The organism is Terriglobales bacterium (assembly GCA_035624455.1).
Lineage (GTDB): Bacteria > Acidobacteriota > Terriglobia > Terriglobales > Acidobacteriaceae > DASPRM01.
On sequence record DASPRM010000031.1, the window covers coordinates 1 to 48,037 of the forward strand.

A 48,037-nucleotide genomic window follows, 5' to 3' on the forward strand; every position below is an offset into this window, starting at 1 on the left:
GGCCCAAAACAAGGTAAATCCCGCCGGCCAGATCGGCGGTGAGCCGGTCCCCCAGGGTCAGCAGTTTACGTACAACGTGCGCGCCCCAGGACGCTTGCCCACAGCTGAGGATTTCAACGAGATTGTCGTCCGCGCCCAGCCCGACGGCTCCGTATTGCGCCTCAAAGACGTGGCGCGCGTGGACTTGGGATCGCAATACTATTCCTACCTCGCCCGCCTGGGAACCGCGGGACAGAATAAGCCCGCCCAGCCTGCGGCTCTGATCGCTCTTTATCTCACCCCCGGCAGCAACGCCCTGCAGACACGAGATAACGTCCTCAAAATGATGGATGAGGCGAAGAGCCGGTTCCCACAAGGACTGGAGTACATCGTAGCGCTCGATACCACCCTCGCCGTCAGGGCGGGCATAGACGAAATCTACAAAACTCTCCTGGAAGCGTTGGTCCTGGTCATCCTCGTCGTCTACATCTTTCTCCAGGGGTGGAGAGCAACGCTGATTCCGCTGCTCGCTGTTCCGGTCTCGTTGATCGGAACCTTTGTCGTTTTTCCGATGCTTGGCTTCTCCATCAACACCCTGTCGCTTTTTGGACTCGTGCTCGCCATTGGACTGGTCGTCGACGATGCCATCGTAGTGGTAGAGGCTGTGGAGCATCACATCGAACACGGACTCTCACCGCACGACGCGACCGTAAAGGCGATGGAGGAGGTTTCCGGACCGGTCATAGCCATCGCCCTCATTTTGGCCGCCGTGTTTGTACCCACGGCTTTCGTTCCCGGTATCACCGGCCAGCTCTATAAGCAATTCGCTGTGACCATCGCAATTTCGGTGCTTTTTTCCGCATTCAACGCTCTTACGCTGAGTCCGGCGCTCTCGGCCTTGCTGCTGAAGCCGAGAAAACCTGCGCGGGGACCTTTGGGAGCATTTTTCCGCTGGTTCAACCGTGTATTCGGGCGCGCCACGGACGGTTATGTGAGCTGGTGCGGGCACCTGATCCACAAAGCCGGCTTTGCCTTCTTGTTGCTCGGTCTCCTGACCCTGGGCGCGGGATTTTTCGGCAAGAGAATCCCCGGAAGCTTTCTGCCCGATGAAGACCAGGGATACCTTTATGCCGGCCTCCAGTTGCCTGAAGCTTCTTCCCTGCAACGCTCTTCCGAAGCTGCCCGCGAAGTCGAGAAAGTGCTGATGGCGACCCCGGGCGTTGAGTATGTCAGCTCCGTTATGGGATACAGCTTGTTGAGCGGTGTCAACGCTACATACAGCTCATTTTTTTTCGTTTCCTTGAAGCCATGGGAGGAACGCAAGACCCCCGAGACCAGCTACGCAGGCATTAAGGCTCATCTGCAGCGAGAGCTCTCCAAGCTTCCCGGGGGAATTGCTTTCTCGTTCCCGCCGCCTGCTATCCCGGGCGTGGGAACCTCGGGCGGCGCAACCTTCATCTTGGAAGACCGTTCTGGACAGGGCATCGATTTCCTAGCCAAGAATGCTCAGCTATTTGTGTCCGAAGCGCGCAAACGCCCCGAACTGGCGGGTGTCATGACTACTGCCCTGTTCGGTGTTCCCCAGGTTGGAGTCAAGGTGGATAACGCCAAGGCTATGACTCAGCAGATCCCGCTCAACAACCTGTACGAAACCGTGCAGACCTTTATGGGCGGATCACTGATCAACTTCTTCAATCGCTTCGGCCTGCAATGGCAGGTTTATGTCCAGGCCGATGGTGATTTCCGCACCAGGGCGGAAAATCTCGGCAAGTTCTATGTTCGGAACAATTCTGGGGAAATGGTGCCGCTGAGTACGTTAACGAGTACTTATCCCCGCAGCGGCGCAGAGTTCGTTATGCGCTACAACCTGTTCAACTGCGTGCAGATTAATGCTTCGGCCGCACCCGGCTATAGTTCCGGGCAGGCCATGGCGGCGCTGGAGGACGTTTTCCATAAGTCAATGCCCGGCCAGATGGGCTTCGATTACATGGGCATGTCGTACCAGGAGCAAAAGGCCGCGCAGGGAATATCGCCCGGTGTGATTTTTGGTCTGGCATTCTTCGTCGTCTTCCTGATCATGGCTGCGCAATATGAGAGCTGGACGCTTCCCTTCAGCGTATTGCTGGGCGTTCCTATTGCCGTCTTCGGCGCCTTTATGACGCTTTACTTCCGGCGCCTCGACAACGATGTGTACGCGCAGATCGGTCTGGTCATGTTGATCGGACTGTCCGCCAAAAATGCCATTCTGATCGTGGAATTCGCCAAGCTCGAATACGACAAGGGCAAGCCCTTGACGGAGGCGGCTCTGACTGGCGCCAGGCTGAGGCTGCGCCCAATCCTGATGACTGCATTTGCTTTCATTCTGGGCTGCGTGCCGCTGTGGACGGCGTCTGGTGCTGGCGCTGTTTCCCGCCAGGTTCTGGGAACGACAGTAATCGGCGGCATGCTCGCGGCTTCGATAATCGCAATATTCTTCATCCCCGTCTCTTTTGATGTCGTTGAACGCTTCGGCCACTGGATTGGAGGCAAGAAGAAAGAACCGCATCCAGTTGCAGTGGTTCCAGAAGCAGCAGCGGGCGATGACTAGGACACTTCTCATGCGGCTGGCACTGCAGTGGACTTCAACCCGCAAAACGTACTTTCTGACTCGACGGGAGGGACCGGCATGATCACCAGGCTCTCGCTCCTCGCGATTGTGCTTCTATTCTTGACAGGATGCACTGTGGGTCCGAACTACAAGCGTCCTCCGGTCACTGTCCCTGATAATTACCGCGGGCTTGCCCCAGATGCTGGCCCGCAGACCGCTGCCTCGCTCGGCGAAGAAAAATGGTGGACGGTTTTCCAGGACGCACAATTGCAGGCCCTGATCCGGGAAGCTCTGGTTAACAACTACGACGTTCGCATCGCCGCTGCCCGTGTTCTGCAGGCTCAGGCCGTCCTCGGCATCACGCGCGCAGATCAATACCCAACGATCTCAGGGGGAGCAAGCGCCTCCAATGTTCGCCTTCCTCAGAGCAAGCAATTCCCCGCTATCGAGACCAGCGCGAACCAGGTCAACCTGTCACTATTTTGGGAACTGGACTTCTGGGGCAAGTACCGCAGGGCTACAGAATCAGCGCGAGCCAGTTTGTTGGCGACCGAGTGGGGCCAGAAGGCCGTGATCTCAACGCTCGTCAGCAATGTGGCCACCGCATATTTCCAGTTACTTGAGCTCGACTTGGAAATGGAGATCTCGCGGCGCACGCTCGCCTCGCGTCAGGAGTCGCTACGCCTGGTTCAGATACGTCAAAAGGGAGGTACGACCGCACTGATCGACGTCCGCCAGTCCGAGCAATTGGTTTATACAGCCGCGGCCTCTATACCTGACCTGGAACGTCGCATTGAACAGCAGGAGAATTTCATCAGCATTTTGCTGGGCAAGAATCCAGCTCCCGTAACTCGCGGAAAACCCTTGGTTGAGAATGTTATTCTGCCAATAGTTCCCGCCGGCCTGCCATCTTCTCTATTGGAGAGGCGGCCTGATATCCAATCCGCAGAGCAGCAACTGGCCGCCGCCAATGCACAGATCGGTGTTGCCAAAGCGCAATTTTTCCCACAGATCACCTTAACTGCTACAGCCGGATATCAGAGTTCAGCCTTAACAAGTCTGTTCACGGGCCCTGCCGGGCTTTGGAATTTCGGGGGACAGTTAGCTCAGCCCATTTTCACCGGTGGTAGGCTCCGTTCCAACCTAAGATTGAGTGAAGCACAGCAGCAGCAAGCCGTCCTCTTTTACCAGCAATCTATCCAGTCCGCTTTTCGCGAGGTTTCGGACTCGCTGGTGGCGTACCGCAAGAATCAGGAATTCCGTCAACAGCAGTCTCTGGTAACCGCCGCGGCGGAAGATGCGACGCGACTCGCCAACGTCCGTTACCGCGGCGGCGTCACCAGCTACCTTGAGGTTTTGGACCAGGATACGCGCTATTTCGATGCTCAAATCGCCCTGGCGCAGGCAGATTTCAACGAACGGCTGGCCTTGGTCCAACTCTACAATGCCCTGGGTGGCGGCTGGCAGCAGTAGGCTGGAACTGTTGGTCAATTGCTTTCGGTTTTCGATGTACCCGATGCGAGAACGTGACCGGGTTGGGCCCGCTCAGGTATCCTGTTCAACCGATGTTACATCTTGTGTTCGCAGCCCTTGCTCTCGCCGCGCTCTGCGCTGCGCAAACGACACCTTCCAAGCCAAAGGAGTCAGCCGTGGCTCACCGCGCCACCGGGACCTTTGAGGTCAAGATCGCGCCGCTCGAACCGTACTACAAAGATGACAAAACGCTCACGCGCTTCTCGCTCGACAAGCAATTCCACGGCGACCTTGAGGCCACCAGCAAGGGAGAGATGCTCAGCGCCGGGAATCCGGCCGCGTCGGCGGGAGCCGTGGCCATGGAGAAGGTCAACGGCAGGTTGAACGGCCGCAGCGGCAGCTTCGTCCTTCAGCACAACGGCACGATGGAAGATGGAACTCCGACTGGCTGGACTATCGTGGTGACACCCGGCTCGGGCGCGGGCGAGCTGGCTGGCATCAAAGGCAAGATGCAGATCATCATTGAAGGTGGCAAGCACTCCTACGTCTTCGACTACACATTGCCGGAAAAGTAGCTTGCGATGCCTGTCGCCGCGCCACTTCCTTCCCGGTTCCTGTGACGCGCCCTGGAGAGTGCAGAATCGACCCTTACTGCACCAGCGAGACAGCCTGACTAACGTTAAGCACCACCACCGCGTCCAGTCGCCGGTCTACCTGGAAGAATCGCGCTACTTTTTTCCCGGGCAACACTGTCGCGAAGCGTTGTGCATACCGCTGCTTGACGGCTAGCTTCTGCTGTTCGATGTTCAGACTTTCATCGGTCATTCGCAGCGCGTCGGAATCGCGCAGGTCGCTGTAGTTATCTGCGAATTCGGTTATCAGCGTCACAGTGCGGTCACTTATCTTGCTCAATTCGCTGGCGTACTCGTCGTAAATAGGCCAAAACCCTTGCGCCTCGTCATCGGTCAGCTTCATGGCTTTTTCCACCATCGCCTTTCGGTCCGTGCGCACCTGGTCGCGCGTGACTTCGATAGCATCACGATTTCGGCTGGTTAAGTCTCCGGGGGGATTCACTTGTAGATTCTGGGCGCGTCCCAGGGGAGTAAAGCATAACGCGAGCACCATCAAGCAAATGATGTTGGTTAGTCCTGATTTCATACCTCTTCTCCAGAATCCTCGATTAGTAATAACAGACACTAACCATCAACCGGTCTCTCCGGGTCTGGCAGTTCTGACAGTTGTTCGTGGCATTGACGTATCTTAATTTGTCCAAAGGCACCCGTGTGCTCGCCCTCTAGCATCACGCGCAATGAAAAAGCGGATCTTGAGCCTTTGCTTCACGCTGATTACTTGCCTGCTGCTGCAAGCCGTCCACACCTTGCCTATGGTGGCGCAGCAACCCTCTCCGCAGCCAACAGCCCCGAATCAGTCCGCAGGCAGCAGGCAAGAATCCGTGAAGGAGGAGATCGAACAGCCCGGCCAGGTCGAGGTCGAAGGACGTGCCATTCTGACCATATACGAGCCCATTGGCACGCTGACACCCGAGGAGCGCGCGGCTGCTATTGCAAGGCGCATCATCTTTCTGGCCGGAGGTAGCGCCTCTCCAGATTCCATCCGCTTGCAGCCACGGGATGCCTGGACCGAGATCATCCTCGACAACATGGTGATCATGGCAGTTACCGATGCCGACGCCAAGGCCGCCGGCAAGAAACGGGAGCAACTCGCCTTCGAGGACGAGGAGGCCATCCGCCAGGCCATCCTGAATTATCGTCGCGAGCATAGCTGGCGCTTGCTCATGAGGGGGATCCTCTATGCTGCCATCGCTAGCGTCATCTTATTTCTCTTGCTCTGGCTTCTCCGGCGCATACGGTTCGCTCTGCGCGACCGCGTACAACGCCGAATTCAGGCCAGCGCGCAAGTCGAGAAGAAGTCTGCCTGGCATGTTTCCATCGCATATCTCGGTCCGATGGCCCTAGCCCTGGGAGCTTTTGTTCGCTGGGTTCTGATCCTTGGCTTCATTGAAATCTATTTAACGGTGACCCTCGGCTTCTTCTCTCCCACCCGGGAAATATCACACACCGTGACCGGGTGGCTGCTTTCGCAACTGGGCACGATGGGTCGGGCGGCGGTGGATTATCTCCCCAACCTGCTGGTCATCGCCGTAATCACCCTGATCACCAGCTACGCGATTCGCCTGATCCGGTTGTTTTTCGGTCAGATTCAGAAAGGAGATGTCAAAATTCACGGCTTCTACCCTGACTGGGCAGAACCCACCGACAAGCTGGTTCGATTGCTCGTCCTTGTCCTCGCGCTCATTGTCGCCTTTCCCTACCTGCCCGGCGCAAAAAGTCCTGCCTTTCAGGGCATCTCGATATTTCTCGGCGTGCTCCTCTCATTAGGATCATCCTCCGCGGTGGCTAACGCGATCGCCGGAATCATCCTCACTTATATGCGCTCGTTTCTCGCGGGAGACTGGGTTCAGATCGGCGACACCACTGGCGAAGTGGTCGAAAAGACTCTCCTGGTGACCCGCATTCTTACGCCGAAAGCTGAAATCATCACCATCCCCAACGCCACAGTGATGAGTGGGTCGGTGAAGAACTTCAGCGTGCAGGCAAAGAAAACCGGCGTCATCTTTTACACCACGGTCACCATTGGTTATGACGCTCCCTGGAGGACTGTGCACCAGCTACTCGTAAGCTCCGCGCTTGCCACAAAACATGTCTTGCCCCAACCCGCTCCTTTCGTCCTGCAAGACCGATTGCATGACTTCTACGTCGGCTACGAACTCAATGCCTATACCGATGCTCCCCGCGAGATGCTGAACATATTTTCCGAACTCCACCAGAACATCCAGGACAAATTCAATGAGGCGGGAGTAGAGATCTGTTCGCCGCACTTCTCCTCCATGCGGGATGGCAACACCATTGCCATCCCAGAGCAATACATCCCAGCCGACTACAAGGGGCCGGGATTTCGCCTGAAATTGGTTGAAATCGACGCGAAGAATGGCGCCGCGCTCAACCAGATCCGCAACTCGCAGCAGACTCGCTAGTAGTGACCTCACGTCCTCTCTCCAGCGACTCCCGGCAGACTCGATCCGATCCCGAACATCCGCTATATCACTGTTTCTTTTGACAGTATCCGCTGCCTCCCCGACCGAATATGCTCGCAATATCCAATGAGGACAAGTGTGATCGGCGTTCAGGACTGCAAATTCGGCGCCGACGGTTACCTTTGCTCTGGGAGGAGTGATTGCTCATGGCCAACAATGAGACCAAGAATGAAACCAAGAATGGTGCCGATGGCTTAAGCAATAAGCAGTACATGAAGGAGCTCAGGCGCCTTCAGGCGGAGCTATGCAAACTTCAGGATTGGGTCAAATACAAGGGCCTGCGTGTGATCGTCGTGTTTGAGGGCCGCGATGCCGCCGGCAAGGGCGGCACCATACGCGCCCTCACCGAACGCGTCAGCCCACGGATATTTCGTGCGGTCGCACTACCGGCTCCCTCCGACCGCGAAAAAACTCAGATGTACATGCAGCGCTACATGCACCAGTTTCCCGCAGCCGGCGAGATCGTGATCTTTGACCGCAGTTGGTACAACCGGGCTGGCGTAGAACATGTGATGGGGTTCTGCACCAAGGAACAGCATCGCCGTTTTCTCGATCTTTGCCCGCTGATGGAAAAGACCATCCTCGATGCCGGCATCATTCTCATCAAATATTGGCTAGAAGTGGGGAAAAAGGAACAGCAACGCCGCTTCGAGGCGCGTATCAAGGACCCCCTACGCCAGTGGAAGCTGAGCCCCATGGACCTGGAATCCTTTCGCCGCTGGTATGACTACTCGCGCGCACGCGACATGATGCTGAAAGCCACCGACAGCAAGCACGCTCCCTGGTACATCGTTCGCTCCGACGATAAGAAGAAGGCTCGGCTCAACTGCATCTCACATTTTTTGAGTCTGATCCCCTACAAGAAAGTTCCGCGAGAGAAGGTGAAATTGCCGGCGCGGGAGAACGCAGGCCACTACGACGATCAAGCCTCACTCAAGGGAAGGCGCTTCATTCCTGAGAAATACTGATTTGTATTTGGTAGCGATTCGATTCCTGCTCCGTTTTGGCATACCGGGAAGGATTGCGAAGCCCCACGCGTCACCCGGCGGCGCGACTTGCTGATTCCGAGGAAGGCCGAGCGAACCTATGACCACCGATTCAGGTGAACACACCGGCTGGCGCGAGCACTTCAGCGCAGCTGTTCCCATTGTTCGCTGGCTGCCTCACTACCAGACGAACTGGATCGGTTCCGACTTTATCGCGGGGCTGACGCTCGCCGCCTATGCCATTCCGGTTTCGCTGGCTTACGCCTCTCTCGCCGGTTTGCCATCCCAGGCCGGCTTGTATTGCTATCTCCTTGGAGGCCTCGGTTATGCCGTTTTCGGAACATCGCGACAACTGGCAATCGGGCCAACCTCTGCCATTTCGATTCTAATCGGCTCCGCTCTGGGCACGCTCGCTGCTGGTGATGCGTTGCGCCAAAGTCACCTAGCGATGGCAGTCGCCATTCTCGCGGGATTCATCGGAGTCTTAGCTTGGGCGCTGCGCCTCGGCAATATTGCCAACTTTGTCTCCGAAACTGTCCTCAGCGGCTTCAAAGTCGGAGCTGGCCTGGTTATTGCTTCCACTCAATTGCCGAAGTTGTTCGGGATCAGCACTGGAGGCAACAACTTTTTCACGCGCATTATTGAACTCACGCGGCATTTGAGAGAAACCAACCCGGCTACGCTCACCGTTGGACTGGCGGCGCTTGTGCTTCTCATACTCGGTGATCGCTTGTTGCCGAGCCGCCCGATTGCACTATTCGTGGTCGCACTGTCAATCGCCGCAATGTCCTTCTTCCCCTTGGCCACTTACGGTGTCAACACAGTAGGCGCAATTCCTCAAGGGCTTCCGCACCTGGGTTGGCCGGCGGTGCAGTGGGGGGAGGTAGACGAACTCCTTGGGCTTGCTCTGGCCTGCTTCCTGTTGTCGTACGTCGAAAGTATTTCGGTAGTCCGAACTTTTGGCCTCAAGCATGGATATCCCGTCAGTGCTGACCAGGAGTTGCTCGCTCTCGGTATCGCCAATCTGGCGGCAGGAATGGGCCAGGGTTATCCCCTCGCGGGCGGGATGTCTCAGTCAGCAGTCAACGAGAAAGGTGGCGCGAAGACCCCGCTGGCCTTGGTCTTTGCCTCCGTCAGCATCGCTATCGTTTTGCTGTTTCTGACCGGACTCATGCACAACCTGCCTCAACCCGTTCTTGCCGCCGTCGTGCTTATCGCTGTTGGAGCACTCATCAAGCCCGCTGAACTCCGCCATTTGCAGCGGGTTAGCAAACTGGAGTTCTGGGTAGCAATGGTCGCCACGCTCGGAGTCCTTTTCTTTGGCATTCTCAAAGGCGTACTGCTGGCCGCCATCTTTTCCCTGATCATGCTTTTGAAACGCGCCTCCCATCCGAGGGTTGCCACGTTGGGACGCATACCTGGCACAGATCGCTTCGTCGATTCCTCCCGCTATCCGGAGAGCGAAATGATTCCCGGCGTCTTGATCCTGCGCGTGGAATCGGGGCTGTTCTACTTCAACTCTGAGAATGTGAAGAAACAGGTGCTAGCGAGCATGCGCAACCGCGAGGTGGTCAAGCTTGTCGTAATAGACCTCTCGACTTCAGCAAATATCGACCTGGCTGGGGTACGCATGCTGTCTGAATTGCACGCCGAACTGGAACAAGCCGGAGCCACGCTGGAACTCGCTGAAGTGCACGGAGTTGTTCGTGATCTGTCGCAAGCCGAGGGGCTGCACCACCGCATTCGGGGTATTGACCAGAGACTAGGCGTACCCGCACTGATTCAGCGTTGGGGGCAAGAACCGAATCGGGTGAGCACCTGTGCCTGAAGACTGCGGCACATCGAGCAAGCGCATCCTCAACCCCATGGAGCGGGTCGCGGAAATCCTCTTCGGGCTGATCATGGTCCTGACCATTACCTGTTCGTTCAGTATTGGGGAAGCGGGCCAGGGCGACGTTCGCAACATGCTCATCGGGGCCCTGGGCTGCAATCTGGCGTGGGGCTTTATCGACGCGGTCATGTATTGGATGGCCTGCTTCAGTACTCGCGGACAGGGCATACTTGCACTTCGAGCAGTCCGCAGTGCTGCCGGACCCGAGGAAGCACATCACATCATTGCCGGCGCGATGCCACCTTTGCTGGCGTCGGTTGTCTCTCCGGCGCAATTCGAGTCGATGCGACAAAAATTGACGCAATTGACCGAACCGCCGGAGCGTCCTCGGCTAACCAAACAAGATTGGTTGGGCGGTGTGGGGGTATTCCTGCTCGTTCTCTTAGCCACCCTGCCGGTGGTGCTTCCCTTTGCTGTGGTCAGGGAAGGCCGGCGAGCCCTGCGCATCTCCAACGCAATTGCGATTGTGATGCTTTTTCTGAGTGGCTATGTATTCGGCCGGTACGCCGGACATAGTCCATGGAGAATGGGGCTGTTGATGGTGATTGTAGGCAGCGCAATGGTCGGGATCACCATTGCGCTAGGAGGCTAGGGTTACGCGGCGCCGGATCCTCCTCGTTATCGTTCTCATCGTCGGGCCGATCCTGGCCCAAACGCCGAACGCTCCCGCGCCCTCTTCCGACACTGCAAGTCACCAGTGGTCGTTTTCGCTCGCAACCACTGGATACATTATTCCGGACGACCAGTCCTACGCCTCCCCCACTTTCAGTGCCGATCACAAATGGCTGCACCTGGAAGCTCGCTACAACTACGAGGATCTGGAGACCGCGTCGTTGTGGGCCGGTTACAACTTCAGCGTAGGTGATCGGCTCGTTCTGGACGCCACGCCCATGCTTGGTGCCGTTTTCGGAAGCACGAATGGAATCGCTCCTGGCTTCAATCTTGCGATCACCTACAAACGGATTGAGCTCTTCAGCCAGGGCGAATACGTAATTGTCCCCTCAGATACCACCCGGAATTTTTTCTACAGTTGGAATGAATTGAGCTATTCGCTGACGGACTGGCTCCGGGCCGGTCTGGCTTCCCAGCGGACCCGGGTCTATCAGACCCCGCTCGATGTCCAGCGCGGCGTACTGGTCGGCTGCCATTACAAGAAAATGGATTTCACGACCTACATATTTAATGCCGGCTGGACCGACCCGACTGTGGTTCTCTCGCTGGGCATCAAATTTTGAGTTCCGCCGCCACTGTCAACAGTAACAGTTCGCAATCTCACGCTGTGGGCGTAACGTAGGTGTGTTTTCCCTAAGACCAGGCACGTTTGCGTGGATCTGGCTTAGGCGTAGTACAAAAATCGTGCGTCGATACCGCACCCGGAGATACACCTATGAAGCGACTTTCCCTCATCTCAATCGCGCTGCTCTTTTTCCTGGCGAGTAGCGCAGTCGGCCAGGATGTTCGCTACAACTACGATAAGAATGCCGATTTCTCCAAGTTCAAAACCTACAAATGGGTGACCCTAAAAGACGCAAACAAGGTCAACGATCTGGTCGATCAACAGATCAAGTCGACCATAGACGCGGAGCTGGCCAAGAAAGGCCTGTCAAAAACCGATTCGGACAGTGCAGATCTTTACGTTGGTTACCAGGCCGGCGTGGGCCAGGAGAAGCAGTTCACCTCCTACAATACCGATTGGGGATACGGTCCTGGCTGGTATCGCGGAGGATGGTACGGCGGTGGAGGCGGGATGACCACCGGTCAGACTTCCACTATCTATATTGGCCAGCTGGCCGTGGACATGTATGACTCAAAGGGTCATGACTTAGCGTGGCGAGGTATCGCCAGCAAAACCATCGATACTAAAGCCAAGCCAGACAAACAGCAGAAAAACCTGACCAAGGCGGTAGCGAAGCTGCTAAAGAACTTCCCCCCGCCTGTGAAGAAATAAACTGACTGTTGGTTTGGCGAGGGCATACACGAAATCGGAATTGATTGGGGTTGTGCCAGCGGGATCATCCCGCTGGCGCTGCCGCGTAAGGAACTAAAGCGCGTCTGTGGGATAAACGCCCGCTCAGTCGGATTCTCTGTCAGTTCTGCCGATCGGTGTCCCGATCCGCGATGAGCTTCTTGAGTTCCTGCTTCTGCTGTTTTCGCATGGCTTCGAGCTTCTCGACCTGGGCAGGGGTGAGAAGAGGCTTTAACTTAGCGTCGGAAGAGCGCACGATTTTCTCGTATGCGGCAAGTTTCTCTTTCTGGGAGAGCACAGGATTTCCCCAATACTGCCCGGCCTCACCGACTTCCTGCTCCAAGATCGGTCTGATCTTCGTCTGCTGGTCTTCGGTCAGGTTCAAGGCCTCGGAAAGATGTTGCATCTTCATGCTGAAGTATTGGCCGGGCGCCTTGGTCCAATCGATTTTGGCTGGTGCAGTTATGGACTCGCGCCGCAGGATGGGGACTTCGGTCTTGCCGGAAAGATCACTGTAAAAAGTTATGGTCTCGGCTCCGACCAAGACTGGCAGATCTCTTCCTGCCACATACGTGACTGTCGTCGTGCCATTGGGCGGTGTATAGAGAACCACATAAAGCGTGTTTCCGACCTTCACCGAGACGTCATACCGGGGAGTGCCGCTGGCTTTGTCTTGCGGTGTGTCTTGGTGGGCAGTCACTGCCATGATGGTGCCTGACTGGTACTTGGTGGAGGAGGTCTGAGCGAAGGCTGACAGAGTCGCGCAGAGCAGTAACAGAACCAGCCGCTTTGTCATCGTGATCCCTCCGGGCGGTGAAAGAGAAAAATGAATTCCCGCAGGCGCAAGTGTTCAACGACTGAGCCTGATAGAAGTCTACAGATGGAATACGCAGGAACACACTGTCAACAGTGACAGGGGCGTGCGGAGGTAAGGGCCACTCTTCCGAGACTATTGGCAATGCAGGTTCGCCCGGCGGCCAAGCCTCAGGCAGCGATTATGTGGTTTCTGACCGCATAGCGCACCAGCTCGGCATTACTCTTGGCGCCAAGTACTTCCATGATCCGATACTTGTGAAAGGCTACGGTCCTGGTGGTCATGTTGAGAATGTCGCCGACTTCCTTCATTACTTTTCCTTCCGCCAGTAACTGCAAGACCTCGCGTTGCCTTTCTGTCAGGCGAGCGTCTTCTTCCACCTTGCGGGTATCCTGCCGGCGCAGGTAATTGATGGTGTCCTTGGGCAGCGTCCGCGACATGTAGGTGTTTCCTCGAAGCACTTCACGGACGGCAGTCAACAATTCCGCACCAGCACAGGTTTTGAGCAAATAGCCGGAACCACCGCGACGGAAGGCTTCGGCGGCGACTTCGGGATCGGGGTTCATGGTTAGGAACACCAGCTTGACCGCCGGCATCTGTTCCTTGATCTGCTGCCCGGCATCCAGACCATTGAGGACGGGCATGGCGATATCGATGACAATAAGGTTGGGTTGCAACTCCGCAGCTCTACGAACCAGGGCACGTCCATTGCTTACGGTGCCGACCACCTCATATTCGGATTCGAGTAGCTTTTTGCACAGCTCAGCAACGAGGTTGTGATCGTCTGCGATAAGAATGCGAGGGCGATTGGCTGGCATATGGTCCCTCCTGGGATTACGCTGGGGCCCCTCGAACCTATGTCGTTGGTAAATGGATTGTTGGTCGCCGCACAGCCGGTTCGGGATGTGCAAAACTGGTTGATAGGAGTTTTCGGCTGATTTAGGGCACCCATTATACACGTGATGCCGGATTTGTTAGTTCTTGTGATGGCAAAGCGCAAAATGGGGCGGCGGGATGATTATGGGAAGAGATGTGCTGCTGTCGAGATTGCGCCGCTCCCCACGTTAACCCTGGGCAGGGCTAAGATGGGGCACCCGCCGACATGCACTATCGGTGCGAGATGACGAGTTGTAAAAGACAGGCCGGGTTCGCCTCAGTCCCCCTCTGCAATGGGACGGAAAGCGAGCCCGGCGCTCTATCCTGCCAGGCTGACTTCTGCGACTAAACCAGCTTACGAAACACTCTGATCCCGAGCGACGAGAGCAGGCTTAATGCACCCAGCAAGCCAAAGAGAGGCAGCAGGCTGCTGGTCTTCGGCAAAGCGGCAGTTTCAGTGGCAGCAGGGGCTGAGGGTGCCGGTGTCGGTGCAGCCACTGCAATCAGGATGGGAACATCCGCCGGAGGCGGTGGCGGGGGCGCGGTTCCGGTCAGCTCTTTGTGCTGACTGACAAAGGTCACTGGCTGTTCCACAATCCTGGTTGCCGAGACCTTCATGCCTTTCTTCAAGCCCCAGGCATCCGTCATTTGTCCGTTGACGTTGAATTGCTGTCCTTTGGGGATGTTGAATTTCTGATTAGTACCGTCCTCCAGGGTCAGGATGACGGAGTTGGGCGGACTTACATGCCAGACCGTCCCGGTGACACTCTGCACCGTGGTAACGACCTTGGGGGTGGTAGTGGTGGTTATGGTCCTCTGAAGCTTCATGCCGGGCTTCAAATCGTGAATCCCGAGTTGCTTTCCGTCGACCGTAACGCGGGCACTTTCCGGCACATTGGAAATGTGGCGAATGGTACCGTCTTCCATTTTCACTACCAGGTCATTGCCCGAAACATACACCACCTCGGCGCGTTCCACCTGCACTTGCTTGGTGGACGGTTCGGCGGCGGTAGAGGTTTGCGTTTGCACCTGTGCGCTGACATTCAAGGCCGTGGCCATGCAAATAGCCGCTACCGCGAGCGCCAGCCACAGTTGTGTCCATCTGTTGCCTGGGTTCATTGTGTGTCTCTCCTTTTCTGACTTCGGAACTATGGAGCTAGAGCCGGTAGTGCCGGATATTGAAACCATTACTTCACATTTGCCTTAGCATCTGTTTCGCTGAAGCGGAGTTTTGAATTCTGTTGCGCGGATTCTCTCAAGTTCGAATCCACGCGCGAAGCCTGCACGATGTAGCGCTGAGGAGCGCTGCCCACGAAATAAAAGGGATAGCAGGTCACCAACGTCAGGGACGGCTGCTGGCGTGGCGCGAGTACAGAGACGTCGTTGGGATCGACGATGATCATGCGATCGATGCGGTAAGTGTTGGTTTCTGTTTGCGTATCTATTTCGATCGTGTCTCCCAGAACTACGTCCTTGAGTCCGCGAAAGAATCCGTCACGATGACCGGCAATAGCGATGTTGCCGTCATCTCCGGGACGAGCCGTGCCGGCAATGAGTCCGACCCCGCGGTTGAGGCTGAGATCGTCAGTGCCATTGAGCACCGGCACTTCCAGGCGAATTTTGGGAATACGAAGAATGGCGCTGGCGGGAGTGAAGTGGACGGCTAAGCTTTGCTGGTACTCCTTGATCCGCTTCTCTGACCAAAGGCTGAAGTCAGGGCTGCCCGCGGTCATCACGATCTCAGGGGATTGATTTCGCGAGGCGGTCTGCTCGCTCTTAAACCGCTGAACCTCTGCTCGGGAAAGAATAGCGCCGTGGATGCGCGCGCCCAGATACAGGGCGAGCAACAGCCCGCCGGTGATCGCCAACACAAATTCCAACTTGCCTAGCCGACGCATGATTACCACCACAGCTTAGAGTGAGTTCGCTTCTCCTTGCATCAACGAGGTGGCGCGAATACCACTCAGAGGCTCGCCGGTCAGCGGCAATTGCGAGCCGAAGTATAGCTCACCTGATGTGCAGTAACAGTAGGTGGAACGGGTTTAAAAGGTAACTGTCATTACTGACAGGTCCGGAGAACACTCCTACCCGCCTTTCTCCTCTTGCACATAGAGCAGGTTTGGGGACACAAAGAGCTTATTGGTCAGTACCGCATGAATGGCAGTGATCAGGTCCAGGCTGAGCCTGGATTTGACGACGTAAGCGGCTGCACCCACGCCCATGGCTGCGTTGACGAAGTCAGCGTCCTCATGGACGGTGAGAAAGATGATCTTGGAATTGCAACCGGAGTCTCGCAGCCGCCGGGCCACATCAATACCGCTCAGTTCGCCCATGGAGATATCGAGTACGATGATGTCGGGGTTCAGACGGAGAGACTCGGCCAACACTGCTGCACCGTCCTTTACAGCCCCGACTACGTTGTAGTCGGCCCTAAGCAATTTCGCGACCCGATCGAGGACGGCGGAATTATTGTCGGCGAGCAATACGCTTACTTTGGGCACAGACACTCCTTGTACCCTTGCTGCTGTTGGAATCGAAACATCGGTAAACTCGCAATACGCCCCAGTGCGAGCGGACCTGTTCAGGTCCGGGAACAATTTTCGGAATGATGGTATGCGTTCTGAGAAGTTCGGCTACTGTCAAAACTGACGGGGGGGCGGTGGTGACGCTCAGCTAGCCTGCTGCACGAACGACTGTGCGCTCCGTTTGGCCTGCACGGCAGGAACCGTGCCTTCGATCTGAGTGCCCAAGGAGGGCCGCGACCAGACCACAAGGTGCCCGCCGGCGGACCTGAGACGCTCACGCATGCTGATCAGACCAAGGCCGTGACGTGCAGAGTCGCGGTCCGGATCAAATCCGACTCCATCGTCGGAAACGCGCAAGCGAACTACAGTCGAGTGGCGCACGAGTTCCACTTTTGCATGAAGAGCCTGGCTGTGTTTCGCTACATTGCGGAGTGCCTCCTGAGCCGTGCGGAACAGGCTGAGAGAAACGTTTTCGTCCAAATCCGGCGGCAGGTCCCGCGCGGTATATTCGACGCTGATCTTATGCTGCCGTGAAAACTCCTGGCAGAGTTCGCGGACAGCAGATCCCAGTCCGAGATATTGCAACTTCGAAGGATGCAATCGGTGGGACAGATGCTGAAGGTCGCTGGCGATTTCGTTGGTCAGTTGCCACAGTTCGTGGATCTGATCTTCCTGGCGAAATCCATTGTTGCTGTTCTGTGCCGAGACTTGCTCGAGTTGTTGCAAGCCATTGGCCAACAGCGCCAATCTCTGATTGATATCGTCATGTAATTCCCTGGCGATGCGTGTGCGCTCGTTCTCCTGGGCCTGAATCAAGCGACCGCCGAGTCGTGCGCGTTCAGCCCGGGCCTCTCTTTGTTCGGTTACGTCGATGCAGCAGCCGATATAGCCGGCAAAATTACCGTTCTCCAGGAAACGAGGAGCACCACGATCAAGGATCCAACGGAATTCGCCGTCATGACGGCGCAAACGGTATTCCATTTCAAACGCTTCCCGGTTGTCGAAGGCGTGCGTGTAAATTCGAATGCAAGCTGGCAAATCATCCGGGTGAACAGCGTGCGTCCAGCCATCTCCTAGTTCCTGTTGCAGGGTACGTCCCGTGAAGCGCAACCACTCCTTGTTGAAGTCGGTACAAAGTTTGTCCGGTCCGGATAACCACATCATGACCGGCGCCGAATCGCTCATCAGGCGGAATCTGTTTTCGCTCTCCAGCAGCGCCAGTTCAGCCCGCTTGCGATCCGTGATGTCGATAGCTGCCCCCAGTATGCACGGCCTGCTGCCAATCTCAATCAGTTCGGCGGAAGCCTGGGCAACGCGAAGTTCGCCACCCCTGGTGCGATATTGAAACTCAATGTCACGAAGACGGCCCTCGGATAGGAGCCGTTTCGCCAGGGTTGATCTCTCGTAGGGGTTCGCCCAGAGTCCCATGTCGCGTATAGAGTGCCCAATAACCTCCTCCCGGCGATATCCCGTGAGTTGTTCATAGGTCTCGTTTACATCGATGTAGCACTGGGTCTGGGCATCGGTCAGGGTGAGGACCATGGGGCCCTGGCGAAATGCCTTGGAGAACTTTTCCTCCGACTTCCGTAGTTCTTCTTGCGCCGCTGCTTCTTTTTGACGCAGCCGTTCTTCGGCCTGGTGGTGGGTGATGCGATCGCGAAGCAGCAAGGCAATGAGCAAAAATTCGATGGTTATGAGGGCGTAAAGCCACGGGAGTGCTCCGCCCGAGGGAGTTCCGACAGCCAGGCTGAACCCGGTGATTGTTGCGCCGGTAGCGGCCATCTGCATATGACAGGGAGAGAGGAAGAGCAGTTGCAGTTGGTGCAACTCGGGCTGAGTAATGTCGAGGCCAGCAGCCGCAGGAAGAGGAAAATTCAGGACACAAAAGAGAATCAGCACGGGCCAGCAGAGTCGAAAGCCCGTGCAGGAAGTCGAGCGTAAATGCCACCGAATGGGCGTAGGACTACCTTTCCTTTCAAATGGGTGGCAAGAAAGAATAATCTTACCCTGATTTTGTGCAATTCTTGGCGAAATTATAGTGACGTCTGGCGCAACCGAGGCGCTGTCATCTCCATGACGCTAAATCGGACGCGCTCTGCGTAAGTGAAAAGGTTAATGCTGCAGCCTGTCAGTGTTTACAGTTTGCAGCACCCGATAACAGCGGTTAGGATTCGCACGTGCGCGCATGGATCCGCGATCAGCACGTGGGTTGACGCCACGAAATTTACGATCCCCTCAGGGTGGCGCGGGGAGACCTTCCGATGGCTGGCCTCTCTAAGCCGCCCTGCCTGCATGTGAGGACCTGGCTTTGGTGGTTCAAACGACGGGCGAACCGGCGCGCTTCGGTCGGCGACGCTTAGGCTCCGGGATCGGCATGCGGGTCTTTCTAAGGGTTCTGTTATGCGCCGGGATAGCGGTCTGGCCGGCGGGCCTGGGCGCGCAGGATCTGGCGCCGCGAGCTTATCTCATTACGCCGATACGTTCCAATGCGGTGACGTTAACCTATTCGTACTTCAGCGGCAACGTTCTTTTCGATGGCGCGGTTCCGATAACCGATGCAACCTCCACAAGCAGCGTGATCGCGTTCAACTACACACACTCGTTGAGCTTTTTCGGACGTACCGCCAGCTTCCTGGCGGTGCTGCCCTATGGAGTGGGGAACTTTCAAGGGACGGTAGCGGAGGTTCCCAGAAATGTCTACCGCTCGGGCTTGCTGGATTGCGCTTTCCGCCTTGCCGTCAATCTGAAGGGCGGGCCGGCTATGGAGTTGCGAGACTTTATCAAATGGCGGCAGAAAACCATTATCGGCGCGAGCCTAAAGGTGGTGGCTCCGACCGGTCAGTACGATCCGACGGTCTTAGTCAACTTAGGCAGCAACCGATGGGCCTTCAAACCAGAGATTGGATTGTCTCGACGTCGGGGTCACTGGGTGATTGATGTGTACGGAGCGGTTTGGTTCTTTACTACCAACAGCGAGTTTTTCTCGCACAATCAATTTAATCCTGGTGTTGCCACGCAATCGCAGAGTCCTACCGGAGCGTTCGAAGGACATCTCAGTTATGACGTAAGGCCGCGGCTTTGGGCCTCGCTGGACGGCAATTTCTGGACTGGCGGGCGGACCAGCCTGAATGGCTTGCAAAACCCGGGCACGCTGCAGAGGAACTCGCGTGTTGGCGGGACAGTTTCGATCCCTGTGAGCAAGCGTTACTCGGTAAAATTCAGCTACAACAATGGCGCTTACATCCGATATGGCGGAAATTATCAGAACATTTCCGTGGCATGGCAGTATTCCTGGATAGGGGGGCCGAAGTAACCATCCGCGCGCGCAGCTGCCTATCAGTTTCCGGGAGTGACGGCACGCGCGCTGCGTGGGCGCGTGATGCGATTCGAGAGCGCCCGGCTGGTGGCATAGGGGAGAGCGATCAGCACAGGACCGAGCAATACCGCTGCGCCGGGATGGAGCTGGCGAAAGATAACGAACTGGGAAATGATGTCCAACAGAATGGCAATCGCCACCAGGTTGCGCACGGATGCGATGGCACTACGGAACAGTCCCGAACGATGTTGGCTGTGAAACACCAGTCCCCACACGAACGGCGGGAGTCCTGCTCGACCGTCTCTTAAGCCATCGCGAGTGCCAAGCAGGATCGCCATTGTGGGTTGGAGAATAAAGCGCAGTCGACCAGGTCCTGACAGGCGTGCCACCATATCCTGAAAAAAGCGCTCGGTGAACAGGTAAGGATCACCAGTCTGAATGATTCGATAAATCGCCCCGGGCGCGGCGGCCAGAAGGATCGCCGCGACAATAGCAGGCAGAATCCAACCGCGAGGAATGGAAGCCATTTTGGGCAAGGGTCTACCGCTGCAGGTGAACGTATTTAGCTATTTCAATCCAGTAATCGGTTCGCCTATCCGAGACTACCAGTTCTGACAGGGAACGATGCAACTCGGGGCTCCACCCCTATAATATGAGGCCCGTACCTTTAGCAGAAATCGACTGTCATTTCTGCCAGTCCGCTAAGCCGATATCATCGTACAAACTGTAAGTCGAAGTGCGCGTGCGCCTCTAAGGCCTTCTAATCGGAACGGCAAAAGTGAGCCGTTGACTGCGAATTCGTCGACAAGAGCCCGCCATGAACACTCGAAGTATTGTTCTTTTTCTTGCACTCCTCCCAGCTATGCCCCTCCTTGCCCGGGATAAGACGGATGTGCTGATCATGAAGAACGGCGATCACATGATGTGCGAGGTGAAGGGGCTGGATGCAGGTGTGCTGTATGTGAGCTTCGACTACATCGACGGCACAGCTTCGGTTGATTGGTCGAAAGTGGCCCGCCTGGAAAGCCAGCAGTTATTCGTTGTGAAAACAGAGGATGGCTCTGTCTACATGGGAACGCTGCGTACGCCGGAGACGGCCGCCGACCGGCCGGTAAGAATTCAGGTAGTGAAGGAGCCGGATCAGGAACAACTGCTTGAAGTCTCGCAAATCGTGCAAATGATTGCGACTTCAGACAAGTTCTGGCAGCGCTTCAACGGCGAGGTAGGCTTTGGAGTAATCTACTCAAAAGGCAATCAATCGACTCAGTACAGCTTGAGCTCGGAAACAGCATACGTTCGCGAACGCTGGAGTGCCGGAGCCAGCTTCGATTCCAACCTATCCTCCAGCTCCGGGACGAATGCTTCCACTCGCAACTCTTTGATTCTGAGCGCTCGGCATTTAATGAGACAAAACAATTGGTTCTACTCTGGGCTGGCGTCATTCCTGCAGAGCTCGGAGCAGGGAATCTCATTGCAGAGCACATACGGCGGCGGGGTGGGGCGGTATTTGAAGAACACAAACCGTGCAAGTATCGCGCTGCTTGGGGGCGTTGCCTACCAAAAGACGGATTACAAGCAATCGAGCACTTCTCTAACGGGCCAGAACGTTGCAGCAGCATTGATCTACGCAGAAGCAAGGCTGTTCAAATTCAGCAAAACCAATCTCAACGTAACCGCGGCGCTTTTGCCAGCTTTTTCTGACCCAGGACGGGTACGATTCGGTACGAATGCGGCGTACTACATCAAGATCGTCAGCAATCTGAAATGGAATGTCTCGTTCTATGGGAACTGGGACAATCGGCCGCCGCCTGGGTTTTCCGGAAGCGATTACGGAACCAGTTCAGGACTCACCTGGACATTCGGCCTGAAGTGAAAAGGTGCGTCTGACATTTTGGACTATCGGCGAAAAAGGCACGTCCCTCCACGCGGGGATAGGATCGCCTGCGGGCGAACCTATTGCTTGGTCGGGATGACGTATGGGGAGGCACACTACGGGACGACTGAAAATCCTGCCCCTTCACAAGGTCTTTCACCCTTTGACTTGGGCTTTCTCCTTATTCAGGAAATAGAAATACGCGCCGACGCTCAGGAAATTGATCACTATCGCGACCACGTTCCAGATGACCACCGGCCGGGAAACGATTAACAAGCCGTAATAGACCCAGAGGATCTGGAAGACGCCCATAATGGCCGCCATCCTGGGGTTCATGCCGGCGCTTGAGCGACGCCGGAGCATGGCAATCAAATCGGGCAAAGCGGCGAAGGTTGTTCCAAAACCCGCCAGAAAACCAAAGATCTCGGAACGGTGAAACCTGGGGGCGAGCAGGCTTTGTGTGTCGTGAATCAGGCCCTGACAGCTGCAGAGCGCAAACAGACCCAGAAGGAGACTAATCAACATCATCTTCTTAGACCGGCCCATAAGCGACTCCAACTCCTGCAGCCCTTAGACCGCACGTTGCCCGCCGCTCTAGCTTGCGAGGGCAAGCAAGCCAACAGAAGCTTCGTATTTTACGGCTTCATCCTGCGACCTGTTCGCGGGTCATGCGCGCGACGAGATCGTCCTTGGACGTGTGCAGGACATCCGTCGCAGTCAGACGCGCAAGCGAGTCAATCACGCGAGCGATGGTTCCGGTCCATCCAGTCTGGTGAGATGCGCCGAGCCCTGCGCCGTTATCGCCGTGAAAGTACTCGTAGAACAGAATGTAGTCTTTCCAGTGCGGATCTTCCTGAAACTTTTTGCATCCTCCATAGACCGGGCGTTTGCCATTCTTATCGCGCAGAAAGATGCTGGACAGCCTGTGGCCGAGCTCCTGAGCCACCTCAAAGAGTGTCATGTACTTTCCGGAACCGGTGGGGCACTCGACTTTGAAGTCGTCCCCATAGAATTGATAGAGGTTGAACAAAGCTCGGAGCAGCAGGACGTTCACCGGCATCCATACCGGGCCACGCCAGTTGGAATTGCCGCCGAACATTCCGGTGTTCGACTCTGCCGGGAGATATTGAACCTTGTATTCGTCTGCGCCCAGATGAAACACAAATGGATGCTCGAGGTGATATTTGGAAAGCGAGCGTATGCCATAGGGGCCGAAAAACTCATTCTCATCGAGCATGTAAGCCAGAATGCGCTCGATTTTCTCCTTATTACAGACCGACATAATCCGGCGGTCAGCATAGCCAACAAACTTCTCGTCGGCGGGAGCAATATGCTTCAGTAAATCGGGATGACGCTTCTTAAACAACTCGACCAATTCCACCAACCGGGGATGGCGAGGCAGGGCTCCACTTGCTTCGAGTACAGTGGAGGCACAGAGGGGCAATAAGCCCACCATGGACCGCACTCTCAGCCGCATTGCATCGCCATTGGGCACGTGTAGCAGATCGTAGAAGAACCCGTCCTTGCTGTCCCACATTTCGTCATGGTTCTCGCCGATCCGGTCCATGGCGTAGGTGATCCAGATAAAGTGCTCGAGGAAGCGGAAGGCGATGTCTTCATACATGGAGTCGTAGTCAGTCAGGATAAGGGCGATCTCCAGCATGTTCTGGCAATAGAAGGCCATCCACGCCGTGCCGTCCGCCTGATCGAGATGCCCGCCGGTTGGAAGCTGGGCGCTGCGGTCGAAGACTCCGATGTTGTCCAACCCGAGAAATCCGCCGGCGAAAACATTCTTTCCTTCCGGATCCTTGCGGTTGACCCACCAGTTGAAATTCAACATTAACCCCTGGAAAGAGCGCTCGAGGAAGCGCAGATCGGACCGGCCCAGCTCCTTCTCCATGTTGAAGAGGAACAGTGTGGCCCAGGCATGAACGGGAGGATTCACGTCGCTGAAGTTCCACTCGTAGGCGGGAATCTGCCCGTTGGGATGGGCGTAGAGATTGCGGAGCATAAGCAAGAGCTGATCCTTGGCAAAATCGAAATCAACCATAGCCAGGGCGATGGTGTGAAAAGCCAAGTCCCATGCCGCATACCAGGGATACTCCCACTTGTCAGGCATGGAGATGACGTCGCGGTTCAACATATGGAACCACTCGGTATTCCTGGCGCGGCCCCGACCCGATCCTAACAGGGGATGGGAATCATGCTCCTCCAGCCAGCGATCAAGGTCGAAATAGTAGTACTGCTTCGTCCACAGCATCCCGGCGAGGGCCTGGCGGTGCACGCGGCGTTCGTCTTCGCTTAGAGAATGGGGAGTGATGCGGTCATAGAATTCGTCGGCGTCAGCCAGACGAGCGGCGAACGTCTGGTCGAATGTCTTAAAAGGCTCGGCGGGTGGTTTCGCGCTCAGGCGCAGGCGTACTGTTTTGCTGCCACCGGCAGGGACTTGGAGACGGTAGTGCGCGGCAGCCTTCGTGCCTATCCTGGACGGATTCACAGCTTCGCGCCGACCAGATACCACGTACTCGTGAAATGCATCTTTCACGTAAGGTGAGGGGTTCGGTTGACCCCATAGGCGCTTCGCATTGGATTCATTTTCCGTAAACAAGAGCTCGGGATTGCCTTCGCACTGAAGTGTGCGATCGCCGAGTTGAGGATGCGATGCCAGAACCGCGCCCTCTCCACCCTGGCGCAACACCGGTTTGTCTGCGTCGCGCTCCCATGACCAGGTGTTGCGAAACCAGAGCGTGGGAAGCACATGCAGTTCGGCTGCCTCGGGGCCGCGGTTGTGAACCGAGATTTTAATCAAAATGTCTTCTGGGTCCGCCTTGGCATATTCGACGAACACATCGAAATAGCGGTCCTTATCGAATACTCCGGTGTCGAGCAGTTCATATTCGAACTCTTCGCGCGAGCGGCGCTTGTTGGTTTGCACCAGGTCCCTGTAGGGAAATTCTGCCTGGGGATATTTATAGAGATGTTTCATGTAGGAGTGAGTGGGGGTGCTATCGAGATAGAAGTAGTACTCCTTCACGTCCTCGCCGTGATTGCCCTCGCTGTTTGTCAAGCCGAACATGCGCTCTTTCAGGATGGGATCACGACCATTCCACAGGGCCACTGAAAAACACAGTTGCTGCTTGTCGTCGGAGATCCCTGCCAGGCCATCTTCTCCCCAGCGATAGGCGCGAGAGCGACTCTGGTCATGACTAAAATAGTTCCAGGCATTGCCATCCTGGCTGTAGTCTTCGCGCACCGTGCCCCATTGCCTTTCACTGAGATATGGACCCCACTTCTTCCAGGGAACGCCGTTTTCTCGGGCATCGTTCAGGCGGCGCTGCTCGTTGGTTTCGATGTAGGCAATTGGGGACTTCGGGGACGGTGTCATTGCTCTCTCCTTATGGTGTGCCTGTAAGTGCGCTGTTGTATAAGAACTACTCGATCCCGCAGCGTGTTCTATGCCCGTTTCACGGGCGAACATCGAAGAAAGTGATAGTGCCAGGGCTCGAGTTCCACGTAGAGACCTGGCGACCGCATCTGATTTCCGTCGCGCTCAAAGACCGCGCCTGAGAGCAGGTCGGCTAACTTCCAGTGTCCGCCGGGCACATCAGCCCACGGAACTTGAACCTGGGCCTGTGAGGTGTAATCGCTCAGGTTGACAACGATAAGGTACCACTCGTCGCCCCGCAACCAGCTCCAGGCGACCAAATTCTGGAAGCTGGCATTATCCGGCCAACCGGTACGCTCGCACAAGGCCCATTGGCCTTCGTGAAAAATGGGGCGATGGATGGATTCCAGGAGCTTGCTATAGAAGGTGTGCAAGTTGGAATCGACGGGTTCAGTAGGACGCCTGCCCAGAAAGACCGGAAGTCTTACCTTGCGACCATCGAACTGCCCTTCATGGAATAACTTTGCTCCAGGCAGAGTGGCTGTGGTCAGGGCAGCGGCTTCTTGCTTTGCGGGTAAGAAGGTTGCCGCCGCCCGTGGCTCGTCGTGGTTCTCGATGAAACGCAGCAGTTTGGCCTGGTACGCAAGATCAGCACAGAGATGAAGGCGGGCGCTTTCGGCATTGCCGTGTTCCAGCCGATCGTAGAGCTTCTTGTCATAGCAGAAGTCAAAACCTTGCTGCTGGAGATCCCATTCCAGATCCCAGTAAGCTTCGGCAGCGAAGAGGAATCCGGGATACTTCTTCTTGATCGTGACGATCAAATCGATCCAATACTCGGTTGCGGGCCGCGGTCCAGCACGGCTACCCCAGGTACGCTCGAAGACCTGGTTCAGGAACAACATTGCCATGTCGCAACGAATCCCGTCGCATTGCTGGGCAATGCTGGAGACGGTCTCAATCGCAGATTGTCGAAGTCCGGGGGCAAACGCGTTCAACTGCACGACGTCTTGCCATGCGGGAAAGTAAGGGTCACGTCCGCGTGCAATGACATTTCCATGCACCTCAATGAAGGAGGAGGGATCATTGCGCAGATCGCCGGCGTTGCCACGGATGAAGTACTCGGGATGTTCGGCGGCCCAGGGATGATCTGGCGCGACATGATTCGGAACGAAGTCGAGAAGCAGGTTCATGCCGCGTTTGGCGAGTTCTCGGCGGGCGACCGCGAGACCTTCAGGACCTCCCAGATGCCGGTCAACGGCGTAGCCACGGATGCAGTAGGGGGATCCCACATTGTCGTCGGGACGAAAGTCGGGAAGGGCGCGGCGGAAATCGGCAAGCAGGTTTTGGTTCTGATTAGAGATCGCGATACCGGCAGGACTCCGTTCCCAAACCCCCATTAGCCAAACAGCGTCGAAACCATAAGAGGCAATGGCATCCCATTCGGCCGAAGGGACCGCGGACAAATCAACTTTCTTCCCGTATTTCTGGCCTAGCTCGGAAAGCCAGACCCAGGTGTTGATCTCATAGAGAGAAGGGTATCGGGGCCAGACAGACACCCTGGCTGGCGCTACTCTTGGTTCAGCCAGAGTCGCACTCATTGCGAATTCTCCTCGTACGCGCGCAGAACACCAGCGGAGGACACTACAGCAGAACGCTACAGATGCTAAACGGATTCGCTCGACCCTGGCACTGGTAGAAATGACAGTGTCGGCTGCGGGCGAGCGGTCATTATGATCGACTCCGTACCTACTGTAAACAGGGCAACTGACAGTTGCCCCTCCCAATTCGGCATTTCGCAAATCACAAACATCCGTGTTGAGAGTTCTCAAACAATGTTAAGGAGGGAAAAGATGACACCCAGGAATGGTTCTGACGGTCCAATTGTGCGCGATTTCAAGTTTCTGATGTTGCTGGCGGTCGTGCTGATTGCAATGGTTGGCCTGGCCTCGGCTGCTTCGATGAAAGTCCGCGCAATTGCTAGTGGTGAGAAGGGTGAGGTGAAGGGCATTATCAGTGCGCGCGATGGAGACATCGTCCGCGTTCTGGAGGGCGATGGTGCGACGGTAATGGTCGTACTGGGAGATGCAACCAAGATCCAGCTAAAGAAGGGCGCACTTAAACTGAGAAAGGAGAGCCTGGACGCGACAGCCTTGCTCCCGGGCCTGAAGGTGGAAGCAAAAGGGATTGGCAACAGCGAGGGGCAACTGCTCGCAGAAAACATAAGTTTCAACCCCGACGATCTGAAGATCGCAAAGGCAATGCAGACGCGCGTGGCGCCACTGGAGGCCAAACAGGCGCAGACCGAGGGGGATGTAAAGACTGCTCAACTATCAGCAGATAAGGCGCAGGCTTCGGCGGAAAAGGCCCAAGCCTCGGCGGATATTGCCAACGCCGGAGTCGATTCCATACACCAGCGCCTTTCCAGCCTCGACGACTACGACACCAAGGCCTTTGTGACGGTCTACTTTGATGTGAACAAATTCGGTCTCAGCCCGGAGGCCAAGAAGGATCTCGATGGTCTGGTCGAGCAGTCCCGTTCGTTGAAGGGATACATGATCGAAGTGGCGGGTTATGCAGATCCGACCGGGAATGCAGAGAAAAACCAGGTCCTCAGCGAGAAGCGCGCGGAGGCTGTAGTTCAGTACCTGCAGCAGATCGGCAAAGTACCGCTGCGGCGGATCCTTGCGCCGGTCGGACTGGGCGAAACCGAGGAAGCTACTGCGAAGTCGGCACAGGGCCGGCAACAGAGTCGGAGGGTCGAAGTTCGCCTGATTGTCAACAAGGGGCTTACAGCCTAAATAGTCGGGTGCGGATCACCTGGAGCCAGCCACGTGTCTGAATTCCTCCCGGCTATGGTGCCACCGGGAACGATCCCCGGTAGCCCCGCCTCTATCGGCTAGGACCTGGTGACGTACTTACAGGTACTTACGCAGCCGTGCGTGACCTGGAAGTTGCTTGATGGGCAAGATAGCCATAGACTGAAAAGGCTGGCGTCGGCGATCCGGGTCCTAGCGGAAGATTGAAGGTTCCGTTTCACTCATTAGGAGGACCAAATGCTCTCGCTACTTTGGGCTGCAATCATCGGATTGGTCGTTGGTGCGCTGGCCAAGCTGATCATGCCTGGCAAGGATCCGGGCGGCATTATCGTGACCATGCTGCTGGGAATTGCCGGTTCCGTCATCGCAACCTATCTGGGACGCGCCGTAGGCTGGTACCACGAAGGACAGTCAGCCGGATTCATTATGTCGCTGGTGGGAGCAATCCTCCTGCTGGCCATCTATCGGCTGTTCAAAGGCAGAGCTACGGCGTAGAACCGGCGGATGCTTTTGCGCGCACTGTGGTCGGAGACGGCAGAAAACTGCAGATCCCTCGTCGGACTGACGTCCTCCTCGTGCTGACAAGGTGTGTGGAAATTCTGTGTCGCGGTTGAAGCTGGACAGGGCCGGCCGGCGGGATTGCCCGCCCTAGGGCATCCGAAGATCCAAATGCATAGATTCTTCGCTCGCTACCCTCGCTCAGAATGACAGGCTCTGCCTATGGACCCGCTCTCCCTATTGACCCGGCCCTGCCGGTCCCTCTAGTCGCTGCGGCGCTCTTGCTTTGCGAGCTGGCGCGAATCTAAACCGGAATTCTTGCGTTGGCGTTTCTGAGTAGAAGCGTGTGTTGAAATCGAGCAAGTAATTCAGGTGTTCGACATCAAGTGGATAATTCTTCGCCGCAGGATAGGGGTAGGTGCCCATTTCATGGAAGGGCAGGGGAGCGACGGTGAGACCCTCGGCGGCGTAGAAATCCATGTCTTTTTCGAATCCGTCGGCGAAAAAGAAGTAATCACGGGTCCAGCCCGCGGGTAGAGGCGGAAGCTTTGCGGGATCGAAGTCGAGCCGCACTTCGTCGCCGGATCCGAAGATCACGAACCGGTCATCGACACGCTCGAGCAGATCGAGCACGTTGCCGGGCCTGGTGTAGGCCCCGGGCTGGCGCACGTAGGGACCGCTGAGGCTCACGTCCTCATACACATAATAATGATCGCCCTTGGCGTTGGCGGGGCGCTCGATATCACGCGGATAGCCGTGAAAGCCGAGATCGGCTTTTGCCAGCGGGACCTTGCTCAGGCGAAATTCCGGCGCTTGCGTGGTGCGGTCGATAAGGATCTGGTCCCAATAGATCTGCAGATTGGTGCCGATGCGGATGCGGCGTGTTCCGAGGGGAAGCTTGCCGGAGAGATCGGCGACGGTGGTGCGGGGAAGACCGGCGGGGAAGCCCATATCATCGACGACGCGAAGCCATTTGCCGTTAGAGTCCTGAGCTTCGACGTAGGGAGCGACGGGATCAATGCCGGCCTGGTGCGCGGCGAACATCCCGGTAGCGGTGAAGTACTCGATGAAGCCGTGCAAGAGCAGGCGCAACGATCCGCCGCCATACCGCTGGCCGAGATCGAGTTCAAGATAGTGCGGTTCGGCGAAGCCGGCGAAGCTCAGCAGGCGGAATCCGCTGACGTAATCGTGATCGATTCGCGCCACCTTTGCGAGCACGTCACGACCTTTGTCGTCCCAAGCTCCGGCAGGAAGAGAGAGGTCTGCCTTGCGGCTGCTGATGACTTTGAACTCGGGGTAAGGAGGATTGCTGGCGAAATATTCGTTAGGATTGACGGTCACATCCTGCGGATGATCGATGGCCAACAGCCGCACCTGATCGAGATATACCGCTTCTTCCATGGGCTCCATGAAACGGAAGCTCAGGCGGCCATCGCGAGCTTTGACGGTGGCGCCATCGACCTTGAGATACTCCGTGGGATCGGGAACGTTGCGCTCTCCCGGGCCGACCCAATGTCCGATTACGCCCGCGCCAATCATGTCGCCGATGAAGCGATAGCGCGTGCCATCCCAGGCAAACAGCACTGGACAGGAACTGCCGCGGCGATCGATCTCGAGAATTCTGGCGGGCTTAGCAGCGCTGATTTCGATCTCGTCCTGCACGACGCCCGTTGGCCACAGCAGGCGAACGACGTCGGCCTGCTGCTGCTTGCCCAGGCCTGCCAGGATGTCCACTGCACCTTGCCCCAAATAGCCGGCTCCGCTGAGTTCCCATTTTTGCGAAAGCGTGCCCGCGAATACCTCGACCTTGGTTCCGATCCCACTGCGGTTGTCGTTGAGGCCCTTGAGGGCGATGCGCAAAGCGTGGTTGGCATTGCCACCATCGTTGCGCAGCAGAAGAGCAGGCCCGCTATTCTGGGTGATGAGCAGATCGGTGTCACCGTCGCCGTCGTAGTCGACGCCCATGATGGCACGCGGGTCTTTAAGCTGGATTTTGTCCAGGCCAACGTCAGCAGTGACGTCTTTGAATCCTGCGCGGCCCAGATTGCGGAACAAGCGGGCTTCGAACTTGCCGTCTGCGGTTTCTCCCACTGCAGCGAGATCGAGATAGCCGTCGTTGTCGTAGTCGAGGGCGGTTACGCCCCAGGCGCGCACCCAGTTGGTCGGCGGCAGCGGCACTGGCTCCAGGGTTCGACCGTCGAGATTCCGCCAGAGTGTCAGACCGGGAGCCTTGTCGTGCGTGAATGCCAGATCCATCCAGGTATCTTTGTTGAAATCGAGGACAGCGATGCCGAGTGTGGGCCCGGGAATCTCCGGCATTTTTTCGAGCGGAAGGAATTTTCCTTCGCGGGGGTTCAGGAGAATTTGCGTAGCGCGGCCGCTCAGGATGAAATCCACCGCACGATCGTTGTTGAAGTCGCTTAGCGCGCCGCCGAAGGTGGCAGCGTCGGGTCTGCCGAGGCCAGATTCTTCCGTGAAATCTGTGAATGCGCCATTGCCGTTGTTGCGAAAAAGAAAATTGTGCGGCTTGTTCCCTTCGGCATCGGTTGCGCCCTGCTGGCGATTGGTGACGAGGAGGTCGGTATCGCCGTCGTGGTCGAAGTCTACCCAGAGCAGCCCTGCAAAGGCGAGGGCGCCAGCTTTGGCTTTCGACAATCCTGCGGCTTCGGTCACATCCTTGAACTTGCCCTGGTGCTCGTTGTGATAGAGCGCGATGGAGTCACCGAAGGAGATGGCCAGATCAGGAAACGTATCGTTGTCGTAATCGGAAACGGCGCAGGCAATGGCCGGACGTTTTGGATCGAGACCGGCGGCGGTGGTGACTTCCTCAAAGCGACCTTTTCCCAGGTTGTGATAGAGCGCCATTCCTCCCTGCTTGCCACCGGCTGTCAGGAACAGGTCGGGGAGACCATCGAGATCGTAGTCGATGAAGCAGGCACCGCGGCCAAGCAGGGCTTCTATCCCATCTGGCAGCGGAGGCGGAGTCGATCGCGAGAGCCCGGTTCCTTGCGCGACCACAAACTTCACCGGGATCGGCGGACCGGCATCTTCGATCTTTGTGGCCACGGGCTGTGCGAGCGAAAGTTGTCCTTGGTCGCCATAGGCGAGGGTCAAGGGCACGCCCAGCTTCTGCTGCGTGATCTGCTGGAAGCGCGTCAGGTGCGCCTTCGCCTCGGTTGCCTGGCCGTCTTTCTGATAGGCGCGCGCCAGGCCGAATTCGGCCGATGCGTGATAGGGCTCGATTCTCAGCGCGTGCTGAAAGGCGGCGATGGCTTCTTTTGGTTGCTGCTTCTGCGAATACATCAGGCCCAGGAAGTAGTAAGCATTGGCATCATTGGGCGCGTATTCCACCGCGTGCTGGAAGGCGTCGAGAGCGGCGTCGTTGTCCGCAACTCCCTTGTAGAGCAGTCCGAGGTTGTACCAGGCGCGCGCGTTTTCCGGTTCCTGCTTGATGACTTCCTCGAGATTGCGTTTCGCATCATCCGTCTTCTGCAGGTTCAAGAGTGCAATGCCTTCGTTCAGGTGGGCTTGCGCGAGCCGGGGATCGAGTGCATACGCCTGCTGAAACAGCCTGGCTGCCTTTTCGAACGATTGCTGATTCATGTACGCCGTGCCGAGGTTGTTGAGACGCGCGGCCTCATCGGAGCGGTTGAGTACTGAAGTCGGCGATTTGGCCTTGCTCTGGTCAGGTGTGGCTTCCGGTTTCTTACCTTGAGGCGCGGCGGCGAGGAAAACAGTACCGAGCGCGAGGATAACGAGTACCGAGGGTGCGTAAAACTGCGTTCTATCCGATTTCATGAGGGCGATCCATTGTACGGGGCAGACGCAGGAGCAGAATAGTTCTCGTGAATGAGAACTGCATCCCTCGCGGCCTGCGGGCGGCCACTCGTGATGATAACTAGATTCAAGTCGTTTAGCTCGGCTGGAGGGCGAGGCCCCTGCAAAACGAGTCGAGGCTTTAGCCTCGTCCGTAACGGACGAAGACGTCGGTTCCTACGTGACCTTAGGCATGCCGCTCGTGATGAGAAGATTGAAACGCCTCCGTGGTTGATGACGAAACCGCAATGGGAAAGAGGTTAGTAGCTGATGACGATCTCGCCGGCCGCCTTTGTATACGGCGTGGTGAATGTCACGGACTGCTCCTTTTCATCGAAGCCTGCACTAAGCGGTTGCCCGTTGACGGTGATGCGAGCTGGCTTGGCCTTGGCTCCGAAAACAGTCCATTGGAGCGATTGGAACCAGGGTTGGTAGCTGCCGTCTGCGGCGCTGATTTTCAAGGCCACGGATTTGGGCGTGGCTTCGCAGGTCAGTGCGGCACGAAGGAATTCGCCTTTCTTGTAGTTGAAGGTAGTGCCGTCGTCGAGATAGAGACGCCCCTGGCAGTTCGGCCCGGGATAGACGCGCAACTCAAGCGGACCCTGGGGAGTTTCGGCGGTGCTCTGCACCAGTGGCTGCTGGGGAATGATCGCGCCCGCGCGCACGTAGAGCGGAACCTGATCGAGGGCAATCCTGAAGGGCTTCAGAGCGGCGCGATCGACGCGCAATCCCGTCCAGTAGTCATACCAATCCCCGGTCGGCAAGGCAATTTTGGCGGCGTCCAAGGTTTCGTCGACCTGGGGCGAGACGAAAAGATCTGGCCCAAAGAAGAATGACGTGTTCTGGTCGAATTCCAGATCGGGGTACTCCAGGAAGACCGGCCGCATGAGGGGGAACCCCGTGTGAGTCGAGGCTTCGACCGAGGTATAGATGTAAGGCATCAGCTTATATCGTAGTTCGATATAACGTCTGCGGATAGCCTCGTGTTCGGGCCCGTGCGCCCAGGGCTCCTGGTCGGCTGATCCCACCTCGGTGTGGTCGCGAAAGAAAGGATTGAAAGTACCGAGCTCGAACCAGCGGGTGAGCAGGTCCGGAGGCGGGCTGCCCTTATAGCCGCCAATATCGTCGCCGATGAGGGTGAAGCCGGAGAGCCCGAGGTTCAGCAGGGTGGGAATAGAAATGCGGTAGTGATTCCAGGTGCTGCAGTTATCTCCGGTCCAGGAGGCGGCATAACGCTGGCCGCCGGCATAGCTGGCGCGAGTGAGCACGAAGGGACGAGTGTTGGGCTGAAGCTTCAGCAGGCCTTCATAAGTTCCGCGGGTATTCTCCAGGCCGAAAATGTTGTGCACCTGGCGGTGCGTGGCCGTGCCGCCGCTATCCATGCGGTGCACAGTGTCGAGCGGCATGGTTTTGTCGGGGCGGAAGAAGACTGAGGGCTCGTTCATGTCGTTCCAAAAGCCGGCCGCGCCGTCGGCGACAAAGTCCTGGTAGAGCGTTCCCCACCATTCCCGCGCAGGAGCCCAGGTGAAGTCGGGAAAGACACTGGGTCCTGGCCAGACTACGCCGACAAAAGGAGACCCATCCGGATTATGGACGAAATAGTTTCCGGCGATGCCTTCGTCGTAAGGCTTGTAGTTCATGTTGGGCAGTTGAGCAACGTGCAAGTCGGTGATCAGGACGATGCGGAAGCCCTGCTGGCGGAGGTCGCGGATCATCTGCTCGAAGTGGGGGAAGCGCTCGCGGTTGACGGTAAAGGGACGATTGTTCTGCTGGTAGTCGATGTCGAGGTAGATGACGTCCGCGGGAATTCGCTTGTCACGGAAAGTGCGGGCGATCTCACGCACTCGCGCCTCGGGATAGTAGCTGTAGCGCGACTGCTGGTAGGCGAGCGCCCAGAGAGGCGGAAGCGGCATCCTGCCGGTGAGATCGGCGTAGCGCTGGATGATGGCTTTGGGATGAGGGCCATAGATAAAGTAGTAGTTGAGTTCGCCGCCATCGGAGCCGAAGGAGTATGCATCGCGTAATTCCTTGCCGAAATCGAAGGAACTCCGCCAGGTGTTGTCGAGAAAAATTCCGTAGGCTCTGCCGCGGCGCAGGCCGATGAAAAACGGAATGGTCTTGTAAAGGGGGTCGTCCGATTCCTGCCAGCCGGAAGTATCGGTGTTCCAGTGTGTAAAAGCGAGGCCACGGCGGTCGAGCGGACCGGGATGGTCGCCCAGGCCGTAATAGTGCTCGTCCTGCGGCATCGATTCGTAAACGCGGAACTCGCCACCGTCGAATGCGACGGGATGATGTGAATCTTCCTGCAGGATGATTTGATTTGAGGTATCGAAGAAGGAAATCCGCAGCGGCGATTTTTCGATGCGAAGCGTCAGTTCTGGCGTGGAAGCGGTGAGAACGCCAGCGGAGTCCTGAAGATTGAAGTTGCCACTGGGAGTATTGGCTCCGGAGACTACGGCCCAGGAATAGTCTTCAGGAAAAGCGCCGCTGGGAGCGACGCGTACGCGAATGACCGAGTCGTTGATTGCGGTGATGCTGAGGCGAGCCTTTCCTAGCGTGAGTATGATCGCGTGGGGCTGCTGTTCCACGGCGGTGACGTTGCCGAGCGACTCCCAACTGGCGCTGGCGAAGGCTGAGAGAAGGAGCGCAAAGACGAAGGCTGCCAATGGTCGCATGATTTTCATGGCGCTTTTCCGGCGCGCCAGACTATGAAAATGAGCCGGATGTGTCAATGAGAAGCCGTTTGACAGTTTCAAAGCTGGTCCCGTAGGCTCGGCGACCGGGTGTTTCCATGATCATAGAAAACGATGACATCAGCCGCGGTTCGGCGTCGCAGATGGCAGAAGCTGTGCGGCGCAATCAAGTTTCACCGGTCGAACTGGTAGAGGCGCACCTGGCACGGATCGAAGAACTGAATCCGAAACTAAACGCTTATGTAGATCTGCGGGCCAGGGAAGCGCGCGCCGAAGCGGCTGCAGCTGAGGCCGCAGTACGAGAACGCGCGGAACTGGGCGCGATGCACGGCGTCCCCATCAGCATCAAGAGCTGCATCGATGTGGCCGGCGTGAAGTGCGAAACGGGCAGCCGAACGCGGCTGGGAAATATACCTGCCAAAGATGCGGTACTGGTTGCGCGGCTGCGGGCGGCGGGAGCGATCGTGTTAGGCGTTACCAATACGCCGGAATTCCTGATGGCGTACGAGACGGACAACGAGATCTACGGGCGGACCAGCAACCCATGGGACCTGACCCGGACTGCGGGTGGTTCCAGCGGAGGAGAGTCGGCAGCGATCGCCGCGTGCATGTCGGCGGCGGGCGTAGGCAGCGATGGCGGAGGATCGGTCCGAGTGCCGGCGCATTTCTGCGGAATCTGCGGATTGAAGCCAACCCCGGGGCGGATCCCCGGGGCGGGACATTTTCCGCAAGGGCTGGGGCCGTTCGCCTGGCTAGGATCGGTGGGACCGATGGCGCGCACGGTCGAGGATCTTCATTTGATGCTGGGAGTAATTGCGGGAGAGGACGTGGGTGATCCAGTGTCCGTGCCGGTGCCGCTGGTCGAGATCGGTGAGAGCGAGCTTCGTCGTGCCGCGATCGGTTACTTTGAAGACGACGGATTGCATCCGGTGACGCCGGAGACGCGCGCAGCGGTGCGAATGGCAGCGGAGACTCTGCGGTCGCGGGGAATCCAGGTCGAGGCGTTTCGGCCGGACGGCCTGGAGCGCGCGCGCGAGCTCTGGCATGACGTCTTCTGCAGGATCGGACAGCTGGCGTTCGGTCCGATGCTGGAGGGAAAGGAAGAGCAACTGAGCCCGATCCTCAGGGATTTGCGTGCGCACGTATCGACCCAGCCGCCACTGACGGCCACCTCTTTGCTGAACATTCTGTGTGAACGTGACCTGCTGAGGGAAAAGGTTCTGCGGCAGATGGAAGAGTTTCCGGTGCTGGTTGGCCCGGTTTCCACCGGTCCTGCATTTCGGCACAATGAAGTTTGTTGGACCACAAGTCCCGACTCATTTCTGAACACCATGGTTTATTCGCAGTGGTTTAACCTGCTGGGTTTTCCGGCGGCGGTGGTTCCGGTGTCACGATCCCATGAAGGACTGCCGATTGGGGTGCAGATTATTGGCCGGCCATTCGAAGATGAAATGGTGCTGGCAGTGGCAGCCGCGATCGAAGAGAAATTCCGATATCGCGAGCCGCCGCTGTTGAAGCGCGAGCAGGTAACTGCTTAATGCAGGCTGTGGAGGCTGCGCCTCGACCGGCTACGTTAGCCAAAAGACTGCTAACATGGGGCCCCCGGCTGTCGGCTCGAATTATTGCCTAAATGAAGAAACAAATTCTCAGCATTCGAGTTTCTATAATCAGGGAAATAAGCTCGGTGGAGGCCAGTAATTCTCCGCTGAAATCTGCTCAATCCGCGCAGCCGCAGCACTTTAGCCATAGCGGGTAAGCCACGGATCATTGAGCCTAGGGAAGAACGTATGCGAGTTTTGTGGCCTATTCGCTCACTCTTGCTGCTGCTGGTGATTCTGATATTGTCGGCAGCGTCTTTTGGGCAAATTGCGATTTCGGTCAGGTTTGCCCCTCCCGCGCTTCCAGTGTACGAGCAACCGGTGTGTCCTGGAGAGGATTACATTTGGACGCCAGGCTACTGGGCCTTTGACTCCGTCATCGGCGACTACTATTGGGTGCCAGGGACGTGGGTATTAGCGCCGCAGGTTGGCTATCTCTGGACTCCGCCGTGGTGGGAATGGAATGGTGCGGCTTACATTTTTCATGACGGATATTGGGGGCCGCGGGTCGGGTTCTATGGTGGAATTCCTTATGGCTTCGGCTATTTTGGGCATGGGTATGAAGGCGGGCGCTGGGAGGGCGAACACTTCTTCTACAACCGCTCAGTGACGAATATCAACGTCACCAACATTCGTTACGTTTACAACACAACCGTCGTCCGCAACGTTAGCGTGAATCGCGTGAGCTATAACGGAGGGAACGGCGGAATCGAAGCGCGTCCGACGCCGGAGGAAGAGGCTGCCAGGCGAGAGCGGCATTTGCCACCGACGGCACTGCAGACACAGCATTTTGCTGCAGCACACTCCAATCCGCAGTTGCGCGCATCCGAAAATCGCGGGCGGCCACCAGTGGCTGCGACGATGCGGCCTGCAACGTTCGGCGAACATGAAACCGTTCCGGCTCGAGAGGCGGGAGCGCCGTATCGTAGGGATGTCGAACACGGCAACGTGCCAGTTCCGGGTGGTGACATTCCCCGGACATCGACCCCGATTCACGCCAAGGAACTTCCACCGCATCCACGTCCTCCTGCACCGAACACCGGTAATCCGGGAATGGATCGGAAATATCAACAGCAGCAGGACAAGCTGTACGCGAAACAAGACCAGGAGCGTCAAAAGCTAGAGCAGAAGCAGGAACGAGATCACGAGCGCCTCACCCAGCAGAACGCCAATGAGGCGAGGAGGCAGCAAGTGGAACAACAGCATCAGCATCAAACACAGCAAATGGAGCAAAAACATACCCAGCAGTGGGGACACTTGCAGGCGCAACAGCAACAGCCGGGGAAGAAATGAGTCGCAACCTCCCGTCCCTTCGTGACTTCATTTCTTTCTGTCTCGGAACACGCGGCTGCTCCAAAAACCAGCTCTCACGCACACACTAAAGCCAGCAGCTTTTGTAGCCTCGGCCGGCAGAGCCGAAGCCGTGCCCTTTCAAAACTGAATGATCAGACCTAGTATTTTCCTATTATCGACCAGCGAACAAAGCTGGGAATAGACTTCCGAGTTTGTCCAGCCGGTTGACACGTGGGGTGAGTGTCTGTTGATGGGGTCAGGTCCAGCTATACGTGCCAGAACCAGCCGGTTCTCCAAATTCGTTGCCGGCCTGCTGATCACTCTGTTTGTTTCTGCGGTTTATCTTTACGGGTTTCCCACAGCCAATGTTTTCTACGCGGCGGTTGTACTGCTGCATGCGGGGCTGGGAGTGCTGGCCTCGTTCTTCCTGGTACCGCGAATTCCAAGCAGCCTCCGTCAGGGTAGCTGGGTGGCGAGGCTGGGTTGGCTGATGCTAACCGTGGGCGCCGTGCTCGGCCTCATGCTTGTATATACCGGAACTTCCCGACCGCAATGGAAGCTGCTCTACGCGCACATCGGCTTGATGGTAGTCGGCTGCGCGCTGCTGGTTGCGGACTGGTTGGTAAGGCGTACGAGCGAACCTGCGAATCCTGGTATTCAACTAGGGCGGGTGGTCGGTGTGCTGGTTTGCGCGGGGTTGCTGAGCATAGGAGCCTGGTACATGCGAACGGTCCGGTGGCAGCGCATGGCCAGCAATCGCATACAAAATCCTCAGCTACCGCCCGATTCGATGGATGGCGAAGGCGATGGTCCCAATGGTCGATTTTTCCCCAGCTCGGCGCAGACCAGGCACAGAGGCTTGATACCGTCGAAATACTTCATGGAATCGGACGCCTGCCAGCGTTGCCATCAAGACATCTTCAATCAGTGGAACAGCTCGGCACATCATTTCTCCTCATTCAACAATCAGTGGTACCGCAAGAGCGTCGAGTACATGCAGGACGTGGTCGGGGTACGGCCTTCGAAATGGTGCGCGGGATGCCATGATCCCGCGCTGCTCTACAGCGGCATGTTCGACACGCCGATCAAGCAGATCGTCAATCGCCCGGAAGCGCAGGCTGGACTTGGGTGCATGATGTGCCACTCGATTGTTGAGGTGAAGAGCTCGATGGGGCAGGGGGACTTCTACCTGGCCTATCCCAAACTGCACGAGCTAGCGGCGAGCAGGAATCCGATTGTGCGAGCGCTGCACGATTTCACCATCAAGCTGAATCCGGAACCACATCGGCGGGTGTTTCTCAAGCCGTTCATGCGGGAGCAGACCGCAGAGTTCTGCTCGAGCTGCCACAAAGTTCACCTCGATGTACCCGTCAACAGCTACCGCTGGATTCGCGGCTTCAACGAATATGACAACTGGCAGGCCAGTGGCGTTTCCGGGCAGGGTGCGCGTTCGTTCTACTATCCGCCGAAGCCGCAGCAATGCGCCGACTGCCACATGCCGTTCGAGAGATCGCACGACTTCGCGAATATCGATGGGTACGTGCACTCGCATCGTTTCCCGGCCGCCAATATGGCGGTCCCGACAGCCAATCAGGATCAGGCACAGTTGCAGCTGACCGAAAAATTTCTGAAAGACAAGGCCGTCACGGTTGATATTTTCGCGATCTCGCCGGCGGCGCCGCGGGCTGCAGGCGAAGGAGGTTCACAGAACGAGGTGGCCAGCACCTTTGCGGTCGGCGAAGAAGGGGAGTTGGGAGCGAAGGCCGCGGGAATCGAAGCCTCGCCTGTAACGGCGCCGTTGAACCGCGTGAACGCTAGCGTGCGGCGCGGAGATGATGTGCGCGTGGACGTGGTAGTGCGCACGCGTAAAGTGGGCCATTTCTTTCCCGGCGGCACTGTCGATGCTTATGACACATGGGTGGAGCTGAAGGCGGTCGATGATCGCGGCCAGGTGCTTTTCTGGAGCGGTGCGGTCGAGGATGACGGGCGAGGTCCGGTGGAAAAGGGCGCCCACTTTTATCGTTCGTTGCAGATCGATGCGCACGGCAATCCCATCAACAAACGAAATGCATGGTCCACGCGTTCGGTGGTGTATGTACGGCTGGTGCCGCCGGGTGCGGCCGACACAGTCCACTATCGTCTCCATGTGCCGGACAATGCGGGAAGCAAAATCCAGTTGCGAGCGCGGCTCTGCTACCGGAAGTTCGCCTGGTGGAACACCCACTTTGCCTTTGCAGGTGTGTACGATGAGCAGCAAAAAGAAGCGAAATACAGCTCCGACTTCGACGATCGCATGCAGGTTTTCAGGGGAGACACTTCCATTGTTTCGGGCAAGCTAAAGGAAGTTCCGAATCTGCCCATCGTGGAGATGTCAAGCAGCGAAGCGATTCTCCAGGTGCTGGCTAAGGGAGCGAAGGCGCCGGAGCCGACGACGGTGTTAAGTGCGGATGACTGGACGCGCTGGAATGACTACGGCATCGGCCTGCTGCTGCAGGGAGACCTGAAGGGGGCACAAGCAGCTTTCCGGAAGATCACTGAGATTGATCCGAAAAATCCCGATGGGTGGGTGAACCTGGGGCGAGTGGCGGTGCAGGAGGGTGATAACGACCGTGCCCGCGAGGTGCTGGAGAAAGCGCTGGCGCTGAAGCCGGATCTTGCGCGCACGAACTTTTTCTATGCGCGCGTCCTCAAGAACGAAGGCCAGTATGATCAAGCGGTAGCGCATCTGGAGACGGTGCTGGCGCAATATCCGCGCGACCGCGTGGCACGCAATGATCTCGGGCGTCTGTATTTCCTGAAGCGCCAATACAACGACGCGATCCGCGAACTGCAGAACGTACTGTCTGTCGATCCGGAAGACCTGCAGGCGCACTACAACTTGATGCTGTGCTATCAAGGACTGGGCAATGACGAAATGGCGCGGCGTCACCGCAGGTTATATGAGCGCTTCAAGGCGGATGAATCGGCACAGGCAATTACGGGCGCCTACCGACAGAAACATCCAGAGGACAACCTCGAGCGGCAGTCGGTGCATGAGCATGTGTCGATTCCGCTGTCACAACTGGCGCGTTATGACAGTACAGTCGCCAGGCAGCCGAGTAAGCCGAGTATTGGAAGCAAGACGGTGACGCACAAACAGGCGAAGCCCGTGATGGCTGCGGGGAGACAAGGACTGTAGCTTGGCTTTTCTATTGTCGAGGTCCATTCAAATCGCAAAACCTAAGATGTTATTCGGAACAGGGAGGCGCTCTCCAACAAAGATCAACTACCCCACCCAAGGCAAAAACGGGCCAGGATGGGGCACCCTCAAGAGCGTGGCCCTGACGTGTGGCGGATTCCTGCTGTGCGCGAGTTTAGCCTGGGCGCAAAAGCCGGGCGCGAATTCGGCACCACCGATCCGTTTCACCGACATCACGCAATCTGCCGGCATTCGGTTCGTTCACAACAATGGAGCCTTCGGGAAGAAGTATCTGCCAGAGACGCTGGGGCCGGGCTGCGCGTTCATCGATTACGACAACGACGGCAATCCCGACATCCTGCTGATCAATGGCGAGGACTGGCCGGGGCATCCGCATGTCCCAGGCAGCACGATGAAGCTGTACCACAACAACGGCAACGGCACGTTTACCGACGTTACGGCGAAGGCTGGATTGGCAGTTCCCATCTATGGTATGGGGGTAGCCGTGGGTGACTATGACAACGATGGTTACGATGACATCTTTGTCACCGCTCTTGGCCAGAGCCATCTGTTTCACAACAATCGCAACGGGACATTCACCGACGTGACGAAGCAGGCTGGTCTGTGGGGGCCGAACGAATTCAGCACCAGCGCCGCCTGGGTGGACTATGACAAGGACGGCAAGCTGGACCTGGTGGTCGCGAATTACGTGCAGTGGTCGCCGGAGACGGATCTCACCTGCACGCTCGATGGCACGCACAAGTCGTATTGCACGCCGGAGTCGTACAAAGGCGCATCGGCGCGGTTGTGGCACAACCTGGGGAACGGCAAGTTTGAAGATGTGACCCGGAAGGCGGGACTCTACGATCCCACCGGCAAGAACCTGGGGATTGCGATTCTCGATTACAACGGGGACGGCTGGCCAGACATCATGCTGGCTAACGACACGCAGCCGAACAAACTCTATTTGAATAACCGGAATGGTACGTTCAGCGAGCGTGGCGTGCAGGCGGGAGTAGCCTTCAACGAAGATGGCGTGGCGCGCGCCGGTATGGGTACCGATGCTGCGGATTACGATCGCAGCGGCCGGGCGAGCCTGGTTATCAGCAATTTTTCGAATCAGATGATGTCGCTGTATCACAACGAAGGCAACGGGCTGTTCGTGGATGAAGCGGCGCATTCGGAAGTCGGCAAAGCCAGCCTGCTGACCCTTGGCTTCAGTTGTTTCTTTCTTGATTACGATCTCGATGGCTGGCCCGACATGTTCGTCGCCAATGGGCATATCGAGAGCGACATTGAGAAAATCCAGAAGCGAATCAAATACAAGCAGCCGCCGCATCTGTTTCGGAACCTGGGAAATGGCAAGTTCACCGATGTTTCCGAGTCGCTGGGCGCTGCTTTCGCGTTACCGCGGGTAGCGCGCGGGGCAGCCTATGCGGACATAAATAATGATGGCGCGCTCGACCTGCTGATCATGACCAACGCCGGACCGGCTCTGCTGTTTCGCAACGAAGGGGCGACCAACCACAGCCTGCGGGTGAAACTGGTGGGAACAAAGTCTAATCGCGATGGCATCGGGGCAGTGGTGCGCGTCACCAGCGGCCAGGACAAACAGTGGCAGGTGCTGCACAGCGGCGGATATCTATCTCAAAGCGAACTGGTGTTGACGTTCGGTCTGGGAACAAGCGCGAAGGTGAACACGGTTGAGGTGGATTGGCCGAGCGGGCAGGCTGATCGACTGTCCGATGTGTCAGCCGGCCAGACGATTACGATTCAGGAAGGCAAGGGAATCGTTGCTAACCGGCCGTACGGGACTCGAACCGGAACGGCGGTGGCGAGGGCAGGCCATAACGGTCGCAGGAGCTTCTAAGGCGGCCTAACGATGATGTGATCCGAGAATTTTTCCCAGCGTTGCAACCCTCATAGGAAAGACTTGGCCGCGGTCACCAACCACAAGGTCCTTCGACTCGGACGCGGCGGACAGGCGAGATCGCCTGTCCTGCACAAACCAACCGCCGTCCTCGCTCAGGATGACACTCACTGAATCAGAAGGTGATCTTGCCGGCAAACTGAATTCCCCGTGGGCCTCCACTGCCCAGGAAGGGATTGCCGATGCCTACATCGCCGGTGGCCGTCAATGGATAGAAGCCGGTATGGCGGCCGGTAGCCGGATCAGGGGCGCCGGGATCAGCGATGAAGTTGGGCATGATGGGGTTAGCGAAGTTCGGGTGATTGAACAGGTTGAAGAACTCAGCCCGAATCTGCAGATTTACCTTCTCCGTAATGGGCGTGTTCTTGAAGATGGAGAAGTTGACTTCCTTGAACGACGGCCCCCTCAACGAGTTCCGCCTCAAATCGCCGAAATGGCGCGTGCCGGCGACACAGTTGGACTCATCCGTAGCGCCCGGATTCAGATTGGGATTCCAGGTGCACGGCACGGCAAATGAACTCAGGTCGAGGAAGTTAAACGGAGCGCTGCCGAAGCGAATTGGTCCGACCACGTCCGGGCGATCGAAGCCCTCGCCAGCTCCGGAGTAATCTCCTTCGAAGAAGTAATTGAGATGAAACGGCTGCCCATCCTGCAGGCTGATTACGCCATCGAGACCCCAACCGTTCTTCAAGCGGCTCATGCTGCCGCTTAACCTGGGAAATTCATAAGTGAAATTCCAAGTGAAACGGCGGCGGATATCGAAACTGGAGTTACCGCGTTCGCCGAGCGGGTTCAAGCTGTTGGTGGGTTGCGCCTGATTTGGACTAAAGTCTTCGCTGTCGCTGGCATCGTCAATCGAGTGCGACCAGGTGAAGTTGACCTGACTGGAGAAACCATGCCAACTGCTCAGGCGCAAGCTGGTCTGGAGGGCGTGGTAGATGGAGGTCGCCTTCGATTCCTCCATATTGATGTAGAAGAGGTTGGAAAAGGGCCGCGCCACGCCATAAGCGCTGACTCCATTTGCCAGGTCAAAGGCCGTGATCTGTGCCTGACTCGGCTGGTTGATGTCACGGAAGCGGAATAGCTTTGTGCCCTTCGTCCCTACGTATCCGACCTGCAGGACCGCTTTGTTGCCGAATGCCCGCTGCAGGTTGAGGTTGAAATTTTGTATGTAGGGCGTGCGCATGTTGGGATCAGTGGCAAAGAAATCTCCCAGCGGCCCGGCGCTAGCGACGTCGTACACAGGAATATTAGGATCCAGTGCCCCGCCGCTAAGGGCCAGTTTCTGGATAGCTGCGGGACCGATTCCAGGGTAAGCGGGTCCGGGACAGAAAGCGCAGTTCCAGGGCAGGTGGCCGAGGAAGATGTCCTGGGCGAAGGCGTCGTAGAAGATTCCCCAGCCGCCGCGAATGACCGTCTTGCCTTTTCCGGTGAGGTCGTAAGCGAAGGCGATGCGCGGCGCGAAATTGTTGTAGTCCTTATCGTACAGTTGCCCGACGGGAACGTTGTCTCCGCCGCCGGTGGGAACAAATTGATAGAGGAGGTTGTCCTTCTCGCCCACAACGCCGAAGTAGTCCCAGCGCAAACCAAGGTTCAGCGTAAGGCGCGGACTCCAGCGCAAGCTGTCCTGAACGTAGAAGCCGTGATTGTTTTGGAAAGTATGTCGTAGGGTGTTGCCGCGACGCTGCGACCCGTCGTCGGGTGTGCCTTGGAGGAAATCGGCCAATGTGTCAAAGCTCAGCGAGCCCCGGAAAGAATTCTCGAATCGTTGCGTGATGGTAGTGCGGCGAAATTCGTAACCCAATTTCAGGTCATGACGCCCGAATTTCCAGGAGTAGTTGTCCAGGAAATGCCAATTGGAGTCCACCCGGTTGCGTGGAATTCCCTCAGTGGCGCCGATTTGAGAAAAATTCTCCACATTGATGACGGGCAAGCCGCCCTCATAAGCGCCTACGCCAGTGTTGAGACCGATCGATGATGGATCAAAGCTCTGATCCTCAGGGAAGAATCCTTCGACGAAACGGTTCCAACCCAAGCGGGCTTCATTGACTTGGGTGGATCCGATGACTCTCACCCAGGAAAGCGAGACCAGTTGCACACGCGTGGGAGTTGTGGTGTTGAAGCCGGGCAGGAGGCCTCCGGCAAGCTGGGCGAAGGGAAAGCTCTGGTCACTGTCGCCGAAGTAATAGCGGCCACTGACGAGGTTATGTATGTTGAAGTTGTGATCGACCTTGGCAATCATGCTGTCCACGCGATTCTTGAATGGCGTGGCGGTGGACAAGTTGGGACATCCACCACTGCCGAAATTAGGCGCCGGCCAGGGATGGCGGGCTAACAGCTTCTGAATAACCGGATTGGGGGAGTCGTTGGGACTCAGGGAGCCATCGGCGGAGCTTCCAGTGGGCACGCAGCTAAGGCCAGCCTGCTTTCCCGATTCGCGCTGCCCTTCGTAGTCCACGTAGAAGAAAGTCTTATCTTTGATAATGGGTCCGCCGAAAGATCCGCCGAATTGGTTATTGAGAAATGAATTCTTGGAGAGATCCGAAGTGTTGAAAAAATTCCGGGCACCCAGTTGTCCGCTGCGCCAGTATTCCAGCGCAGAGCCATGCCACTGATTGGTGCCACTCTTGGTGACGATGTTCACGATGGCACCGGAATTGCGGCCGTACTCCGCTTCATAGTTGGATAAGACCCGCAGCTCCGCGACGGCATCCAGGGGCAAGATCGTGGCCGGATCGCCAAATACGCCGGCCTCATTGATGGCAGGAAGGTTTCGATAACCATCGTTCATATCGGTGCCGTCGAGCAGGAAATTATTGGAGCGTCCGCGCGAGCCATTCATGGAGAACAGTCCGTACGAACCGGGGGAATCAGAAATCTGATCGGGAGAGCCGGCAATCCCAGGATTCAAGTAGATGAGCTTGGTGAAGTCACGCCCGTTGATCGGTATATCCTGAATCTGCCCGGTGGTGAGCGTGCCGCCCAATTCTGAGGAGGTGGTTTCCACCTGCGGGAGGTCTTCGCCGGTGACTTCGACTACCTGGGATATTTGTCCCGGCTTGAGTTGGGCATCCACCCGCCGTTCGGTGGCGACGTTCGCTTCAACTCCGCGGGTAGCCCAGGTTTGAAATCCGGTCTGGGTTATAGTGACCATATAGGTGCCGATGGGAAGCTCGGGGACCGCGTAGCTGCCGTCAGCGCTGGTCTGCGTGGTGCGTTCCAGGCCCGTACTCATATTGCGGACAGTTACGGTCGCGTCTGCGACCGTTGCTCCGGAGGAGTCAGTCACCGTTCCCAGAATCGTCCCTCGAAAAGTCTGGCCGACCAACGTTGCCGAACCAAGCGCGATCAATGCGAGTATGCGGAGGAGTCTCATTGGGGGTCCCCTTCGTGATTGGAAAATGCCGAACATTCTACGCCTGATCCGAGGTCGCTGAGGGATGGCAGAGTGAATTCCACTCGGATGGCCCCCAGGGTGTGAGGTCGCCAGAGTCGTGCTGCAAGCCACGCATTGAGGTAGTGGTTGGAAGATTGTGGGACGCCAGCAGATTGTCGGACCTATGCCTCGAACACGAGAGCGACATTGGTTGGCCAGGCAAGATCGCGCGAGTGACGTGATAAAATTGCTTTTTTGTCCGATTGGTTGATGTGATTCCAAAAGCTACAGGCCCGTAGCTCAGTTGGTTAGAGCGCTTCCTTGACACGGAAGAGGTCAGAGGTTCGAGTCCTCCCGGGCCTACCAGTTATCTTATTGAATCTGCTGGGTAGGTTCCGGCAGTCCTGCCGCACATGCTTCGAACTCGTCACCATTGGTCACCAATTGCGCCAACTTTTCGACCGCCGCCCGCTGATGCGCGGGAATCGGAACCGTGTAGATTTGGAAAGGCAATCTTTCCAGCCCGCTTTTTACCTGTGTAAATGGGGATTTTCAGTTGAACCCCGGGAGCCGGCAGGGTGAGACGCCCTTCGCTGCGCATTTCTGATATCCTCCCGTGGCCCTGGGCTAGCTCTGTCGTTGTAATATAGGGAAGGTGGAACTCCTCCTCAATCTCCTATGGCTGATCGTCGCTACATTCCTGTTCGCAGGAATGTGTTGCCATCGCCGGAGTTTGAAAAAACCACCTAGTGACTGGAAGACAGTCTTAGCCAGCCTCGTGTGTATAGCGGCGCTTCTTTTTCCCGCCATTTCCCTAACCGACGATTTGCACGTTGAGTACCTGGCAACGGATGCTCCAGCCAAACGAATTTCGCAGCTCATATCCACCGATCATCAGAACGGCACGGCAGTTATCTTCGCTGCCTTTCTGCTACTGATCACTACCCTGGCGTCTCTATCTGCCCTACCTTGGGGCATCGCGTCCTCTGAAGGATCTTCTCTACCACTCGACGGCTTCCTGGCTTCCTTGATCGCACGGGCCCCGCCCCTGTTCGCTCTATAAGTCTGCGCGATCCGTTCTAACGACATTTTCTAGCTCAGACAAAAGCCCAGCCGGGCCAGATGAAAGAAGATGAACTACTTACACCTGCCGTTCAGTCGTATAGCGTCGGGTTCGCCTGCGATGCGCCGAGATCCCGCCCAACACTTTCTCATAGAGACGTCCCAGCATTCCCCCGCTCATATCAGCGCCGCCCCGCGCCCTTTCATCACATCTCTGCGGCTCAAAATTCTGATGGCACTCCTGGTCATCATAGCAGCGCTATTGCTCAGCGCCTGCTCGGGACAAGGTGCGAAGGCCACCACCGCCACCACCACTGTCGAAACTAACAGCGATCCCAATCTGCTCTCCATCGAGCATCCAGAGCAGTTTCCACTGGTATCCGTGGAAACGCGAAAAATCGCCGACATCCTGCGCGTCAACGGAGTGGTCTCACCGGACATCAGCCGGGCAGTCCCGGTGCTTTCGCTCTCCGGTGGACGCGTCGTCGAAACTCGTGTGCGCCTGGGCGATGACGTCAAAAAGGGACAGGTGCTGCTACTGATCAGCAGTCCCGACATCGCCGCCGCTTTTTCCGACTACCAGAAGTACTCTGCTGATGAACTGCTGGCGCGAAAGCAATTGGAGCGCTCGCAATTGCTTTTCTCCAGGGGCGCAATCGCACAACGCGATTTGGAAGCCGCGCAGAATGCGGAAAACAAAGCCGTAGTTGACCAGACCACCGCTGCCAATCGCCTTCGCATCCTGGGCGCCGATCCCGACCACCCTTCGCCAATCCTCGCCGTCAAAGCGCCAATTTCCGGAACCATCATCGAGCAGAACACCACAAACGGTGGCGTGGTGCGCTCCATCGATAACTCCCCCAATCTTTTCACGATTGCCGACATGTCTCGTGTGTGGGTGCTCTGCGATGTGTACGAAAACATGCTGGACCGCGTCCACCTCGGCGACACCGCAGAGATCCGTCTGAATGCATATCCCGATCGCGCATTC

Annotated in this window: 32 protein-coding genes and 1 tRNA gene; 19 read left to right on the plus strand and 14 right to left on the minus strand. The window is 57.0% G+C overall.

The genetic code is table 11. The features are described from left to right. The 3 genes from VEG30_03955 to VEG30_03965 all read left to right on the plus strand — a co-directional run. The coding region (locus tag VEG30_03955) for an efflux RND transporter permease subunit (GenBank protein ID HXZ79059.1) at nt 1-2,566 on the plus strand (2,566 nt) is incomplete at its 5' end. A 78-nt stretch (nt 2,567-2,644) separates the two neighbouring features. Then, entirely contained in the window at nt 2,645-4,039 is a 1,395-nt protein-coding gene (locus VEG30_03960) for an efflux transporter outer membrane subunit (protein HXZ79060.1), read from the plus strand. Between the two features lie 176 nt (nt 4,040-4,215). Continuing rightward, nucleotides 4,216-4,614, plus strand: a complete 399-nt coding sequence (locus tag VEG30_03965; protein ID HXZ79061.1) for a DUF3224 domain-containing protein — start codon at nt 4,216-4,218, stop codon at nt 4,612-4,614. A 73-nt stretch (nt 4,615-4,687) separates the two neighbouring features. On the opposite strand, the gene VEG30_03970 is transcribed toward VEG30_03965, so the two are convergent. Continuing rightward, complete coding sequence (locus VEG30_03970; GenBank protein HXZ79062.1) at nt 4,688-5,197, minus strand: hypothetical protein; 510 nt, start codon at nt 5,195-5,197, stop codon at nt 4,688-4,690. A gap of 151 nt (nt 5,198-5,348) precedes the next feature. Here VEG30_03970 and VEG30_03975 point away from each other — a divergent pair, with 151 nt between their 5' ends. The 6 genes from VEG30_03975 (at nt 5,349) to VEG30_04000 (ending at nt 11,979) form a co-directional block, all read left to right on the plus strand. Further along, nucleotides 5,349-7,094: a mechanosensitive ion channel family protein gene (locus VEG30_03975; GenBank protein HXZ79063.1), complete on the plus strand. Its 1,746-nt coding sequence runs from the start codon at nt 5,349-5,351 to the stop codon at nt 7,092-7,094. Between the two features lie 206 nt (nt 7,095-7,300). Next, nucleotides 7,301-8,122: a polyphosphate kinase 2 gene (gene ppk2 / locus VEG30_03980; GenBank protein ID HXZ79064.1), complete on the plus strand. Its 822-nt coding sequence runs from the start codon at nt 7,301-7,303 to the stop codon at nt 8,120-8,122. A gap of 118 nt (nt 8,123-8,240) precedes the next feature. Continuing rightward, nucleotides 8,241-9,968, plus strand: coding sequence for a SulP family inorganic anion transporter (locus tag VEG30_03985; GenBank protein HXZ79065.1), 1,728 nt, complete (start codon nt 8,241-8,243; stop codon nt 9,966-9,968). Next, nucleotides 9,961-10,623, plus strand: coding sequence for a VIT1/CCC1 transporter family protein (locus tag VEG30_03990; protein HXZ79066.1), 663 nt, complete (start codon nt 9,961-9,963; stop codon nt 10,621-10,623). Before VEG30_03985 ends, VEG30_03990 begins: the two co-directional genes overlap by 8 nt. A gap of 241 nt (nt 10,624-10,864) precedes the next feature. Then, nucleotides 10,865-11,266: a hypothetical protein gene (locus tag VEG30_03995; GenBank protein ID HXZ79067.1), complete on the plus strand. Its 402-nt coding sequence runs from the start codon at nt 10,865-10,867 to the stop codon at nt 11,264-11,266. A 152-nt stretch (nt 11,267-11,418) separates the two neighbouring features. Further along, complete coding sequence (locus VEG30_04000; protein ID HXZ79068.1) at nt 11,419-11,979, plus strand: DUF4136 domain-containing protein; 561 nt, start codon at nt 11,419-11,421, stop codon at nt 11,977-11,979. Nucleotides 11,980-12,118: 139 nt separating this feature from the next. On the opposite strand, the gene VEG30_04005 is transcribed toward VEG30_04000, so the two are convergent. From VEG30_04005 to VEG30_04030, 6 genes are all read right to left on the minus strand, one after another. Continuing rightward, the gene (locus tag VEG30_04005) at nt 12,119-12,793 is read right to left on the minus strand and encodes a hypothetical protein (GenBank protein ID HXZ79069.1); all 675 of its coding nucleotides are present in this window, start codon (nt 12,791-12,793) and stop codon (nt 12,119-12,121) included. Nucleotides 12,794-12,981: 188 nt separating this feature from the next. Then, nucleotides 12,982-13,629, minus strand: a complete 648-nt coding sequence (locus VEG30_04010) for a response regulator transcription factor (GenBank protein ID HXZ79070.1) — start codon at nt 13,627-13,629, stop codon at nt 12,982-12,984. Between the two features lie 403 nt (nt 13,630-14,032). Then, nucleotides 14,033-14,806, minus strand: a complete 774-nt coding sequence (locus VEG30_04015; GenBank protein ID HXZ79071.1) for a hypothetical protein — start codon at nt 14,804-14,806, stop codon at nt 14,033-14,035. Nucleotides 14,807-14,874: 68 nt separating this feature from the next. Beyond that, nucleotides 14,875-15,585 (minus strand): class D sortase, encoded by a 711-nt coding sequence (locus VEG30_04020; protein ID HXZ79072.1) that lies wholly within the window; start codon nt 15,583-15,585, stop codon nt 14,875-14,877. Between the two features lie 186 nt (nt 15,586-15,771). Next, on the minus strand, nt 15,772-16,188 hold the full coding sequence (locus VEG30_04025; GenBank protein ID HXZ79073.1) for a response regulator transcription factor: 417 nt from the start codon (nt 16,186-16,188) through the stop codon (nt 15,772-15,774). A gap of 168 nt (nt 16,189-16,356) precedes the next feature. Further along, on the minus strand, nt 16,357-18,111 hold the full coding sequence (locus tag VEG30_04030; GenBank protein ID HXZ79074.1) for a PAS domain S-box protein: 1,755 nt from the start codon (nt 18,109-18,111) through the stop codon (nt 16,357-16,359). 412 nt (nt 18,112-18,523) lie between these two features. On the opposite strand from VEG30_04030, the gene VEG30_04035 reads away from it, so the two are divergent. Beyond that, nucleotides 18,524-19,525: a transporter gene (locus VEG30_04035; GenBank protein ID HXZ79075.1), complete on the plus strand. Its 1,002-nt coding sequence runs from the start codon at nt 18,524-18,526 to the stop codon at nt 19,523-19,525. 23 nt (nt 19,526-19,548) lie between these two features. Here VEG30_04035 and VEG30_04040 read toward each other — a convergent pair whose 3' ends face one another. Continuing rightward, the gene (locus VEG30_04040) at nt 19,549-20,055 is read right to left on the minus strand and encodes a hypothetical protein (protein HXZ79076.1); all 507 of its coding nucleotides are present in this window, start codon (nt 20,053-20,055) and stop codon (nt 19,549-19,551) included. A gap of 290 nt (nt 20,056-20,345) precedes the next feature. Here VEG30_04040 and VEG30_04045 point away from each other — a divergent pair, with 290 nt between their 5' ends. Beyond that, the gene (locus tag VEG30_04045) at nt 20,346-21,401 is read left to right on the plus strand and encodes a DUF481 domain-containing protein (GenBank protein HXZ79077.1); all 1,056 of its coding nucleotides are present in this window, start codon (nt 20,346-20,348) and stop codon (nt 21,399-21,401) included. A 156-nt stretch (nt 21,402-21,557) separates the two neighbouring features. Here the strand turns inward: VEG30_04045 and VEG30_04050 are convergent, their stop codons facing one another. From VEG30_04050 to VEG30_04060, 3 genes are all read right to left on the minus strand, one after another. Next, complete coding sequence (locus VEG30_04050; GenBank protein HXZ79078.1) at nt 21,558-21,947, minus strand: SemiSWEET family transporter; 390 nt, start codon at nt 21,945-21,947, stop codon at nt 21,558-21,560. A 97-nt stretch (nt 21,948-22,044) separates the two neighbouring features. Beyond that, nucleotides 22,045-24,786, minus strand: coding sequence for a glucosidase (locus VEG30_04055; protein ID HXZ79079.1), 2,742 nt, complete (start codon nt 24,784-24,786; stop codon nt 22,045-22,047). A 68-nt stretch (nt 24,787-24,854) separates the two neighbouring features. Next, nucleotides 24,855-26,384 (minus strand): alpha-amylase family glycosyl hydrolase, encoded by a 1,530-nt coding sequence (locus tag VEG30_04060; protein HXZ79080.1) that lies wholly within the window; start codon nt 26,382-26,384, stop codon nt 24,855-24,857. Between the two features lie 252 nt (nt 26,385-26,636). Here VEG30_04060 and VEG30_04065 point away from each other — a divergent pair, with 252 nt between their 5' ends. Then, on the plus strand, nt 26,637-27,584 hold the full coding sequence (locus tag VEG30_04065; GenBank protein HXZ79081.1) for an OmpA family protein: 948 nt from the start codon (nt 26,637-26,639) through the stop codon (nt 27,582-27,584). Between the two features lie 255 nt (nt 27,585-27,839). After that, nucleotides 27,840-28,097 (plus strand): GlsB/YeaQ/YmgE family stress response membrane protein, encoded by a 258-nt coding sequence (locus tag VEG30_04070; protein ID HXZ79082.1) that lies wholly within the window; start codon nt 27,840-27,842, stop codon nt 28,095-28,097. A gap of 240 nt (nt 28,098-28,337) precedes the next feature. Here the strand turns inward: VEG30_04070 and VEG30_04075 are convergent, their stop codons facing one another. Both VEG30_04075 and VEG30_04080 read right to left on the minus strand, forming a co-directional pair. After that, complete coding sequence (locus tag VEG30_04075; protein HXZ79083.1) at nt 28,338-31,898, minus strand: FG-GAP-like repeat-containing protein; 3,561 nt, start codon at nt 31,896-31,898, stop codon at nt 28,338-28,340. 278 nt (nt 31,899-32,176) lie between these two features. After that, nucleotides 32,177-34,600 (minus strand): TIM-barrel domain-containing protein, encoded by a 2,424-nt coding sequence (locus tag VEG30_04080; protein HXZ79084.1) that lies wholly within the window; start codon nt 34,598-34,600, stop codon nt 32,177-32,179. 107 nt (nt 34,601-34,707) lie between these two features. Here VEG30_04080 and VEG30_04085 point away from each other — a divergent pair, with 107 nt between their 5' ends. The 4 genes from VEG30_04085 (at nt 34,708) to VEG30_04100 (ending at nt 42,548) form a co-directional block, all read left to right on the plus strand. Further along, a complete protein-coding gene (locus tag VEG30_04085; GenBank protein ID HXZ79085.1) occupies nt 34,708-36,147 on the plus strand; it encodes an amidase in 1,440 nt (479 codons plus the stop codon). 249 nt (nt 36,148-36,396) lie between these two features. Next, nucleotides 36,397-37,500, plus strand: a complete 1,104-nt coding sequence (locus VEG30_04090) for a YXWGXW repeat-containing protein (protein ID HXZ79086.1) — start codon at nt 36,397-36,399, stop codon at nt 37,498-37,500. 250 nt (nt 37,501-37,750) lie between these two features. Then, nucleotides 37,751-40,678, plus strand: a complete 2,928-nt coding sequence (locus VEG30_04095) for a tetratricopeptide repeat protein (GenBank protein HXZ79087.1) — start codon at nt 37,751-37,753, stop codon at nt 40,676-40,678. 136 nt (nt 40,679-40,814) lie between these two features. Next, nucleotides 40,815-42,548, plus strand: coding sequence for a CRTAC1 family protein (locus tag VEG30_04100; protein ID HXZ79088.1), 1,734 nt, complete (start codon nt 40,815-40,817; stop codon nt 42,546-42,548). 175 nt (nt 42,549-42,723) lie between these two features. Here the strand turns inward: VEG30_04100 and VEG30_04105 are convergent, their stop codons facing one another. Beyond that, entirely contained in the window at nt 42,724-45,984 is a 3,261-nt protein-coding gene (locus VEG30_04105; GenBank protein HXZ79089.1) for a TonB-dependent receptor, read from the minus strand. Nucleotides 45,985-46,273: 289 nt separating this feature from the next. On the opposite strand from VEG30_04105, the gene VEG30_04110 reads away from it, so the two are divergent. Both VEG30_04110 and VEG30_04115 read left to right on the plus strand, forming a co-directional pair. Then, nucleotides 46,274-46,350 (plus strand) — tRNA-Val (locus VEG30_04110). Nucleotides 46,351-47,278: 928 nt separating this feature from the next. Then, nucleotides 47,279-48,037 (plus strand): efflux RND transporter periplasmic adaptor subunit (locus VEG30_04115; protein ID HXZ79090.1); only part of this gene is annotated, 759 nt, incomplete at its 3' end.

Excerpts from the sequence above, each read along its gene's own strand:
- VEG30_03960 (HXZ79060.1), top strand. The coding sequence starts at position 2,645 with ATGATCACCAGGCTCTCGCTCCTCGCGATTGTGCTTCTATTCTTGACA.
- VEG30_03970 (HXZ79062.1), bottom strand. The coding sequence starts at position 5,197 with ATGAAATCAGGACTAACCAACATCATTTGCTTGATGGTGCTCGCGTTA.
- VEG30_03975 (HXZ79063.1), top strand. The coding sequence starts at position 5,349 with ATGAAAAAGCGGATCTTGAGCCTTTGCTTCACGCTGATTACTTGCCTG.
- ppk2 (HXZ79064.1), top strand. The coding sequence starts at position 7,301 with ATGGCCAACAATGAGACCAAGAATGAAACCAAGAATGGTGCCGATGGC.
- VEG30_03985 (HXZ79065.1), top strand. The coding sequence starts at position 8,241 with ATGACCACCGATTCAGGTGAACACACCGGCTGGCGCGAGCACTTCAGC.
- VEG30_04000 (HXZ79068.1), top strand. The coding sequence starts at position 11,419 with ATGAAGCGACTTTCCCTCATCTCAATCGCGCTGCTCTTTTTCCTGGCG.
- VEG30_04005 (HXZ79069.1), bottom strand. The coding sequence starts at position 12,793 with ATGACAAAGCGGCTGGTTCTGTTACTGCTCTGCGCGACTCTGTCAGCC.
- VEG30_04010 (HXZ79070.1), bottom strand. The coding sequence starts at position 13,629 with ATGCCAGCCAATCGCCCTCGCATTCTTATCGCAGACGATCACAACCTC.
- VEG30_04015 (HXZ79071.1), bottom strand. The coding sequence starts at position 14,806 with ATGAACCCAGGCAACAGATGGACACAACTGTGGCTGGCGCTCGCGGTA.
- VEG30_04020 (HXZ79072.1), bottom strand. The coding sequence starts at position 15,585 with ATGCGTCGGCTAGGCAAGTTGGAATTTGTGTTGGCGATCACCGGCGGG.
- VEG30_04040 (HXZ79076.1), bottom strand. The coding sequence starts at position 20,055 with ATGGCTTCCATTCCTCGCGGTTGGATTCTGCCTGCTATTGTCGCGGCG.
- VEG30_04045 (HXZ79077.1), top strand. The coding sequence starts at position 20,346 with ATGAACACTCGAAGTATTGTTCTTTTTCTTGCACTCCTCCCAGCTATG.
- VEG30_04050 (HXZ79078.1), bottom strand. The coding sequence starts at position 21,947 with ATGGGCCGGTCTAAGAAGATGATGTTGATTAGTCTCCTTCTGGGTCTG.
- VEG30_04055 (HXZ79079.1), bottom strand. The coding sequence starts at position 24,786 with ATGACACCGTCCCCGAAGTCCCCAATTGCCTACATCGAAACCAACGAG.
- VEG30_04060 (HXZ79080.1), bottom strand. The coding sequence starts at position 26,384 with ATGAGTGCGACTCTGGCTGAACCAAGAGTAGCGCCAGCCAGGGTGTCT.
- VEG30_04065 (HXZ79081.1), top strand. The coding sequence starts at position 26,637 with ATGACACCCAGGAATGGTTCTGACGGTCCAATTGTGCGCGATTTCAAG.
- VEG30_04070 (HXZ79082.1), top strand. The coding sequence starts at position 27,840 with ATGCTCTCGCTACTTTGGGCTGCAATCATCGGATTGGTCGTTGGTGCG.
- VEG30_04075 (HXZ79083.1), bottom strand. The coding sequence starts at position 31,898 with ATGAAATCGGATAGAACGCAGTTTTACGCACCCTCGGTACTCGTTATC.
- VEG30_04080 (HXZ79084.1), bottom strand. The coding sequence starts at position 34,600 with ATGAAAATCATGCGACCATTGGCAGCCTTCGTCTTTGCGCTCCTTCTC.
- VEG30_04085 (HXZ79085.1), top strand. The coding sequence starts at position 34,708 with ATGATCATAGAAAACGATGACATCAGCCGCGGTTCGGCGTCGCAGATG.
- VEG30_04090 (HXZ79086.1), top strand. The coding sequence starts at position 36,397 with ATGCGAGTTTTGTGGCCTATTCGCTCACTCTTGCTGCTGCTGGTGATT.
- VEG30_04095 (HXZ79087.1), top strand. The coding sequence starts at position 37,751 with ATGGGGTCAGGTCCAGCTATACGTGCCAGAACCAGCCGGTTCTCCAAA.
- VEG30_04105 (HXZ79089.1), bottom strand. The coding sequence starts at position 45,984 with ATGAGACTCCTCCGCATACTCGCATTGATCGCGCTTGGTTCGGCAACG.